Origin of the sequence: Streptomyces sp. Ag109_G2-15, assembly GCF_900215565.1 — a bacterium.
GTDB classification, from domain to species: Bacteria; Actinomycetota; Actinomycetes; order Streptomycetales; family Streptomycetaceae; genus Streptomyces; species Streptomyces diastatochromogenes.
In genome coordinates, this window is record NZ_OCNI01000002.1 from 2,052,469 (window position 1) to 2,108,306 (window position 55,838).

Here is a 55,838-nt window from a genome sequence, read left to right on the forward strand (position 1 = left end):
GGTGCGCCCGGTGAAGACGACCGTGTGTCCGGCCGACACGGTGGTCGGCTTGGCCGTGACGGTGATCGAGGCTTGACGGTCCTGCTCGCCATCGGAGGGGGCGGTGAGCCCGCGGCGCCGACATCGGCCGTCCCACCCGCGAGCAGCCCTGTCGGCAGGACCTCGGCGGCTACCGCCCGGATGCCCCGGCCGCGGAAAGTGCTGCTCATTGCGGCTCCCGTCGGGTTGAGTGACGATTCCCCCCGCCACACGCCTGTCCTTCGGGACGCTCCACTTGAGACCAGGCTCACCGATCCGATCCGGCCACGCCTCCCGAGGCAGGTATGAGAGGTTGCAGAAGCAGCGAAGTTCTCTGCAAGAAGGCCTGGTCGGAGGCGCCCGAGGGGGCAGGAGCAAACCCCTCACCTCTTACCGGCTTCTAGCCGGGCCGCGTGATCCTCTACCCGAGACTTGTGGCCGCGGTTCCGGCCTGAGAAGTGGTGTACCGGCTCCCACCTGGTCCGGGGCTGTCGGCCGCGCGGACGCCCGCCATCACGGCGTGGACCTGCGCCTGTGCGCCGTCCCCCGCTCTTCGCGCCCGGCCGTCGCGGCTTCATGGCAGGGCAGAGGCGCGCGGCACCAGCGGACTGCTCCCGATCGTCAGGCGGCTGACCAGGGCAGATGGAGAAGTGGGACGGGAGTATCTAGGGTCAGCACGTGGCTTTCATCATGGTGTGCGAAGACGACGCGGCGGTCCGCGACGTCCTCAAGCGCGCCCTGGAGCACGACGGCCACACCGTCTCCGTCGCCGCCACCGCCGACAGCCTGCTGCGGCAGCTCGCACCGGCACCCCATCTGGTCGTCCTCGATCTCGGGCTCCCGGACGCCGACGGCCGCGACGTATGCCTGGCCTTGCGGGCTCGCGGCGTCGACGCGCCGGTGCTGATGCTCACCGCCTTGGACGGCCTGCATCACAAGGTGGGCGGCTTCGAGGCCGGCGCCGACGACTACATGACCAAACCCTTCGACATCCCGGAACTGCTGGTCCGCGTCCGAGCGCTGCTGCGCCGGGCCACTGTCGCGCCCGCACCGCGCGAGGTCGTCCTCGATCCGGCGAAGCACGTGGTGACCTACGATTCGGTGAGCATGAGCCTGACCCCGACCGAGTTCCGGCTGCTGGGCCGCCTGATCGCCTCGCCGGGCGACGCGGTACGCCGCCACGCCCTCATCGCTGCCGGCTGGCCGCACGGGGCGCAGGTCAGCGACAACACCCTCGACTCCTATGTGCGCAGGCTGCGGGCCAAGCTCGGTCCGCTGGGTGTGGCCGAGCGTCTGGTGACCGTCCGCGGCGTGGGCTACCGATGGCAGTGACGGGATTCCGTAAGCGGGTCGTCGCGCTCACTGTGCTGATCGCCACCGCCGTGGTGGCGATCCTGGTCGTGGTCTCGCACGTGCTGCTGAGCCGGGTGACGGACGCCGACGCGCACGATCTGGCACGTACTCGCGCCGAGGCGGTCGCGGCGAACGTCACCGCCAAAGGCGGCCGTGTCGTACTGACGGAGAACAGCAGCGAGGCGCTGGACGAGGTCGCCTGGGTGTATGCCGACGGCCGCCTGATCGACGGGAACGTGCCGCCGAGCCTGGTCGATCGCGTCGAGGAGCTGGCGGACTCGGGGCGATCGCAGACCGCGTCGGCCGGCGATTACCTCCTGTACACGCGGGAGGTCCCGACCGACGGCCACCACGTCATGGTGATCGTCCGGGTGGACCTCACGCCCTACGAGACATCCGAGCAGCGCAGCCTGACCTTGTCCCTGATACTGGGCGGCCTCACGATCCTCCTCGCCGGCGGTGTCGCACACCTCGTGGTGCGCCGCGCGCTGCGGGTCGTGCACGAGATGGCCGCCCTCGCCGACGACTGGGGCCATCACGAACCCGGGCGCCGCTTCAACCTCGGGGTCCCCCGCGACGAGTTCGGGGAACTGGGGCGGACCCTGGACCATCTCCTGGAACGCGTCGACAACGCGCTGGCGGACGAGCGCCGGCTCACCGATGAGATCGCCCACGAGCTGCGGACACCGCTCACGGTCCTGCGGGCCGAGGCGCAACTGGCCCAGCTTTCCGGTGGGCCGGTGCCGCCGGAGGCGGTGCTGAGCGAGGTCGACCGCCTCGATGCGGCGATCACGACGCTTCTGCGCGCCGCGCGCGCACGGGCAGACAAGGGGACCCGGTGCGATCTGCGCTCCGCTGCGCGGCAGGCGATCGGCAGCCGCGCGGTCGAGGTCGCCTTTCCTTCGAACGTCGAGGTGGCACTGGCGCCCGAGGTCGCCGTGTCGCTGCTGTCGCCCCTGCTGGAGAACGGCCTGCGGCATGCGCGGTCACGTGTGTGGATCACCGCGCGCAACCAGGGCGAGGCCATCGTGGTCGATGTCCTGGACGACGGCCCCGGATTCGACCCCGCGGACGTCGACCGGGTCTTTGAACCGGGGGTGACCGGCGGCGACGGGTACGGGCTGGGGCTGCCGGTGGTCCGGCGCATCGCCGCCTCGGCCGGTGCGGAGGTCCGCGCGATCGCGGACGGCCGCGGTCACGTCGAGGTGACGCTCCCGGCAGCGCGTGCGGCCACGTAGTCAGGTTGCGTGCAGGTTCGCCACGTAAACCTCACCGCATGACGACGACAACGGAAGCACGTACGCGCAGCGGGCGCCTCATGCTCAACAAGGTCCCCGAGGTCACCATCTGGTTCTGGGTGATCAAGGTCCTGTGCACGACCGTCGGTGAGAGTTTCGCCGACTGGATCAACATGAAGCTGGGCGTCGGCCTGGTGAACACGGCCTGGATCTTCACTGCGGTGTTCGTGGTGGTCCTGGCCGTCCAGCTGCGGCTGAAGCGGTACGTCCCGTTCCCGTACTGGCTGACCGTGGTCGTTGTCAGCGTCACGGGCACCCTGTACACCGACATCCTCACCGACCAGATGAACGTGCCGCTGTGGATCAGCTCCGCCGTGTTCTCGGTGCTGCTCGCGGTGGTCTTCGGCGTGTGGTGGCTGCGCGAGCGCACCCTCTCGATCCACTCGGTCACGACGCTGCCGCGTGAGTCGTTCTACTGGCTCGCCGTTCTCGTCACCTTCGCGCTCGGCACCGCGACCGGCGACTGGACCCTCGAGCTGACCGGCTGGAGCCCGGGCGTGTCGGTCCTGCTGCCGCTCGGCCTCATCGCGGCGATCACGCTGCTGTGGAAGTTCGGCGCGAACCCGGTGCTGTCCTTCTGGCTCGCCTACATCCTGACCCGCCCGCTGGGCGCGAACATCGGCGACTGGCTCGCCTCCCCGAAGGTCGCTCAGCCGGGCGAGCCGACCGGTCTCGCGCTGGGCACGTTCACCACCAGCCTGATCTTCCTCGGCCTGATCCTGGCGACCGTGGTCTACCTGACGGTGACCCGCTCGGACGTGACCGAGACCCACGAGGCGACCCACGCCGTACCGGCCACCAGCAACCCGCGCAAGGAGCGCACCGCGCTTGCCGGCTTCGGACTGCTCGCCGTCGCCACCGCGGGCCTGCTGGTCTGGGCCCACGGCCAGCCGCACGTCGGCCCGGCGCCGGAGGAGGACAACACCTCCGCCGTCCAGATGGCTCCCGGCCAGGCGGTGAAGAAGTTCCCGCCCGCCAAGGTCGCCGCGCTGAAGACCCTCGCCTCCACCTCGCTCAAGGACGCACGCTCGGGGAACGCGACCGGCGCGCACGCGGCCGCCCAGTCGCTGCGTGACCTGTGGGACGCCGACCAAGCCTCGCTGCAGCCGCTGGACCAGACCGGCTGGACCTCCATCGACGCCCAGATGGACAAGGTGCTCAAGACATTCGGCATCGATCACTCGAACCCGCCGATGTCGCCTGCGCAGCAGGAGAAGGAACTGAACGCCCTCCTGACGGACATGGGCTGACAGACCGCACAGCTGCCCGGCCGGCCCACCCGGCCGACGGGCTCAGTGGCCGGGCTGCGCCGAGAGCCACGCGGCCTCTGCACACGAAGGCGAGCCGCAGGCCGGGGCCGCCTGTGGCAGCCCGGGCATGTCCGCAGACTCCCGTGCGGCGGTCGAAGCCGGCCGGGTCAGGGGTATCAAGTCCGGTTCGACGCTGGTGCTCCAGCACATGCACAACGGCAAGTGGACCACGCTGAAGACCACGGGGGCCGTCAACAAGAACGGCACCTACACGATCAAGCGGACGTTCACCAAAAAGGGCACCGAGCAGGTGCGGGTGGCGACCAAGTCGGGCACGTTCCACTCCTCGCCGGTCACCGTGAAGGTCAGCTGACGGTGAGCTGATGCGGGTCTGCAGCCGGTCGCAGCGTGTTCGTGCCGGCAGCGGGGCTGGGCAAGGTTGATCTTGTCCAGCCCCGCTGCCGTGTCAGCCGAAATCGAGCACATTGTCCTGTCGGCGCGGGCACAGACCTGCCCGGCGGTGGCCAAGGGTCGTAGCCCTGGATCGTACGGGTGCGCAACCCGGCAGATCAGCCGGGCGGACAAGGTGACCGCGCGGCACCGGCGTCGCCCAGCCGCGCCCCCTGCTGCTGGGGGCCGCGCTGGTCGTCGCGCCACTGGTCTGCCAGCTGTCGTTCGCCTAGGCCGTGCCGCCGCGCGGCTGTTGCGGCTGGACCCGCCCGCCGGCTCCTCGCTCACCCTCGCCTGCGGCATGAACAACAGCAGCGCCAGCGCCGTACGTGGCCCTCGTTTCACCCGTTGCCGAGACATCACCGCCGCGCTCCCGGGCAAACCCCACTTGCTGCTCCCGGTCCTCGCCTACGGCCTGCTCCAGAAGACAGCCGTCAACCGAGTCGTACGGGTCCGACCTCCCACGGTAGGGCGTTCTGTCGCCTAGAACATCGCGGTCCCCGGCCCGATGCCGGGGGCCGAAGGACACCGGTGCGCGCAAGCCTTCGCAGCCTGTTCTCAGGATGCGGCAGGCGCCGACGGCTGCGACCGTATGGGTGAAGAGTGATCGATGCGGGCCGGTTCGCACGGGAGACAGCCATGATCATGGCGTCCCCTCCGCGCTTGCGAAAGCTGGTCGAACGATGCGACACGCTCAGGCGCCGCCTGGCCGTCGACCACAGCGCCGAGACCGCCCGCCGGCTCGAGGACGCGGCCCACGCACTGTGTCAGCTCACCGGCACCCGCCGACTGGGCACGGCGATGTACGTCGCCCGTCAACAGATGGCCGAGGCGATGAGGCGCAAGCAGCCCAACCAGCACCGAAATGCTCAGCCCTAAGCCTCCAGGTCGGACAGGTCCGAAGACGATCAACACGGTCCCAGATCCTCGCCACCACGGATCTGGGACCGGCATCATGCGCGCTAAGAACAAAGTAATGCGAACCGCCCGTTCCGATTCCGATGAGTGACCGATCAACGAAAACGGGGGCCTGTCAGTCTTCACGCCGTCCCATCCCCGCGTACCGGCACGAGCAGCGTGAAGGCGGTCGGTGTGCTGCCGGTCAGCGAGAGCCGACCGCCCAGGGACACCGCGAGATCGCGGGCGAGGCCGAGGCCGATACCCGTCCCCTGACCCCCGCCGGTGTGGCCGCGGTCGAAGAGCTGTGCCGCCGGGCCGCGAACCTCGCCCTCGTCGGTGACATCGAAGGCGAGGGCGTCGTCGAGGTCGCGTACGACCAGGCGGACCGTGCCGCTTCCATGGACGCGGGCGTTGTCCAGCAGGATGTCGAGGATCTCCGCGACGGGCCCGCCGGGGACGGGGGTGTCGCCCGGGACATCCCTCGCGTGGCACTCCAGGCGCCGGCCGGCCTGGGCGAACGGGCCGTGCCAACGTTCCTCCGTCGCCCTCAGCACCTGGCCCAGGGGCCGGTCGGCCGCAGTTGCCCGGGGCAGACCACGGGATGAGGACAGGCGCAGCACCTCCTCCACCGTGCGGTGCAGCCGTCGCGTGGTAGCGAGCGCCTCGGTGAGGACGGGCCGCAGCCGGGCGTCGTCGTCCTGTTCCAGGCCCGACTCGAGCGTGAGCTGGAGGCCGGTCAGGGGTGTGCGCAACTGGTGGGAGGCGTTGGCGGCGAAGTCGCGTTCACGGCGCAGGAGTTCGGACAGGCTGTGGAGCATCTCGTTGTGGGTGCGGGCGACCTGGTCGATCTCGGTGATGCTGCTGGGTGCCGCCCGGGCGTTCAGGTCCCCTTCGGTGACGGCCCGGCAGTGGCGGGAGAGGTCCTCCAGCGGTGTGGCCAGTGCTCGTGCCTGTCGGCGGGCGACGAGCACGGCGACGGCCAGCGCGACCGCGGCCACGCCCAGCAGCGCCGCCCAGGCCAGGAAGACCCTGTCGCGTACGGCGGTGGCCGGAGAGGACGCCCGTACGACGCCGATCACGTGCTCGGCGTGCGAGACAGGCACCCCGACGACCAGATCGCCGCCCGAGCGGCCCCGTACGGCCTCGCCGGAGAGAGCCCCGTGGACCGGGGCGTCACCAACCTGGGGGCCGCTGCCCGCGTGCAGTCGTGCCCGGGCGTCATACAGACCGAGGCGCCCGCCGGCCGGGGACGCGGGCAGCTCGACCGGGTCGCCGGTCGTGTAGTCCGGACTCACGCGTACGGCTCCGGCCAGGGCGGCCCGTTCCAGGGTGTCGCGCTGGTCGGCGTACGAGGTGGAGCGGATGGCCAGGGCCAGGGGGACGGCGAGAAGGGCGACGGCGACCAGGGCGGCGACGACGGCGACTCGCACCACGCGCTGTCTCATGCCCTCATCATGCGGCCCCATCCGCCGCCCCGCCCCCGTGTGCCACACGTTTTGCCGTCGTCTAACCCTCGCCGAGCACGGCCCTAACCGGCCCGCTCCTAGCGTCGACGGTACGACCGTCCGGTCCGATCGCTCCCTGGAGGGCAGTGGACATGGCAGCACACGCACGGACGTCCGCGATGGTGGGTCTGGGGCTCGTCGCGGCGGTGACAGCCGGCTGTTCCGGATCCGGCTCGACGGCTTCCAAGGCCCCTCCGCCCTCGGGCTCGTCCTCGTCGTCCTCGCCCCCCGGCGCGCAGAACAATGCGGCGCCCACCGAGTCCAACCCGCCCGGTGACATCCCTGACAACCAGGTGTACGTCGCCTTCGGCGGAACCGGCTTCACCGTGAAGGTGCCCGAGGGCTGGGCCCGTACCCAGCAGGGCGCCGCCACCGCGTTCACGGACAAGCTGAACACCGTACGGATCCAGGAGGCCAAGGAGGCCACCGCACCCACGGTCGGCTCGGTCACGAACACCGTCCTGCCCCGGCTGCGTTCACAGGTACCGAAGTTCGCCTCGCCCAAGGTGTCCGAGGTGACCCGGCACGCGGGCCGCGTCGTCCTCGTGACCTATCAGGGGGACTCGGCGAAGGACCCGGTGACCGGCAAGGTGGTGCGCGATGCCTTCGAACGCTACGCCTTCTACCGCTCCGGCCGGGAGGTGGACCTGACACTGTCCGGCCCCGTCAACGCCGACAACGTGGACCCCTGGCGCATCATCAGCGACTCCTTCGCCTGGCGGTGACCACCATGGCGGACGACACGGTGCTCACCGCCCGCGAGCTGTACCGCTTCTACCGGGCCGGTGAGGAGGAGACGCTCGCGCTGCGCGGGGTGTCCCTGCGGGTGGGGCGGGGTGAGACGCTCGCGGTGGTCGGGCCGTCCGGGTCGGGCAAGTCGACCCTGCTGGCCTGTCTGGCCGGGCTCGACGAACCCTGCGGCGGCGAGTTGCGCGTGAACGGCGTACGGATCAGCCACCGGCCCGAGACCGAGCGGGCCAGGTTGCGGGCCCGGCACATCGGCGTGCTGTTGCAGACCCGCAACCTGCTGCCCCATATGAGCGTCCGCGACAACATCCGCCTGGCCCAGCGGGCCGCCGCGGGAAAGCCCGCCGTCTCCGCCCAGGAGCTGCTGGGCCAGGTGGAACTCGCCGGACGGGTCCACGCCCTGCCCCGGCAGCTGTCCGGCGGTGAACTGGCCCGCGCCGGGCTGGCCGTCGCGCTGGCCAACTCTCCCGACGTCCTGCTCGCCGACGAACCGACCGGCGAACTGGACGGCGAGACCGAGCAGGTCATCCTCATGCTGCTGCGCGACCGGGCCGCCCGGGGCTGCGCGGTGCTGATCGTCACCCACAGCGCGGAGGCCGTACGCGTCGCCGACCGGGTCGTCCGCCTGGCGGACGGAAGGACAGTCAGTGCCCCGACGGCATCGGACAGGCAGGAGGCCCGGGATGCCACCGGATGAGACGCTCGTCGCCTGCCAGAACGCCGCCCTCACCTTCGGCAGCGGCCCGCAGGCCGTCGTGGCCGTGCACGGAGCGAACCTGCAGATCGCGGCCTGCGATCGGCTCGCGGTCGTCGGCCCCTCAGGATCGGGGAAGAGTTCGCTGCTGCACCTGCTGGCGGGACTGGAGCAGCCCACCAGCGGCACAGTGAGCCGCGCCGCGTCACTGGGGCCGTACGACATCGGTCTGGTCTTCCAGGGCGACAGCCTGATCCCCGCCCTGAGCGTGGTCGAGAACACCGCCCTGCCCCTGGTCCTCGCCGACCGGCCCGAACCCGAGGCACGGGAGGCCGCGCTCGCCGCACTCGCCCTGGTCGACGCCGCCGATCTGGCCGACCGGCTGCCCGAGGAGATCTCCGGCGGCCAGGCCCAGCGCATAGCGGCCGCCCGCGTCCTGGCCCAAAGGCCGCGCCTGATCCTCGCCGACGAGCCGACCGGCCGCCTCGACCACACCACCGGCGCCCGCGTACTGGACGCCCTGCTGACAGCCGCCGACCACACGGGCGCGGCCCTCGTCGTCACCACCCACGACCCCGCCATCGCTGCCCGCCTCGCCGTCCGGCGCGCCATGCGCGACGGCCGGCTGCTCGCACCCGAGGAGGTTCCGTGATCACCGCCTGGGCCCGCGGCCTGACCCGCCACCGCACCGGACGCCTGCTGGCCGCCCTGGCCGGGATCGCCCTCGCGGTCGCTCTCGTCGCCGCACTCGGCTCCTTCCTCACCGCCTCCAAGGCGACCATGACCCAGCGCGCCCTGCGTTCGGTCGCCGTCGACTGGCAGGTCCAGGTACAACCCGGAGCCGACCCGAACGCCGTGCTGTCCCTCGTGCGCAAAGCCCCCGGTACCCGTGCCGCCCTGCCCGTCGGCTACGCCCGCACCGCCGGATTCACCGCCCGCGTGCAGGGCAGCACCCAGACCACCGGCCCCGGCATGACACTCGGCCTGCCCGACGGCTACCGCACCCTGTTCCCCGACGCGCTCCGCCCCCTCTCCGGAGCCTCCACCGGTGTCCTGCTGGCCCAGCAGACCGCCTCCAACCTGCACGCGGCCCCCGGCGACACCGTCGGCGTCCAGCTCCCCGGCGTGGGAATCCGCCAGGTCAAGGTGGACGGCGTGGTCGACCTGCCCCAGGCCGACTCCCTCTTCCAGACGGTCGGCGCCCCCGGCCAGTCCCAGCCGACCGCACCCCCGGACAACGTCGTCCTGCTGCCCGCCGCCCAATTCGCCGCGCTCACCCAGGGCTCAACCGGTACGACCACCCAGATCCATGTGGCACGGGACACCGCGCGCCTGCCCGCCGACCCGGCCGCCGCCTTCACCTCCGTCACCCGCGCCGCCCACAACCTTGAGGCCCGCTCCGCCGGTACCGCACTGGTCGGCAACAACGTCGGAGCGGCGCTGGATTCCGCCCGCCAGGACGCCCTGTACGCCCAGATCCTCTTCCTCTTCCTCGGAGTCCCCGGCGCGGTCCTGGCCGCCGCGCTGACCGTCGCGGTCGCCTCCGCCGGGAGTGAGCGGCGCCGTCAGGAGCAGGGGCTGCTGCGGCTGCGCGGGCTGCGCCCCGGCCAGATCACCGCCCTCGCCGGTCTGGAGGCGGCGCTGACCGGCCTGCTGGGCGGTGCGGCCGGGCTGGGCATCGCCGCGCTGACCGGGCGCCTCGCCTTCGGTACCGCGTCCTTCGGGACGAGCGCCGGTACGGTGGCGGTCTGGTACGGCATCGCGTTCGTCCTCGGTGCCGCTGTGGCCGCCGGCGCCGTCCTCGTCCCCGCCCTGCGCGATCTGCGCACGGTGACCGTCGCCGAGACCCGAAAAGTGCCAGGGGCACGTGGCACCCGCAGCCCCTGGTGGGCGCGGTACGGCCTGGACTTCGCGCTGCTCATCGGGTCCTGGCTGGTCTTCCGGGCCTCCTCCGGCAACCAGTACGCCCTGGTCCTCGCCCCGGAGGGGGTGCCCAGCATCTCGGTGTCGTACTGGGCCTTCCTGGGCCCCGCGCTGCTGTGGATCGGTGCCGCCCTGCTCCTGTGGCGCCTCACTCTGCTGGCCCTCGCCCACGGACGCCCCGCCCTCGCCCGCCTGGCCCGCCCACTGACCGCCAACCTCGCCGGGACCACCGCCGCCATCCTCGCCCGGCGCCGCCGCCCGCTCGCCCGCTCGGTGGTCCTGCTCGCCCTCGCCGTGTCCTTCGCGACATCCACGGCCGTCTTCAACTCCACCTACAAACAGCAGGCCGAGGTCGACGCCCGGCTCACCAACGGCGCCGACGTCACCGTCACCGAACCACCCGGCGCCCACATCCCACCCAGCGCGGCCGGCTCACTGAAGATCTCCGGCGTCCACCACGTCGAACCCCTCCAGCACCGCTTCGCCTACGTAGGCTCCGACCTCCAGGACCTCTACGGCGTCCAACCCGGCACCATCGCCCAGGCAACCTCCCTCCAGGACGCTTACTTCTCCGGCGGCACCACCGTGCAGCTCATGCGGAAGCTGGCTCAGCGCCCCGACAACCTGCTGGTCAGCGCCGAGACCGTCAATGACTTCCAGCTCTCCCCGGGCGACACCGTCAACCTGCGCATCCAGGACGCCCGCACCAAGACCCTGCGCACCGTCCCCTTCCACTACGCCGGCGTCGTCAAGGAGTTCCCCACCGCCCGCAAGGACAGCTTCTTCGTCGCCAACGCCTCCTACATCGCCAAGACCACCGGCAGCGACGCGGTGGGCGCCTTCCTCCTCGACACCGGCGGCACCCACCAGCAGCAGATCGCCGCACAGCTCCGGGCGAAGCTCGGCACCGGCGCCACCGTCACCGACCTCACCCAGACCCGGGGTACCGTCGGCACCAGCCTGACCTCCGTCGACCTGGCCGGTCTGACCCGCATCGAGCTGGTCTTCGCCGTCCTGCTGGCCGCAGGCGCCGGCGGACTCGTCCTCGCCCTCGGCCTCGCCGAACGCCGCCGCACCTTCGCCATCGCCACCGTCCTCGGCGCCCGCACCCGCCAACTGCGCGGCATGGTCCTCACCGAGGCCCTCCTGCTGGCCGTGGCCGGCCTGGCCGGAGGCGCCCTCATCGGCTGGGCCCTGTCAGAAATGCTGGTCAAGGTGCTCACCGGCGTCTTCGACCCGCCCCCCGCCACCCTGGCCGTGCCCGGCCCCTACCTGACGCTGACCGTCCTGGCCGCCCTGGGCGCCGTACTGGCGGCGGCCCTGAACGGAATCCGCCGTGCCCGGCGCCCCGCCGTCGAGGAACTGCGGGACCTGTGAACCAGCGCGCGACAACCAACGTGTCTACGCTGTCGGCCATGGGCACGCCCGCCGCACCGGACAACGGCCGCTTCCGGGTCCTCGTGGTCGAGGACGACGATGTCATCGGCCACCACCTGGAAACCGGCCTGCGCGGCAACGGCTACACCGCCGCCTGGAGCCGCACCGGCGGCGCCGCCCTCATCGAGGCGAGCCGGGCACCGTACGACGCCCTGCTCCTGGACCTCGGCCTGCCCGACATGGACGGCCTCGACGTCGCCCGCACCCTGCGCAGCCGCTTCCGGGACCTGCTGATCGTCATCCTCACCGCCCGCACCGACGACATCGACGTCATCGCCGGCCTGGACGCGGGCGCCGACGACTACCTGGTCAAACCCTTCACCCTCACCGTCCTGCTGGCCCGCCTCCGCGCCCACCTGCGCCGCCGGACCCTCACCACACCCGTACAGAATCAGCCGATCCACCTCGGCGACCTCGTCATCGACCCCACAGCACGCCGCTGCACCCTTGAGAACACCGAAGTCGCCCTGCGTCCCAAGGAGTTCGAGCTGCTCGCCCTCCTCGCACGGCACGCGGGCGAAGCCGTCTCCCGCGAGACCCTGATGGCCGAGGTCTGGGACGAGAACTGGTTCGGTTCCACCAAAACCCTCGACGTCACCATGGCCGCCCTGCGCCGCCGCCTCACCGACGCAGCCGAGCCACTCCCCGTCCCCGCCCGCCTGCCCCGCATCACCACACTGAGAGGACATGGCTACCGCCTGGAGCTGTGACTGGCCGGGCAGGGAACGTCCTTGCCGCCCGCCACGTACGGCGCGGTTTCGAGCCAAACACATGCAGCGCGATGCGACTTGAAATGCTGAAGGTACATAGTTCGGGCGGAAGCGGTCCATGCCTCGCGGGCATCTCCAGCGAGTACTACACCCGGCTGGAGCGCGGCAACGCCACCGGAGTCTCCGAAAGCGTCATCGAAGGCATCGCGCAAGCACTGCAGCTCGACGAGGCCGAACGCACCCACCTGCTCGACCTCCTGCGCGGCGCCGGCACCACCCGCCCGCCACGCCGCCGCCCGGCCCAGCAGCGTGTCCGGCCCACAGTGCAGCGCGTCCTCGACTCGATGACCGGCACACCCGCGTTCATCCTCAGCGGACGCGGGGACGTCCTGGCCGCCAACCACCTCGGGCGCGCCCTGTTCTCCCCCGTCTACGCCGACCCGGTACGGCCGCCGAACAACGCCCGGTTCGTCTTCCTCAGCCCGCACGCGACCGAGTTCTTCCGCCACTGGGACGAAGTCGCAGGCGACACCGTCGCCATGCTGCGCGCCGAAGCCGGCCGCGACCTCTACGACCGACGGCTCACGGACCTGATCGGGGAACTGTCCACCCGCAGCGCGGAATTCCGCCGCCGCTGGGCCGCCCACAACGTCCGCATGCACACCACCGGCGTGAAACTCCTCCACCACCCGGTCGTCGGCGACCTCGACCTGCCCTTCGAAACCTTCCCGCTCCCCGACGGCCCCAGCCAGTTCCTCCTCACCTACACCGCCGAGCCCCACACACCCTCGCAGGACGCCCTGAACCTGCTGGCCAGCTGGGCTGCGACCAACGACGGCATCGAGCGGTCTGCGCCGGCCAACGACTTCCAGCCCGCCGACTCGGGCGAGACACCCGACTGACCGACGAGCCACGCGAGTCGATCAGCGGAGGTCGTCAACGACTCTGGCGTAGCGCCACGGTCCGCCGCATCTACCTGTGGCTCACCGCCCACGGCGTGTCCCAGCACCCCGGCGCCTCGGGCGTGCTGCAACTGAACGACAAAAACAAGTACCCGCCCGACAAGGCCGTCTTCATCCGCGAGATCAACCAGCCGAACGGCGCTACCGCTAGACTGCTCAGCTGCGGCATCCTGCCCGACCGGCAGCACCGCGCGCACTGGGGCACGGCGCCGGACACCTTCCCGTGCCCCCGCGAGGGCGCAGGATCACCGTCCGACTGACCCGGCTCCCGGACATCACTGGGAGCTGAGCATTCCTTCGCGCAGGCGGGCCAGGAGACGGGAGATCAGCCGGGAGACGTGCATCTGGGAGACACCGAGACGTTCACCGATCTGGGCCTGGGTGAGTTCCTCGACGAACCGCCAGTGGATGATCTGCCGGTCGCGTTCGTCGAGTTCGGCGATCATCGGGGCGAGGGCGTGGAAGTCCTCGACCAGGCCGAGGGCGGCGTCCTCGTCGCCTATGAAGTTATGCAGCGCTGCCTCGCCGTCCTCGCTGCCGCCGATCGCCGCGTCCAGGGAGGCGGACTTGTAGCCGTTGGAGGCCAGTTGGGCCTCGACGACCTCGTCCTCCGGAAGGCTCATCAGCTCGGAAAGCTCTTTGGTGGTCGGGGTCCGGCCCAGGCGGCTGCGCAGTTCCTCGCTGGCGCGGGCCAGTTGGACACGGGCTTCCTGGAGCCGGCGGGGCACGTGCACGGCCCAAGATGTGTCGCGGAAGAACCGCTTGATCTCGCCGACGATGTAGGGGATGGCGAAGGAGGTGAACTCGACCTCGCGGGTCAGCTCGAAGCGGTCGATCGCCTTGATGAGGCCGATCATGCCGACCTGGACGATGTCCTCCATCTCCTCCGGCCCGCGGCTGCGGAACCGGCCGGCCGCGAAGCGGACCAGGGACATGTTCATCTCGATCAGGGTGTTACGCGCGTACTGGTACTCGGGCGTCCCCTCCTCCAGCACTGCCAACTGGTCGAAGAACGGCTTCGACAGCTCCCGCGCGTCCTTCGGCGCGACCTTGGAAGGATCCGCGATCTCCGGAACGTCCAGCGTCTGCGCGGCAGTCTGCACGGTCGTCGTCGGCATCATGCGCCCCTCACAGTCGAATGGCCTCGTCTTCAGCGGTCCAGCGTCCGGCAAGGACGCGTGTACCCCGGCCGCCGACCAGCATTCCTCGAACGTTGATCAGTCGCCGCCGGACTCTCCATTGCTGCGTACGACTTCCTTCACCTTGGCCACCGCGAACCCCCAGCCCCGCTCGACGGTCGGCTTGGCCGGGACGGCGATCTCGTCGGGATTGGTGAGGACGTCCAGCAGGACCGGGCCCGGAGTGCCGAAGGCGCGTCGCACGGCGCCCTCCACGTCGGCCGGGTCCGTGACGCGGATGCCGGTGATGCCCATGGCTTCGGCCACGGCGGCGAAGTCGGGGTTGTCGAGCACGGTGCCGAACTCGGGCAGACCTGCCTGCTCCTGTTCGAGTTTCACCATGCCCAGCCGGCGGTTGTCGAAGACGACGAGCTTGACGGGCAGGCGGTACGTCTTCAGGGTCATGAGGTCGCCAAGGAGCATGCTCAGTCCGCCGTCGCCGCAGAAGGCCACGACCTGCCGCTCGCGGTCCAGGCACTGGGCGCCCAGGGCCTGGGGCATGGCGTTGGCCATCGAGCCGAGATTGTAGGAGCCGATGAGGCGCCGCTCGCCGCGCATCTCAACGAAGCGCGAGAGCCACACCGTCGCCATGCCCGTGTCAGAGGTGAAGACAGCGTCATCGGCCGCGATCCGGTCGACGGCCGCGGCCAGCGCCTCAGGGCGGATGACGTGGGAACGGTTGTCCAGCGCCGAGCGGACACGGCCCACCAGGCCCTTGTCGTGCGCGGGGTCGGCGAGCCTGGCCTGCCTCTTGCGCCACTGGTCGAAGCGCTCACGCGCCTTCTCCAGGTGCGACCGGTCGCGCGCGTCCGCGGACCCCGCGGGTGCGGCGGTGAGGCGGTCCAGGAGGTCGCGTACGGTGGCGCCGGTGTCCCCCACGAGCCCGACGTCGACCGGTACCCGGCGTCCGATATGGGTGGCCTCGGTGTCCACCTGGATCACGGTCCGGCCCTCGGGAAACCAGTCCCGGTAGGGGAAGTCCGTGCCGAGCAGCAGCTCGGTGTCCGCGTCCTGGAGGGCCGCAGCGGCGGCGGGGTTGCCGATCAGCCCCGTCTGGCCGACCTGGAAGGGATTGGTGTCGCCCTCGAAACCGGCCTTGGCCTTCAACGTGAGCACCATCGGTGCGGCCAGACGGTCCGCGAGGGTGAGGACGTCCTCGCGAGCGGCGCGCGCCCCCCTCCCCGACGAGCAGGGTGACCCGTTCGGAGCGGTCGAGGAGTTCTGCGGCGCGACGCACCGCCGAGTCCTCCGGCCGGCTCACCGGGCTGTTCAGGGAGAGCCGGGCCGGACGCTCGGCGGTCAGTTCCCGCTCGCCCAGGTCACCCGGCACGGTGAGGACCGCAACGCCCTTGCGGCCCAGTGCGTGGCGCACCGCTGTCTCCAGCATCTGCGGCAGCTGGTCGGGCGAGGTGATCGTGGCGCGGAAGACGGCCACATCGCTGAAGAGGGCGTCGTTGTCGACTTCCTGGAAGTAGTCGCTGCGGAGTTCGGCGAGCGGTACCTGCCGGGCGATGGCCAGGACGGGGGCATGGCTCTTGGCCGCGTCAAGTCCGCCAGGAAGCTCCGTATTGCCTCGTTGGTGGCTTCGGGCGCGGACAGGTGCGGGCAGTGTCCAGTCGCATCGAGAGTGGACCAGCGTCGAGCCGGGGATCGCCTGGTGGACGAAGGCACCCACCTCCCGAGGGGCGACCACGTCCTGGGTGCACTCCAGCACCGGCGTCGGCACGTCAACGCTCTTGAGGTCGTCCCGTGAATCCGAGAGGTGGTGCGGGCGAAGACGCGGGCCATGTCGGGGTCGGTGACGCAGAAGCTGTTCTTGAGTTCCTCGCCGAGTTCGGGGCGGTCCGCGTTCCCCATGATCACCGGCGCCATCGCCGCCGACCATCCCAGATAGTCGGACTCCAGTGACGCCAGGAGCTCATCGATGTCGTCGGCGCCGAACCCGCCGCGGTAGCCGTCGTCGTCGATGTACCGCGGGGACGGAGCGACCATCACGTGCGCCCCGATCCGCTCCGGAGCCATGCCGGCAGCCAGCACGCCGATCATCGCGCTGACGGAGTGACCCACGAACACCGTCTCGCGCAGGTCGAGCGCCTCGCAGACCTCGACCACGTCCTGGGCGTAGCCCTCCAGAGAGGCGTAACGGTCCTCGGAGAACGCGAACCCGTCCGAGCGGCCGGAGCCGACGTAGTCGAACAGCACCACCCGGTAGTCCTCGGTCAAGGCGGGCAATGTGAGCCGCCACATGTTCTGGTCGCAGCCGAACCCGTGCGCCAGCATTACCGTCCGCCCCTGCGGGTTGCCTGTGACGGTGACGTTGTTCCTGCGAGCGATTTCCATACCGCGGGTCTCTCAGGCCCCGCCCGTTCTACGGGTGGAGTCGACGTTCAGTCCCATGGGCTGAAGCACGCTCACTCCGCACCGCCGATCAAGCCGGGGCGTGCCTCACAAAAACGGTCTGCCGGGGCCACGCTGGTTCGACCGTGAGCCGGTCGCCTCGCCGTCGCGGTGTTCGATGCCGCGCGGCAAGGGCGCAACTGCCATGCCGGCAAGGTTGGCGACCGGGTGCAATGAAGTCCGCCGCGTGTGCGGCGGGCTTCCGAGAGGGCGGCGGCCGTCGGGCTCAGTGGTGGGTGAGCATGCCTTCGCGCAGCCGGGCGAGGGTGCGCCACAGCCTGGGTGAGTTCCTCCGCGAACCGCATGTGGATGATCTGCCGATCCCGCTCGTCGAGCTCGGCGATCAACGGTGCCAGGGTGTGGAAGTCCTCGACCAGTTCCAGCGCCTGGTCTTCGCTGCCGATGAGGTCCGGGCGGCGCCCATCGAGGAGGAGTTGTAGCCGTTGGCTGCCAGGCGGGCCTCCCGCACCTCGCCCTCGAACAGGCTCATCAGCTCCGACAGTTCCTTGACTGTCGGCGTGCGGCCGAGGCGACTGCGGAGTTCCTCCGTGGCGCGGGCGAGCTGGACGCGGGCTTCCTGCAGCCGGCGGGGCACGTGCACGGCCCAGGTGGTGTCCGGCCCTCTGGCAGGAAAGGGACGAGCTGGGCCGCCCCTCACCGTCATTCGGATGCGCCTGTGGGCGGCCACCACGAATCCTCCCGGAAAGCGCCCGCGGTCATGGCTGCTTCGTACGGGCGGCTGAGGCTCGGCGCGTGTCCGCGCCCGAGCTGACGTGTCGCTGGGTCTCCTGAGGTCCGTGCCAGTCCAGGCACATCACGGTGGCGTCGTCTTCGAGTCGGCCGCCGGCCGCGTCCAGGACTGCGGACGTCAGGGTCAGCGCGGTCTCCCGCGGATGGAGATCCCGGGTCCGCTCCAGCAGGGCGGGCAGGTCGACATTCTCTCCGTGATGTTCGAGCATGCCGTCGGTCAGCATGAGCAGACGGTCACCGGGGCGCAGATCGAGGTCCTGGACGCGGTAGGGGTGGGGTACGCGCACGGGCAGCCCGAAGGGATGGTCCACCTCGCAGGTGATCGTCTCCGCCACTCCTTCGCGCATGCGCAGTGGCCAGGGGTGGCCGGCGTTGACGAGCTGGGCCCGCCCGGTGTGGAGGTTGATGCGCAGCAGTTGCCCGGTGGCGTGGCCGCGGTTGTGGTCGGCCAGGGCCTGGTCGGCGAGGTGGGCCTGCTCGACGAGGCCGGCTCCTGCGCGGCGGGCGCCGCGCAGGGCGCCCACCAGGACGGTGGCGGCCAGGGCGGCGTCGATGTCGTGGCCCATGGGGTCGGTCACCGATATGTGCAGGGTGTCGCGGTCCAGGGCGTAGTCGAAGGTGTCGCCACTGAGGGCTGCGGAGGGCTCCAGGCTCCCACTCAGAGTGAACTGTGCGGCCTCGCACGACAGTGACGCGGGCAGCAGCTGGTACTGGATCTCCGCTGCCAGGGTGGGCGGTCGGGAGCGTTTGCCCCAGGTGTACAGGTCGGTGAAGCGCCCATTGACGATCACGACGTAGGCCAGCACGTGGGCAGCTTGCCCGACCGCTTCCAGGACGCCCTCGTCGGGGGTGGCCGGCAGGAGGAGTTCCAGCAGCCCGATGGCGTCGCCGCGGTTGGTGACCGGCACGATCACCCGCTGCCCCTTGCCTGTCGCCTCCCGATACAGCCGCTGGGTCCGGATCACGACCTCGTAGACACTGCCGAAGAGAGGGATCCGCTCCGCATCCCGCCCCTCCTGCGCTTCCCCGGCTGTGGACAGCCGCGCCAGTGACTTCCCCGTCAGATCGACGATGAGGAACGACACCTTCGCGGCGCCGAAGCGCCGCCGCAGCTCCTCTGCGAACACGTCGACGGTCTCCACCGGCGCCGCCATCTCCGCAGCCGTCAGCAGCTCGGAATACCCACTGTGCTCACCACTCACGACCGCGGTCCTTCCAGCAGCCCCTTTACACAGCGTGGAAGCCGTCACGGTGGGCGTCAACCCGCGGCTCATTACAGGGAGTGCTTCCTCTGGACCGCCGCGACCAGGCGGCGGCCTCGTTCGCTGACGAGCAGGATCGGCCGGCGCCCGGCGTGCTTGAGTCACGTTGAGGTCTTCGGCCGCGACCCGCCTTCGGTGCGCAGTTGCTCGTTGATGCGCTGGGCTTCTTCGAGCTGGTCTTCCAGGATGACGATGCGGCAGGCGGCCTCGATGGGGGTGCCCTCGTCGACGAGTTCGCGGGCGCGGGCCGCGACGCGCAGCTGGTAGCGGGAGTAGCGGCGGTGACCGCCTTCCGAGCGCAAGGGTGTGATCAGACGGTGCTCGCCGAGCGCGCGGAGAAATGCGGGGGTGGTGCCGAGCATCTCGGCGGCCCGGCCCATGGTGTAGGCGGGGTAGTCGTCATCGTCGAGGTTGTCGACGGCAGGGGGCATAGACCTCTTCTTTCGGCGGACGCGTCGGGGGGCCCGGGTGCCGTACCGGCATCCGGGCCCCGAGCTTTCAACACCATCTACCGACACACGGTGCCGGCCTTCTTATTCCGCAGGTGCCGCCTGGGAGGGCAGGGCTGCGGGGATCGCGAATGCGTGACCGGGGACCACCTTCCAATCCGGGGCCTTGCGGTACCCGGGCGGACTGCTTCCTCGCCCGGGCGATCCTGATGGCGTTCGGCTCCTTACCTCGATTACTCGGTGTACTGCTGGATATCGCGGGTACTGCTCACGACCCCTCGGGGTCGGTCTTCCTGACCTGCTCGCACGGCAGTTCGTGTCTGCCGTGCCCATTTAGACTTCCTGGATACGTAAGAAACAGTAACCCTACGACGAGCCAATGTCTACTGCCCCCATGACAGATTTTCTTCGAGACCGGTGCACTGCCCTGCCGCAAGGGCACCGGGAAGCCTCCTTGTGAGCCTGGTCTTGGCGGGGTGCGGAGGTACGCGGCTCCGTGCCGCCGCCGGATGTGACCAAGGGCCCGGACCAGCGCAGGTCTTCGAAGACGGTGTGCAGCATCCGCGGGTCTGTTTCCCTCAGCGCCACCAGGATTGCCGGGAACGGGTGGTTGCGCAGCCCGGTCACGAGTGCGGACCTTGATGAGCGGCAGGTGCGGGTCCGCGGTGTCGAGTGCCTCGTAAAAGCGTCGAACGAAGTCCTCGGTGTCGGCATGGCGTGCAGGCGGACTACCCCCCGGCAACAGGACGCTCTGGGCCTGAGCGGCCTGGGCCAGGGGTAGGTACGCCAGACCTCGACGTGAGGCCGGCCCGAGGCGGCGAGTTCAGGCAGGGCTTCGGGGGGCGCGGTCGGCGGAGTCCATGCCGGTGGAGCGCACCTCATACCTGGGCAGCGTTCATGTCTGCTCAGTGTCGCGGCTGTGCTGCTGGATGCGGAGGGGCGGATCGTGCTGTGGAGCCCGCAGGCCGAGGAGCTGTTCGGCTGCACCGCGCAGGAGGCGCTGGGCCGGTATGCGGCGCGGCTGCTGGTCCATGAGCAGCACCTGGACCTGATGATCAGGCTGTTCAGCGAGGTCATGAGGACGGGACGGAGGTGGGCCCGGCGCCTTCCCTGTCCGGCACAAGAACGGCCCGGCTGGTGGAGTTCCGCAACACGCGGCTGCTGGACGACCGGGGTGACTTCTATGCCCTGGGCATCGCCACCGACGAGGCGATCCTGCGCCAGGTGGAACGAGACGTGGCCCCTGTCCACGCGGCTGGTCGCGCAGTCCCCGATCGGGCTGGTCGTCTTGGACACCGACCTGCGGTACGTGGCCGTCAACCCGGCGCTGGCGCAGATCAACGGCGTCCCTGCCGAAGACCACCTCGGGCGACAGGTCCGCGAGGCCCTGCCTTTCCTGGAGGCCGATGCGATCGAGGCCGCGCTGCGGCAAGTCCTGACGTCCGGAAAGCCCTTGATCGACCAGCAGAGCGTGGGGCGCACTCCCGCCGACCTCGGTAACGATCATGCCTGGTCAGTCTCCTACTACCGGCTCGACCGTCCCCGGCGGGCGGGTACTCGGGGTAGCCATCGTGTGGGTGGATGTCACCGATCGGCACCGTGCCCGGCAGCGCTTGGCCCTGATCGCCGACGGCTCCGCCCGTATCGGCACCATCTTGGACGTGGAACAGACCGCCCGCGAGCTGGCCGGTGTCGCCGTCCCCGAGGTCGCCGACGTGGCGGCGGTGGACATCCTGGATTCCGTCCTGGACGACTGCCACCCGACGGCACCCGGCGCCTGCCGGGCACTCTTCCGCGCCCTCGCCGTGAAAGCCGCGTACCCCACCAAGGCCGTCCGCGCCGCCGACCCTCCCGGCCACCTCGCCAGCTACGGCGCGGAGCGCCTGGCCACTCAATGCGTGCGGACCGGCCGCCCCATTCTGATACCCCACGTCGGCGAGCGCGACCTGGCCCGCATCGCCCGTGACGCCGAGGCCGGCGCCCTCCTGGCCCGCGCAGGCATCCACAGACTGCCCCTATGACGGGGGCATGGCTGTGTGGGCCTGACCAGGTGGAAGACCTCCCGGGCGGCGTAGCGTCTGAGGCATCGGACGATTTCGCGTCGGGTCTTGCCCTCCTTGCTGCGGCGTTCGCGTAGTAGTCCTGGGTGCGCGGGTCGAAGCGCAGGCGAGTCTGCACGGTCCGATGCAGGGCGGCGTTGGCCTGCCGGTCACCGCCGAGGGGGATGTCGTCGCGGGCTCCACCGCGTGCGATGCTGGATCCCCGGAGCCCGCCCGGTCTTCGGACCCCGCGTCCTCGCCGGGCATGACAGCCCCAGGGCGGCGATGCGTATGACCAGGCCGCAGTGCCGAGATCATGAGACCAGCCGATACCCCACACCGAGAAACGGTGCCCCCTCCTCCGGAGGCGCCGCGGGGGACTGACCCGACGACCGGGCCGGCTGAGCGCGGGGCGGGCTCAGCCGGCGTCGGCGACCAGCCTGGTCAGCCGCTCGACGGTGTCGGGGTCCGCGGGGAGCAGCACCTGCAGCCGGGTCGTCGAGCCGGGCGCGACCCAGGTGTTGGAGACAGTGAAGGTCATCCGGCCAATCGCCGGGTTGTCGATCCGGCGCAGGACACCGGCGTCGACACCGCGAACGGAGTGCCGGTCCCACAGTTCGGCGAACTCCGACGACTCCGCGCGCAGCCGCGAAACCAGCGCCTTCCATCGGCCGTCGTCGACGTGCTCGGCCATGGCGACGCGCAGGTTCGCGACCTGGCGAGCCGCGGCCTGCTCCCAGTCGACGAGGCGCTCGCGCCAGCGAGGCTCGGTGAAGGTGAGCCAGACGCAGTTGCGCTGTGCGATCGGCACCTCGTCGAGGTCGGTGATCAGCAGGCGCATCGCGCTGTTGTAGGCGAGCAGGTCGAACTTGCCGTTCTGGACGCAGGCGGGGTAGGGGTCGAGCTTGTCCAGCACGGCGTGCAACTCGGCGCTCACGGCATTGCACTCCGTGACCACGGCGTCGTCCGCGGCACCGGCGAGCCGGTAGAGGTGGTGGCGCTCGTCGTGGTCCAGGCGCAGCGTGCGGGCGAGTGCGTTGAGTACCTGAGGCGAGGGGCGTACGTCGCGGGCCTGCTCCAGGGCCGTGTACCAGGTGACGCTCATCCCGGCATGCTGCGCGACCTCCTCCCTGCGCAGACCGGGGGTGCGCCGCCGAGTGATCGCCACGATACCGAGCTCGCTCGGCGACATGCGCTCGCGTCGGCTGCGCAGGAAGACGGCGAGCTCTCGGCGCCGGGCAGACGCGCCGTCGGAGTCGCCACGGCTCTCGAGACCGAAGGCATCACCGGAACCGGGCGACCGGTCGACCGGCTCCTCGGGCCGCGGCACGGTGTACACAACCATCAGGATCCTCCGGGGGTCGGCCAGCCCCCACTCGGTCTGGAAACTAGCATCAGCAGTGACTTGATACCACTCTTGAGGCCCGAAACGATACGGCCATCGGCCCTGTGAACCCTGCCCTGAAGGAGCCCTCCTACCGTGTCCGCCGTTACGTCCTCCTCGCCGCATCCCGCCGACGCACGCCACCTGCTCGTGATCGGTGCCGGCCCCGGCATCGGCGCCGCCACTGCCCGTCGCTTCGCCCGCGACGGCTTCCGGGTGACCCTGGCCGCCCGGCACCGGGACAAGCTTGAGGAGCTCGCCGCCGACCTGCACCCAACCGGGGCCGAGGTGTCCGTCGTGCGCGTCGACGCGGCCGACCCCGGGCAGCTGCGCGAGGCGTTGAGCTCGCTCTACGCGGCCCCGAACCCGCCCGGCGTCGTGCTGTACAACGTTGCCCAGCTGACGCCCGACGACCTCCTGTCGGCCGCGCCCGAGGACCTGCTGGGCGCCTACACCGTCGACGTCGTCGGCGGGGTGGTGGCCGCCCAGGTCGCGGTGCCGGCCATGCGAGCCGCCGGCGGCGGCACGTTGCTGTTCACCGGTGGCGGTCTGGCCGACCAGCCGCACCCGAGCCTCGCCACGTTGTCCCTGGGCAAGCTGGCGCTGCGCGGGGTCGCGAACCTGCTGGGCACCCAGCTGGCCGACGACGGCATTCGGGTCCTCACCCTCACGGTCAACGGGGCGGTCGAGCCGGGCACCCCGTTCGACCCCGAGCACATCGCCGAGCGGTACCGGCGGGCGATCGACGAGGCCAAGCCGGGTTTCGTCGACGAGCACTTCAACGGGGCCTGAGCCGACTCCATCCGGACCAGAGGAGCAACACGCGTTGGACAGCTCGACGGCAAGGTCGCCTTCATCACCGGCGCGGCCCGTGGCCAGGGCCGCAGCCATACGGTCCGGCTCGTCGAGGAAGGCGCGGACATCATCGCCATCGACCTCGCGGACCAGATCGACACCATCTACTACCCGATGTCCGGGCCGGAGGACCTCGCCGGGACGGCCCGTCGCGCCTTGAGTCGGCCGTGCGGAAGGCGGCCGAGGGCCCGCCGACCAACACAGTCGTAGCGAGCGAACCCACAGTTGCGGGACGCTGAGGAGGTCCAGCCTTATCCCATCCGGCTGGTGAACTGGTTCATGTCGAAATAGTCGCGCCAGGCGTTGATCTTGCCATCAGTGACCTCGAAGGTCCCCATGACCGGCAGTTCGAACGATTTGTCAGGGAGCTTGAAGACGTCCACCCGCTCGGTCATCACGATCGGTCCGTCGGCTGCGATGTTGATGACGCGGAACTCGATGTGCTCAATGCCTGGCGGGCCAGGGCGGATGAACGAGGTGATGGTGTTGGCGATGGCTTCCCGACCGGTGATCGGCGCCAGCGGGATGTTGTGGTAGATGGCGTCGTCGGTGAAAAATGCTGCCAGTTCGGCGGCCCCAGTGTTGTCCGACCACGCCGCGCAAAACCTGCGCACTACCTCGATTGGGCTCTCCATCTGGTTCCCCCAGCGGTTGATCTTGACAGTACGCTGCGATAGGCCGCTAAGCGATGAGGATGAACTTTTCGTGCGCTGTGCCCACTTCGAGGAGGGCGTGCGCCTGTGCGGCGTCCCGCATCGGCAGCAGCCGCTGGGCACGCAGGCGGAGTTGCCCGGAAGCGAGTAGCGGCATGGTCCGCTCGACCGCGTCGGGGGCACGGTCCGGGGTGGGGGCGGAGAGGGCGACGCCGAAGTCGGCCGCGTGCTCGTCCGCGAGGGTGATCACGCGCGCGGGGCCGCCCGCGAGTTCGACAGCGTCGCGGAGGCCGCCCTTGCCTCCGGCGTCGAAGACGGCGTCCACCTTGCCGACGTGCGCGCGCATCTGCGCAAGGAGCGCCGATCCGTAGCGGACCGGGATCGCGCCGAGATCCATGGCGAACTGCTCGTCGCTCGGGCCGGTGGCGCTGAAGACTGTGAGGCCCTGGGATACGGCCAGCTGGGTGGCGATCACGCCGACCGAGCCTCCGCCTCCGAGAACGAGCAGAGTCTCGCCGGAGGTGACGCCGAGCTGACGCAGGACGCCGACGGCGGCTTCGGCCGAGGCGGGCAGCGCTGCGGCGTCGGCCCAGCTGACGGTCGCCGGTTTGACGGTCCAGGCCGAGGCGAGGGCGTATTCGCCGTACCCGCCGAGTGTGGGCAGCTGGGCGGCGACCTCGTCACCCGGCGACACGCCAGTCACGCCCGGGCCGAGGGCGTCGACGGTGCCGGCGGCCTCGAAGCCGAGAACGGCGGGGTCGGGCAGCGGGAAGACCTCTCGGAGCTCGCCGCGCCGGATCTTCAGGTCGGTCGGGCCGACTCCCGCTGCGTGGACGCGCATCCTGATCTGGCCAGGCCCGGGGGCGGGCAGGGCGACTTCCGACCACACGAGCGTCTCGGGCGATCCGTATCCGGTGAGCACTGCTGCGTACGGCATCGGTACCTCCTGCTCCCGGCGGTCCGCGCGAGATGATATGGGAGCGGCACGCCTCGACGGTGGTGCTGGACAGAAAGCATAGGTGATATGTCACGCAATGCCAACGGCGCGGCGCCCGAGGGCGGGTGGCTCGACGGCGAACAGCAACGAGCCTGGCTGGCGTACATCCGGGTTCAGCTGCGGCTGTCCTACGAGATGAATCGCCAGCTGCAGTCCGACAGCGATCTGTCCCTGCCGGATTACGACGTCCTGACGGCCCTGAGCGTCGCCGACGGGGCCCCGATGCCGATCACGATGCTGGCCGCGCAGATCGGCTGGGAGCGCAGCCGGGTCTCGCACCACGTGCGGCGGATGGCCAAGCGGGAACTGGTGAGCTGCAGCCTGTCAGCGAACGACCGGCGCGTGACCGAGGTGAGTCTGACCCAACACGGCCGGAAGGTGCTCGAGGCCGCGGCTCTGGGACACGTGGAACTCGTGCGTCGCCTGTTCTTCGACGGCTTGCCGCGCGAGCTTGTCGGGCCGCTCAGCCAGGCGCTGGAGAGCGTCTACGCGAACATAATCGCGCAGGGCACTCTGCCGCCGCCGGTGGACTGGCACCCGCCCGGGGCGAGTGACCGGCGGCGGGCGCCGGGCTTGACTTAGAGGCCCTAACAGAAGCTGTTGATCATGTGACTCTTGGCTTGTCCGCTCGTTGGTCTGATCGTGGGGACGAGACAGTCGCGGCCGTGGATTGTGTCGGATGAACTGTGGGCGCTGATCGAGCCGTTGCTGCCCAAGCCGGGTCCGAAGCTGGTCGAGGGCCGACCGCGGGTGCCCGACCGGCAGGCGTTGTGCGGGATCCTGTTCGTGCTGCACACCGGGATCCAGTGCATGATCACGCTCCCGTGTCAGGGGCGGTCGGCGAGGACCGGGATGCGCTGGCGTTCGCAGATCCGGATGATCCGGTGGGTGCGGGCGGCGGTCAGGTCGTGGGCACGGCCGGGCAGTGCGGCCGAGATCCACAGCAGCCGCCCCGGCCGAGTCGGTCACCACCTGCACATTCACCCCGTCCCGGGGATGCTTGATGCCCCTGTGTTCGTCAAGCTGCGGTCATCAGGGTCGCTGAAGTATCAGGCCGCTGGTGGGAGTAGTCGGCCCGGCCGTCACCGACCCGGTCGCACGCCGCGAGGGTGCCGTTGAGCAGGACGTCGGGGTCGGCTTCGCGCAGAACGCGCAGCAGGCCGGGCGCGCGGCCGGCGAGCAGATCGATGACTGCCGTGGTGTAGGCCTGTGCCGAGGTGGGCTGGTTCAGTCCGGGATGGCAGCGTCGACCACGGCGGCTGCTACGGTGCGGGCCGCTGTCTCGGCGCTGGGGTCGCGGTCCAGCCAGGCGCTGATGCCGGCGCCGTCGTAGAGGATGACCAGTTGGTGAGCGAGTGACTTCGCGTCCTTGGCGCCGGCCTGCTGGGCGAGGTCGAAGAACAGCTCGTGCAGCCAGGTGCGGTAGTCCTGCGCAGCTTGTTCGACGACACCGCCGGGTGGGGCGTCGGCACTCGCGCTGATGAAGGCGCAGCCGCGGAAGCCCGGCTCGGTGAAAGACAGTCCCTGCACCTCGAAGGCGCCGACCAGGCGCTCTTTCGGGGTGTCGTAGCGCGCTTCGAGCTCGCGCGTCATGCGCTCGACGGTCGCTGCGTGCCGTGCCTGGAGGTAGGCCCGGACCAGACCGTCCTTGCTGCCGAAGGCGCTGTACAGCGTTGCCTTGGCGACTCCGGCGTGCTCGATGACGCGGTCGATTCCGACCGATTGCACGCCCTCGGCGTAGAACAGCTCGTCGGCGGCGGCCAGCAGCCGCGCCCGCGCTGCCGCGCTGCGTTCCCGTGGTGAGAGCACCTTCTCAGACATAGGCAAACACTACCAGACAGGTCTGTCTGTCTTCAATTGGTTGTCCGCATCCCTTGACGTATCCAGACAGGTCTGTCTAGGTTGGGAATTGCTAGACAGACCGGTCTGGATAACATCTCGGAAAGGTGCATCCCATGTCTGTAAAGCGTGAGGACAACCTCGACCTGCATCCCATTACCGCCCTGGTCACCGGGGCCACGTCCGGCATCGGCCAGGCGGTCGCCAAGCGGCTCGCCGCGGACGGAATGTCCGTCATCGTGACCGGCCGCAACGCCCGACGCGGCGCCGACACCGTCAACGAGATCACCGCGGCCGGCGGCCATGCCCGGTTCGTCGAGGCGGACCTCGAGGACCCGGCCGGCATCGACCGGCTCGCCGCCGAGGTCGGGGAGATCGACGTCCTGGTCAACAACGCCGGGCACGCCGTCTGGGCACCGACCGAGGAGATGAAGGTCTCCGACTACGACGCGATGTTCGCCGGCAACGTCCGCGCGCCCTTCTTCCTCGTGGCCGCGTTCGCCCCGGCGATGGCGGCGAAGGGGTCGGGCTGCGTGATCAACATGGGCAGCATGGCTGGCGGTCTCGGCCTGGCCGGCGGTGCCGCGTACGGCGCGACCAAAGCCGCGCTGGCGTCAATGACGCGAGGCTGGACGGCCGAGTACAGCGGCCGCGGCGTCCGCTTCAACACCGTCGCCCCCGGCCCGGTCTACACCCGCCCCGAGGCCCGCGACCTGTTCGACGCGCTCGCCGAGACCACCGCGATGAAGCGCGCGGCCGAGCCCGCAGAGATCGCCGAAGCCGTCGCCTTCCTCGTCTCGCCGAAGGCCGGCTACATCACCGGCGCGACCATCGCCGTCGACGGCGGCCGCACCGCCATCTGAACCCGCCGGTTCTCAAGAGCCGCTGGACGACGTTCACCGACCCCGAAGGCAACGAATTCGACCTCACCGCCGGATGAGACACGAAATGCAACCGAGCACCCGAGTCCGAGCGAACGCGTCCGCGACCAAGTCGCCCGGCACGCACCCACAGGATTTGAAATGAACAAGCCCGTTATTCTGATCACCGGAGCACTCAGCGGCATAGGCCGCGCCTCCGCCGTCGCCTTCGCCAAGAAGGGCGCGAACGTTGTCGTTGCCGGTCGGCGCGATGAGGCCGGCAACGCGCTTGCCGAGGAACTGCGCTCATTCGGCTCGGAGGCCGAGTTCATCAACGCCGACGTCCGCAAGGAAGACGACGTCCGCGCACTGGTCGACGAGACCGTCGCACGGTTCGGCCGACTGGATGTCGCGGTGAACAACGCAGGCACCGAAGGCCGGCCCGGCCCGATCACGGACCAGACCGCGGACACCTACGCCGCAACGTTCGACACGAACGTCCTCGGAGTCATCCTGAGCATGAAGCACCAAGTGCGCGTCATGCAGGGACAGGGCAGCGGCAGCATCATCAACATCTCCTCGACCTACGGGCACGAGGGTGCGCCTGGGGCCGCCGTCTACGTCGGCAGCAAGCACGCCGTCGAAGGCATCACCAAGTCGGTAGCGCTGGAGGTCGCCACGTCGGGAATCCGCGTGAACGCCGTAGCGCCTGGCCCCACGGACACCGGCATGCTCACCCGCTTCACGGGCACGCCGGAGAACAAGGCGGCGTTGGCGTCGGAAGTTCCGCTGGGTCGCCTCGGCCTCCCGGAGGAGCTTGCCGACGCAATCGTCTTCATCGCATCGGACGAAGCGTCATACATCACCGGCCATGTCCTCAACGTCGACGGCGGTCACACCACCAACTGACCTGTCCAGGCGCGGGGTCTACTCCGCGCCAGGTTTCACCGGGCATGAGTGGAACAGTTCTTCAGGCTTCCAGGGCAGACCATCAGCAAGGTGACGCGCACTGCGTCCCGGAGTGGTTGATTGATCCACGCTGGTCGGCGTAGCCAGCCTCGCAGGGCCGCCGGCGATGGCATCGGCGGAGAACGCTCGTCATGGGGGCGCGGCCTGCGTCCTGGGTTTGACGAACGGCTCGGGGTGCGCGCGCCCCAGGTGCCAGTCGTTGCCGCCTGGAGATCAACCGCAGGCGCTCGCAGGTTCAGCGGGCCCGTGCTGCGGCAACTGTCACGAGAGCTGGTCAAGCAGTTCCTGCTGGTGCGCCGTGGCCCACGAGCCGAGGTGGATGGGCTCTCGGCCGAGTAGCTCCTGGACTGTGCTCGTGGTGACCGCCGAGTAGTCCATGCGGCCCTCGTAGGTCTGTCGCGCCCAGATCAGAGTGCTGGCCGCGTACGCGGCGTCCATGTTGGCAGGCGCGACGTCCAGCCCGGCATCGATCATGCGCTGCTTCGATCTCCTCGGCCAGCTGCTGCCGGCGCACCTCACGCGCGGTCGGCGGACGATCCCGCCACTTGTAGAACCACGACTCGGACACCCCCAGCGCCCGGCAGGCGGTGCGGTAGGGAATCTTCTGCTCGGCCTTGCAGTTGCTGATCACCCGTACCACCCACAAGGCCACGAATCGCTTGCACACATCACGCTCTACCTCTCCGTGCGGTCGCCACCCTGGTCGTGCAGACCGGCTCCGAGTTTCGCGGTCGGCTCGTCCCAGCTGCCAAGGTGACGCCCGCGGCCGTTCAGGGGGCCTGTACGACCGAGAGAGGCGTTGGCACGGAGCAACGCGATGTCCGATCTGCAACAGGGCTGCCGTGCAGCCATGGCGGGCCTCGGTGACAGCACGGTCAGAAGCCGGGGGCGGAGCCGGCGAAGAACCACAAGGCGGCTGTGTACCACATCAGTGCGATGGCGGTGACCAGGGCGCCGCCGGCAGCCGGAAGCGCCCAACCCGGCAGTCGGCGGCTGTGTACCACCAGCACCTTGGCGACGAACGCGCCGTACAGGACGCAGCCCGTAATGGAGTGCACCGCCACTCGGCTGCTCGTGAACTGAACTCCGTAGGCGGTGATGCAGTGGTAGGCGATGGGCAGCGAGACCAGAAAGGCAAGGAGGCCAATGAGCCGGTGTGTGGGGTGCACCCGGTGCGGCGCAGCCCCCGCTCCCGGTAGGCGCCGGTACATCCACAGCCCGAGTAGCAGTTGGACGACCGCGAGTGCCATGAGAGCGCTACCAAGGCGCGCCTTGAGATCGTTGACGCCGACGCCGTGCCGCCCGAACAGGCCGCTGGTGTAGTCGGGTGTGTGCGTGCGACCGAACGCATACACCCCCACCGCGACCGCGACCGGCAGCAAAGCAGCCAAAGGGCCCGCCACCGTACGTGCGGGACGCCGCATCCGCGCGCCCGTGTGTCTGGTCATCAGTCCCCGATCAATCGGATTCGATCTTGCTGCCAGATGCGTTGACGACGTACCACTGTGGCGCCGGACGCGCTGGTTTCCCCGCCGTTGGTGTCACCGGCCGTCGTGTCACCCGCGAAGCAGCGGCACCGCCTCGAGTGTGTGCGGGAGGTGAGCGGCGGCCAGGCAGGCGCGCATGCTCCGCCGCCGGTCGGCCTAGTCGACTCAGCGGCCTTGGGGAGGTAGAACGTCCGCCCCTTGGCGTCTTCCAGGCAGGGGCCGAGCTTGTCCGGCTGGGACAGCCGCTTGCAGCAGCCAGCGGCACGGCGGTAACCGCCGGCACTGCCGCCGCAGCCGTTCCTTTCATGAGCGCTCCATGGTGTCGGACGGCGCGTCCCGGCAGCCGCGGGAAACGACCGCAGCGGACCTCATCTCCCAGTTGGCCCCGGATGCTCGGGCGCTGCCAACAGCCGCGGGCCCTCGGCGCGGAGGATGGCTGCTCTCTGAGCGCGGCCAGAAGCCAGTGGCACCCGATGCGCCGGGACCACTGGAGTCTGGCCACTGCCATGCGATGCGTGGTTGTCGCGCGGTGGGGGCGGTCAGAGATGACGTGCCACGAAATCGGCCACCTGGGTGCCGAGTTGCTGGCCCGCGCGGTTGTCGAGGGAGGTGTGCTGACCGGACCAGATCCGGCTGAGCCACGCTTCGGTGGCGGCGTTCTGGAAGCCGGCGAAGGTTCGGGTGACGCCCTTCGACGTCACCGCGAGATGATGCCGCGCACCGTAGAACCCGGCGAGCGTCGTTGCCGCAGCCTGGCTGAGAGCGCCGTGAGCGCCGGGATAGGACGGATCCGGTGCGGTCGGCAGCAAGGGGGTCCAGTGGGGATCGCCGACGATGCCCGGGTTGTAGTGCGTACCGCCGAGCCGGATGGCGGTCACGGGCCGCCATATGCCGTAGGCGTACTTGGCGTCGTACATCGCGATTGTGGTGTCGGCGAGGGACAGGTCGAGCCGGGCGAAGACCTTCACCGCCTTCTCCAGGGTCGCGTTCTGGGAGGTGACAAGGCCCTGCGCTACCTGGTTCCAGACGTTCCAGACGGGTGCCGCCGCCCAGAACTTCGCGGCCGCGGTCTGATCGGGGGTGCGGGTGGTACTGGTCTTGCTCCCCAGGCTCTTGACCTCGTTCAGGGCGGTGGCGTACGCGGCGCTGTTGACGGCCGGCGGCGCCGCCGGACGGAACTCGTGTCCGTCGGCCAGTACGAACGGCTTGACCGAGCCCCAGTTGGGGAACACCGGTGCCGGGAACTTGGGAGGGGTGGGCCGGTAGTCACCGGCCTTGTCGCCGGGACGGAACCGCGGCGGCTTGGCCGAGGACCCGTCGCTGGACCGCAGGCTGATCAGTCGGCGAGCGACCTCGGCTCCCACACCCATGCCCGCCTGCTTGCCCGGGCCACCCGGAATCGCGGACAACTGGCTGCTCAGCCGCTGGTCCACGCCTGCGCGCTTGGCCGGGTACAGGGCGACCAGCACATCGTGGGCCGCCTGGTCCGCCGCGGCATCCACACGAGCGCCTCCCGGCGCCGACACCGAGAACACGTAGGCGGGGCCGGCCCGGGTGATCGATACCACCGCGTCGTACTCGGCGGCCTGGAGGAGCGCGAAGCTGCGCGTGGACTGGACGGTGGACGGCTGCGCCTTCGGATCGCTGAGGATGGTGATGAGCTCGCGGTTCCACTCCACGACCGACATCCCCGACCCCTTCGCGGCGGTGTGCAAGGCCGCCGAGTGAGCGGTGGTGGACCCGAAGGCCGGGCTGGTGAGTCCGGCCGCCATCGCGGCTCCGGCAAGTATGGCGAGGCTCTTCTGCTTTCCACCCATGTTCTGTGGCTCCTTATCGCTGGTGGTGGGCTGGGGCAACTGGCGGTCATGCGCGTGGCTCATCTGGGCCGGCCACGCGAGCGTGATGGTGTCGGGGTGGTGCGGGCCGGCCACCGGGTCGGGATGGCGGCGGTCGTGGAGGACGAGTTGTCCGGCGGGTTCTGCGGCAGCTGCGACCGGGCCGGGGCCGCGGGCTCGGCCAAGGCCATCCGGTCCATGAGGGCGGTCCGGCGTGGCAGCAGCCGGGCGCGTTCGGGGGCCGGGCGGGGCGTCGATGTCCTTGTCGCTGTTCGGGGTGACGTCCATGCTCACACCTCCGCCGGTACGCAGGGGCCGGCTCCGCAGCGTTGACACAGCACCGCGTCGTGGTGGGGGCCGCGGTGACCCAGGGCCGATGGGTGTGCCGCCGTGGACCGCATGGGCATCTGGGTCGGGCCCGGGCAGCCGTCGACGGGGCACGGCTTGTGGGTCGTGAAGGCCCACTCTGCGGGGGCGTCGGATGCCCCGGCGCCGCGGCCGCCTCCGGTAGCCCGTCGCCGTGCTGCAGTGCCGGCCCCGGCAGGGGGTCGCAGCTCGTGCGGAGCGTCCGGTCCGGTCATGGCGAGCACCTCAGGCAGGCGCGGACCTCGCGGCCGCTGCGTGTCTGCTGGATCTCGGTCGATTGGGCGAGGTACTGGACGATGCCGGTGCCACGGCCGTGTTCGTCGGGGGCGATGTCGGGGCGATGGCGTTCCACGGCCGCGCCGGAGTCAGTGACCACAATGTGCAGAGTTTCGTGGTCGAGGGCGAGCAGCAGGGTCATGCGCTCATGGCCGTACTGGGCAGCGTTGCCGGCGAGTTCGTCGACGATGAGAACGGCGGAGTCCCGCTCGCTCGTGGGCACGCTCCAGGTCTCCAGCAAATCGGCCGCGAAGTGACGGGCGGCGGAGACGTGCGCCTCCTGCGCCGGCAGGGTGAGCAGTGCCTGGCGGCGGCAGGGTCGGCCGAGCAGTGAAGTCGGGCTGGCGGAATCAGTCACAAACATGGTCTTCAGGCTCTTCTGTGGATGTGCGGGGACCGGAACGGGGTGACCGCAAACAATTTCGGGGGCGGCCGGTAGGCCGGATCCTGCATGGGCGCGGTCATTCAGTTCCACGGACGACGCATGCCGGACGGTTCGAGCGATTCGCCCCTTTTGTTCGGATTCTTGTGAGTCATGTCAATGTCGGCGCCTGTCTGGGCTCAGCCGCCTCCGCCCATGGCTCGCTGCCGCACGGCCGGACCGGGCACCGGCAGCCCGGTCCCCGCGGTCGTCCGGACGGCCCTGCGGGAGCGTCGCGCCGTATAGCGGGACGGACATCCCTGCCCGCATCTCGGCTGGGTCGCGGTCCCCGCCATGCAGACGTGCTAGAAGACGGTTCCGCCTACCTGTGCCACGTCGTCCCGAGGGAGGGGCCGAGGATGAGGACCGGGGCGTCTTCGGGGCCGTCGAAGCGGTACTGGAGGGCGGGGGTCTTCGTCTCACTCGCTGCTCCACGCCAACCGCCACCGCCGAGCGCGCGGCTCACGGGCCCCCACTGTCCACACCGGGCCCCTCGGAATCGCCAGGGAACTCTCACACGGCCTTCACCTGGGGTGGGGGCGTCGGCGCGCTCAGAGGTCGTCCGGTGTGCCCAGGCCCGTGAGAGCGCCGACCGGGTCCAGGTCGGGGGTGCCGCGGGGCCACCAGTCGTCCTGGCCGGGCTCCGACTCGTAGGCGTACCACAGGCCGTCGCGGCCCAGGCGGAGCTGGACGTGGCCGCCGGGGTGGGTGAGGCGGTTGCGCCAGGGGCGGAACGCCGGGAGGTCGGCGGCGAGCAGCAGCGGGCGGGCCCGGTCGAAGCGGCCGGCCGGCGGATCCCATGGCTCCTCCAGCACGGCCAGCCCCTCCGGGCCGCCCTGCCGCCAGGCGGCGACCGCGCGGGCCAGGTCGGCCGGGGTGCGGTCGGTGGCCGCGGCGAGCGTGGCGTACAGGCTGCGGGTAGTGGCGGTCAGGCCGGAGCCGGGGCGGGCGGCGGCGAGGCGTACGGCGTCCTGCCACAGGGTCAGCTCACCGACCGGGTCGCGGCCCGTGGCGAGCAGCGCGTGCGCGCGGGCTGCGGCGTCCGTCGCCAGCTGGTCCAGGGCGAAGGGGTCCGGTCCGCCGGGCGCCGCCGGGTAGACCGGGGGTTGCTCGGGGTGCGGCGGCACGGGCAACGGCGAGGGCAGCGGCGGGAGGCGACGCGGAGCGAGGGCGTCGGCCGCACGGACGCCGGGCAGGGACCGCGGCGCTCCCTCCTGGGCGGCGCGGGCCGCGCGGGCGGCGCTGCGGCGGGACAGCGCGTCGAGGAGGCCCTTCTCGCCCCGGCCGCGCAGCAGGAGCAGCACGAAGGGGTCGGCGTCGAGCAGGCGCGCCGTCTGGTAGCAGAGGGCGGCCGCGTGCTTGCAGGGGTGGCCGGAGTCGGGGCAGCTGCACTGCGGCGCGAGGTCGCGGGGGCCGGGCAGCAGGGGCACACCGCAGTCGGCCAGCGACTGGGGCAACTCCTTGTCCAGCAGCGCCGCGATGTGCCCGGGCCGGTCGGCGGCCGCGTCCAGGAACTGCTCCCAGTCCCCGTCCTCCAGCGTGCGCAGCCGCACCTGCACCCGGTACGGACGCGGGCGGCTCCCCCGTACGTACGCCAGCACCTGCCCCGGGGTCACGGTGATCGCGTCCACATGGCCCTGGTCCGCGTAACCCCGGCCGCGGACCAGCCGCTTGACGTCCAGCGCGCCCTGTTCGAGCGCGTCGACCCAGGCGTTCCCCCACCAGGTCTCGGCGAACCCGCGACCCTCCGGGGAGTCCGGCCGGGGCGGCAACGCCGGGAAGGTACGGCGGAGTTCGGTGTCGCGGTGGGGGGTGGCCATGGTGGCGGGGACCTGCGGGGGTGCCGGCGCCGGGGGGCGGGGCTCACTGCGGTCTGTTTCACCGACGGTGGTGTCCCTACCGGTGTCGTCCGCCGCCCCGGGCGTGTCGGCCGCGTCAGCAACGGACGGCATACGGAAGGCATTCGCCAGGAACTGGCGCATGTCGTGGGCGGCTTGAACGCGGGCGGTGGTCCGGGATTCGGCGCCGGGGCGTGCGGAGCCGACGGGCCGCGCCTGTGTGCGCCTCCCACGCCGGGAGCCTGCCGCCTCCGCCTCGGCACGCACCGCCTCCCGCCGGGCGGCCCGCAGCGCTTCCCTGGCCGCGTCGGCGGGGCGTGCGGTAGGGGTGGGGGCGGCGGCGGCCTGCGGCGCGCTCCGGTCGCCCGCGTAGCCGGACTGCGGCGCGTTCCGGTCGCCCGCGTGACCGGACTGCGCCGTGGCAACGGACTCATCCCGGTCACCGGTCTCATCCCGGTCACCGGACCGCGCCGTGGCACCGGACTCGTCCCGGTCACCGGACTCCGCGGCGGCAGCCGACTCGTCCCGGTCACCAGGCACCGCCGCGCCACCAGCCCCAGCCCAGACACCAGACCCCACCGAAGCCCGCGAACCACCCCGCTCGCCCGACACCGCCGAGGCCCAAGAGCCATCCCGCTCGCCCGACTCCACCGAGGCCCAAGACCCGTCCCGCTCGCCCAACTCCACCGATGCCTGGGCCCCATCCCGGCCACCGGACACCGCCGCGCCACCGACAAGCCCACCCGTGGCCCTGGTCTCGTCCTTGTCGCCGAGCCCGACGGAGTCGCCTGGCTCGGCCGTCGCCGGGTCCGTATCCCGTCGGGCAGGCGTGGCCGATCGGAGGGCGGCGCGGGCGGCGTCCGCGGGCCTCGGCCGCGCCGTGGCGGCCCGCTCGGGTGCCTTGTCCTCCGCGGTCTCCTCGCGCTCGGCCTCCGCTCGCTCCCGTGCCGCCCGCAGGGCACGCCGGGCGGCGTCGCCTGGGCGCTCGTCGCCGGTCGTCACGAGGTCCTCCGCAGCGAGACCAGGTCGGACAGCTCGCGGTCCGTCAGTTCGGTCAGGGCCGACTCGCCGGAGCCGAGGATGGCGTCGGCCAGGGCGCGCTTGGCCTCCAGCATCTCGGCGATGCGGTCCTCGACCGTGCCCTCGGTGACCAGGCGGTGGACCTGGACCGGCTGGGTCTGGCCGATGCGGTAGGCGCGGTCGGTGGCCTGTTCCTCTACGGCCGGGTTCCACCAGCGGTCGAAGTGGACGACGTGGCCGGCGCGGGTGAGGTTCAGGCCCGTGCCGGCGGCCTTGAGGGAGAGGACGAGGACGGGGGTCTCGCCGCCCTGGAAGCGGTCGACCATGCGCTCGCGCTCGGCCACCGGGGTACCACCGTGCAGGAGGTCCACGGGGACCGCGCGGGCGGACAGGTGGGCGGTGATGAGGCGGGCCATGCCGACGTACTGCGTGAAGACCAGCACCGAGCCGTCCTCGGTGAGCACGGTGTCCAGCAGCTCGTCCAGGAGGGCGAGTTTGCCGGAGCGGGCCAGCAGGCGGTCGGCGTGGATGTCCTCCTTCAGGTACAGCGCGGGGTGGTCGCAGATCTGCTTCAGGGCGCCGAGCAGCTTCAGGACCAGGCCCCGGCGGGCGATCCCCTCCGTGGTCTCGATGGCCAGCATCGACTCGCGCACCACCGCCTCGTACAGCGCGGCCTGTTCCCGGGTGAGCGGCACCGGGTGGTCCGTCTCGGTCTTGGGCGGTAGTTCCGGGACGATGCCGGGGTCGGACTTCTTGCGGCGCAGGAGGAACGGCCGGACCAGGCGGGCCAGTCGCTCCACCGCCTCCTGGTCCTCGCCGTTCTCCACCGCGCGCGCGTGCCGGGCGCGGAAGGACTTCAGGGGGCCGAGGAGGCCGGGGGTCGTCCAGTCGAGCAGGGCCCACAGTTCGGAGAGGTTGTTCTCCACCGGGGTGCCGGTGAGGGCCACGCGCGCGGGGGCCGGGATGGTGCGCAGCGCCTTGGCGGTCGCGGAGTACGGGTTCTTCACGTGCTGGGCCTCGTCGGCGACGACCATGCCCCAGGGCCGCTCGGCGAGTTGGGCCGCCGTGGAGCGCATCGTGCCGTACGTCGTGAGGACGAAACCGCCGTCGAGACCGTCCAGGGTGCGGTCGGGGCCGTGGAAGCGGCGCACCGGGACGCCGGGGGCGAACCGGGTGATCTCCCGCTGCCAGTTGCCCAGCAGGGACGCGGGACAGACGACGAGGGTCGGCTCGGTGCGGGCCCGCTTCAGGTGCAGGGCGATGAGCGTGATCGTCTTGCCGAGGCCCATGTCGTCGGCCAGGCAGCCGCCGAGCCCGAGGGAGGTCATGAGGTCGAGCCAGGCCAGGCCCCGGAGCTGGTAGTCGCGGAGGGTGGCGGCGAGCGCGGCGGGCGGCTCGGCCGGGCCGAGGCCCGCCGTGAGGCGGTCGCGCAGCGCGGCCAGTGCGCCGGCGGGGACGGCCTCGACGGTCTCGCCGTCGACCTCGGCGGTGCCGGTGAGCGCGACGGACAGCGCGTCCACCGGATCCAGCAGGCCCAGTTCCCGCTTGCGGGCCTTGCGGACCAGGGCCGGTTCGACCAGCACCCAGCGGTCCCGGAGCCGTACGACCGGCCGGTGGGCCTCGGCGAGCGTGTCCATCTCGGCCTCGCTGAGCGGATCCCCGCCGAGCGCCAGCTGCCAGCGGAACTGGAGCAGGTCCTCGCTCTCGAAGAACCCGGTGCCGTCGGTCGCCGAGCCGGGCGCGGGCCGGACCACCGCGGCGGCGGTGAGGTCGCGGGCCAGGTCCCGGGGCCAGTGCACGGCGACCCCGGCGGCGGCGAGCCGGGAGGCCGCCACGCCGAGCAGCTCGCCCAGCTCCTCCTCGGACAGGGCGAGGACGTCGGGGGTGTCCTGCTCGGCGAGCCGGTCCAGGGGCGGCCACACGCGGGCCGCACGCCGGACGGCGAGGGCGGCGTCCACGCGCGCGCGTGGCCCGAAGGCCGCGTCGGCCTCTCCCGCCCACAGGGCCGCCGCGTCGGCCATCAGGGTCGGGTCGGCGAGGCTGTGCACCTGGACGATGGCCGCGCCCGCGGCGCGGGCGCCCTCGACGGCACCGGCGTCGAAGACGTCGTACGCGGACAGGTCCAGGCGCAGCGAGATCCGTACCCCCGCGTCCATGCCGGCGGCGACCTCCGCCGCCCAGTCGTGGGCGGCGGGCAGCGGCTGGGGCTCGCGGGCGGCGAAGGGGCGGCCGGCGGTGTGGGGGGCGGCCGGGGTGCGGGGCAGGGTGTCGGCGACCGCGTCCAGGAAGGAGCGGACCAGGGCCTCGGGCTCGGGCAGCCGGAGCGGCCCGGGGTCCGGCAGCGGCACGGCGTGGCCCTCCGGCGGCAGGGCCGCGGCCACCGCGCGCAGGTGGGCGATGTCGTCGGGTTCCAGCGGGCCGGCCCGCCAGGCGTCGTGGCCGCTCGGGGTCAGGCCGGGCAGCAGGCGGCCGCGGGCGACCAGCCGCAGCGCGTGCAGGGCGGCGGCGCCCCAGCAGGCCGTGGCCGGGTGGGCGGACGGGTCGCGGCGGGCCCGCACCAGCAGCGGCAGGGCCTCGGCGAGCGGCAGGGTCAGCGCGGGCACCTGCCGGCGGCGCACGCTCGCTCCATGGCGTCGTACGACGGTCAGCTCGTCGGTGTCGCCGTCGGCGGGCAGCGGGCCGCCGTCGGGGTCCCAGAAGGCGACGCGGCCCTCGCGCGGAAGTTGCGCGGGCAGGTAGACGGACGCGAGGCGCACCGGAACGAGGTCCCCGGCTTCCCGGGAACCTCCCGTGCGCTCGGCCACCACGGCCGTGCCTCCGCTCATACGTCCTGCCACCTCCCGTCCGTGCGTCGGATCAGACGTCTTCGACTCTACGGGCGGGGTCTGACAGTCGGCTCCGACGGCCGGCCGGGCCCCCGTTACGGGACCGTGCGGGAGACGACGTACACCATCGGATAGTTCGGGTCGGACATGTTGACGACCACGTCCTGGGTGGGCGCCGGGTTCTTCTGCTTGCGGGTGAGACCCGACCAGGGGCCGGGGCCGGTGAAGTTCCAGCCGGAGATCTTCTGGTCGCGGGAGCCGATGGTGATTTCGTGCTTCTTCAGGGCGTCCCGGCGCAGGCCCATGGTCCCCAGGAAGCTGTCCAGGCCGGCGCTGTTGGTGCGGAACTGCGCGTAGAGGCGGCTGGTCTTCCAGTTGTTGGTCTCGTAGTAGGCGATGTAGTCGGCGGGGTGCGGGACCGGCACCTGGTAGAGGCGGCGCTGCACCTTGGACGGCCAGCCCGGGGTGAGGCCGGTCGCCGAGTACTTCGCCTCCTTGTCCTTGCCGCTGTTGCGGCTCTGGTTGGCGGAGATCACCAGATAGCCCGCCGGGACGCCGATGAGCAGCCCGATGATCAGCAGGGTCAGCGCCCTGCGTTTGGCCTTGTGCCGCGGATCCTCGACGGGCCTGCGCGGTTCGTCCGGGGGCGCGGCCTGATGGGGCAGCGACGCGATCATGCGCTGTCCTGGTCGCGGCGGGCCTGGGTGTACCGCTCGTAGCGCTCGTACCGCTCCACCCGGCGCCGCTTGGCCCGCCGGAACCGCCGGGCGACCAGCCGGGCCAGGTCGGCGGCGCCGACCATGCCGGCCTCGGGGCCTAGCTGGGCGCGGGTGATGCGGGCCTCGGGGCGGTAGCCGCGGCCGGTGAGGTGGCGCTTGAAGGCGTCCCGGGCCGGGCCGATGAGCAGGTCGTCGGCGGCGCTGACGCCACCGCCGATCACGAAGCAGGACGGGTCGAGGGCGGCGGCGAGGTTGGCGATGCCGACGCCGAGCCACTGGCCGATGTCCTGGAGCAGCTCCACGCACATGGCGTCGCCCTCGCGGGCCAGCTCGGTGATCATCGGGCCGGTGATGTCGTCGATGTTGCCCTTGACGTGCTCGATGATCCCGTAGGCCACCGGGGAGTCCGCCGCGGCCAGCTCCTTGGCCTCGCGGACGAGCGCGTTGCCGGAGCTGTACTGCTCCCAGCAGCCGCGGTTGCCGCACGGGCAGCGGTGGCCGCCGGGCACGACCTGCATATGGCCGAACTCACCCGCGACGCCGTACTTGCCGCGCTTGACCTGGCCGTCCTCCAGGATGGCGCCGCCGATGCCGGTGCCGAGCGTGATCATGACCAGGTGGTCCTCGCCGCGGCCGGCGCCGAACCGCCACTCGGCCCAGGCGGCCGTGTTGGCGTCGTTGTCGACCAGGACCGGAACGGCGAGGCGGTCGGCGATGCGGTCCCGCAGCGGTTCGTTGCGCCAGGACAGGTGAGGCGCGAACAGGACCCGGTTGCGGTCGGCGTCGACCCAGCCGGCGGCGCCGATGCCGACCGCGTGCACGTCGTGGCGGTCGGACAGGTCCAGGACCAGTTCGACGATGGTGTCCTCGACGACCTTGGGGCTCTTGGACTTGTCCGGGGTCTCCGTGCGGAGCTTCTCCAGGATGTTGCCGTCCGCGTCCACCACGCCCGCCATGACCTTGGTGCCGCCGATGTCGATGCCGACGGTGGGGACACGGGGTGCGGTCAGGTGTGAGCGGCGTTCCCTGGTGCCGACCGTTCGGAGCACGGGGGCCCGGCGGGAGCCGATGGGGGCGGTGAGGTCGCGGTAGGTGCTCATCGTTTGTCGATTCTGCCGCACGCTCACGGTGAGTGCTGCGCGGGGCAGGGGGAGGGGGTGCGCGATCAGTGCCGGGTGCGAGTCCGTTGTGGTTGATCGCGCCCCGCGGCGGAGCCGCAATTGATGCGGCCCCGCGCCCCTCAACTACGCTGCAGTTCGTGGCGTAGAGCGTCCAGGTCGGAGCCGCCGGCCATCTGCTGGGTCAGCTCGTCCAGGGTTATGTCCTCCCGTGTGTAATTGCCCACCATGGCGCCTCGGCGCAGCAGTACGAATCTGTCGCCCACCAAGTACGCATGGTGCGGGTTGTGGGTGATCAAGACAACACCAAGGCCCTCGTCGCGTGCCGCGGCCACATATTTCAGGACCACACCTGACTGCTTCACGCCCAGTGCCGCCGTCGGCTCGTCGAGGACCAGGACCTTCGCGCCGAAGTAGACCGCCCTCGCGATGGCGACACACTGGCGCTCGCCGCCCGACAGGGTGCCGATCGGCTGGTCGACGTCGCGGAGGTCGATGCCCATGCGGAGGAGTTCGGCTCGGGTGGTCTCGCGCATGAAGTCGATGTCCAGGCGCTTGAAGGGGCCTTTGCCCCGGCGGGGCTCGGAACCCAGGAAGAAGTTGCGCCAGACCGGCATCAGGGGGACCACCGCCAGGTCCTGGTAGACCGTGGCGATTCCGCGGTCCAGGGCCTCGCGCGGCGAGGAGAGGGTGGTCTCCTCGCCCTCGATGCTCAGGGAGCCGCCGTCGTGCTGGTGCAGGCCCGCGACGATCTTGATCAGGGTGGACTTGCCGGCTCCGTTGTCGCCGAGGACGCAGGTGATCTCGCCGGGGTGGACCTCCAGGGAGACGCCTTCGAGGGCGCGGACGGTGCCGTAGTGCTTGCTGACGTCGGTCAGCTCGACGAGAGTCACTTGGTGGCCTCCGCACGCTTGCGGACCCAGTGGTTGAGCAGGGTCGCGAGGAGCAGCATCGCTCCGAGGAAGAACTTGAACCAGTCGGGGTTCCACTCGGCGAAGACGATGCCCTTGCTGGTCATGCCGAACAGGAGCGCGCCGACCGCCGAGCCGACCGCGCTGCCGTAGCCGCCGGTGATCAGGCAGCCGCCGATGACGGCCGCGATGATGTAGATCAGCTCGTTGCCGACGCCCTCGCCGGACTGGACGGCGTCGAAGGAGAAGAGCAGGTGCTGGCCGGAGATCCAGGCGCCGAAGGCCACGCCCATGTAGAGGCCGATCTTGGTCCTGGCGACCGGGACGCCGACCGCGCGGGCCGCGTCCTGGTTGCCGCCGACCGCGAAGATCCAGTTGCCGGCGCGGGTGCGCAGCAGGGTCCAGGAGGCGAGGGCGACCAGGCCCAGCCACCACAGGATGGTGACCTTGAAGTCGACGCCGCCGAGGGTGAGGGTCGAGGCGAAGACGGCGTGGGCGCTCGGGAAGCCCTCCATGTCGGCGATGGTCTTGGTGGAGACCGTGCCGTCGATCAGCTTGGTGAAGCCCAGGTTCATGCCGGTGAGCATCAGGAAGGTGCCCAGCGTGACGATGAAGCTGGGCAGCTTGGTGCGGGTGAGCACGAAGCCGTTGAAGGCGCCGATGGCGAGGGTGGCCAGCAGGGACACGCCCACGCCGACCCAGGTGTTCGCCGTCATCTGGTAGCTGAACATCGAGGAGATCAGCGCGGACGACGTCACCAGGACGCCCGCGGACAGGTCGAACTCGCCGCCGATCATCAGCAGGGCCACGGGTACGGCCATGATGCCGATGGTCGAGGAGGCGTACAGGACCGTGCTGAGGCTGGCGGCGCGCAGGAAGCCGTCGGCCGCGAAGCCGAAGACGGCGAAGACGGCGAGCGCGCCGACGATCGAGCCCAGTTCGGGGCGGGAGAGCAGCTTCCGCAGCGGCGAGGTCTGCAGAATCCTTTCGTCGGCGGTCCGTTCCACGGTGACGCTCATCGGGTGCCCCGCTCGGTGTACTCCGCGAGGGCGGCCGCCTGGTCCTTGGTGACGATCTGCGGGCCGGTGAGGACCGGCTGACCGCCGCCGAGAACGTCGCTGTTGTACTTGTACAGCCACAGCAGGTCGACGGCCTGGTAGCCCTGCAGGTACGGCTGCTGGTCCACGGCGAAGCCGAGGGTGCCGTCCTTCAGTTCGGCGGCGACCTTGGCGTTGAGGTCGAAGGTGTCGACCTCCGCCTCGCTGCCCGCGTCGGTCTTCGCCTTCACGGCGGTGTCGGCATAGGGGGCGCCGAGGGTGACGACGGCGTCGACGGACTTGTCCGCCTGGAGCTTGGCACCGATCGCGGACTGCACGTCGGGCATGTTGGTGCCGTTGACGTAGAGCTTCTCGACCTTGCCGTGGAAGGTCTTCGCGACGCCGTCGCAGCGCTGCTCGTGGCCGACGTTGCCCTGCTCGTGCAGGATGCACAGGGCCTTCTTACGGCCGCGCTTGTTCAGCTCGTCCCCGACGGCCTCGCCGGCGACGGTCTCGTCCTGCCCGATGTGGGTGAGAGCGCCGAAGGACTTGGACTCCGCGGAGCCGGAGTTCACCGTGATCACCGGGATGCCGGCCTTCTCGGCGCGGGCCACGGCGGCCTTGAGTGCGTCGGGCTTGGCGAGGGTGACGATGATGCCGTCGACCTTCTTGTCGACCGCCGCGTCCACCAGCTGGGCCTGCTGCTGGGCCTCGTCGTCGTGCGAGTACAGGAAGTTGATGTTGTCCTTGACGGCGGCCTGCTTGGCGCCGCTCTGCACGATGTCCCAGAAGGTGTCGCCGTCTCCCGAGTGGGTGATCATCGCGAAGGTCCAGCGGGGAGTGTTCACCGCCGCCCTGCCCTGGGCGGCGGCGGCCTTGCGGGCGTCCTCGGCCCGTTTGCCGCCGGTGCTGCTGCACCCCGCCAGGGACACGGAGAGTGCCCCTGCCAGCGCTATGCCTACCCAGGTCCGAAACCGTGCCACGAGGCCGTGCCCTTCTTGCCGTGTCCGTACGTACGCAAGGGGCCGGTGATCACCTCGGCGGCCCCAAACACTCCAGTATCGAACACAGGGAACACTGCTGACACGACCGGGGAGCACCTCCCCGTCGCATTGTCCGGACATTGCGACGAATGACGGGCGTGCGCTCAGGGTCGTACGAGCAGCTGGAACTCGAAGGAGTAACGGGTGGGGCGGTAGGTGTGGTCGCCGAACTCGACCGCGCGGCCGGTGTCGTCGTAGGTGGTGCGCTGCATGGTGAGCAGCGGGGCGCCCTCCGCCTCGGCGAGCCGCTCGGCCTCGGCGGCCGTGGCACCGCGGGCGCCGATGGACTGGCGGGCGCTGTGCAGGGTGATCCCGGCGGAGCGCATCAGCCGGTACAGGCCGGTGGCCTCCAGCTGGTTGGTGTCCAGGTCGAGCAGGCCGGGCGGCAGGAAGTTGATCAGGTAGGCCATCGGCTCGCCGTGCGCGAGGCGCAGGCGCTCGATGCGGTGGACGTCGCTGCCCTCGGCGACGGCGAGCGCGGCGGCCACCTCGGCGGAGGCGGGGACGACGGTGTTGACCAGAACCTTGGTCGCGGGCCGCTGCCCGGCCGCCTCCAGGTCGTCGTAGAGGCTGCTCAGCTCCAGGGGGCGCTTGACCTGGCTGTGCACGACCTGGGTGCCCACGCCCCGGCGGCGGACCAGCAGGCCCTTGTCGACGAGGGACTGGATGGCCTGGCGGACGGTGGGCCGGGACAGGCCGAGCCGGGCCGCCAGCTCGATCTCGTTGCCCAGGAGGCTGCCGGGCGTGAGGCTGCCGTGCTCGATGGCGGCCTCCAGCTGCTGGGAGAGCTGGAAGTACAACGGCACCGGGGAACTACGGTCCACACGGAGGTCGAGTGACACGGTCGGGTCCACATCTGGTTTCGGCACGGGCCCGAGCGTAGCCCTGTGCCCGGTTGACGGGAAGTTGTGTAGTCAGATTGTCCGGACATTTGCATTGACAGCGTACGGGGTCCGCCCTCACTTTGTTTCCATGCGCATCGGGGTCATCGGTACGGGCCGCATCGGCACCATTCATGCGAACACGCTGAGCCGCCATCGCGAGGTCGGATCGCTGATCCTGACGGACGCGGATCCGGCACGGGCACAGGGGCTGGCGCACCGCCTGGGTGAGACGGCGGCGCCGGGGGTGGACGAGATCTTCAAGTGGGGCGTGGACGCGGTGGTGATCACCACGGCCACGGCGGCGCACGCCGAACTGATCGGTCGGGCAGCACGCTCGGGCCTGCCGGTCTTCTGCGAGAAGCCGATCGCCCTCGACCTGCCGGGCACGCTGGCCGCGCTCGCCGAGGTCGAGGCGGCCGGCACGGTCCTCCAGATGGGCTTCATGCGGCGCTTCGACGCGGGTTACACGGGCGCCCGGGAGGCGGTGCGCTCGGGACGGCTCGGCCGGCTGCACACCGTACGGGCGATGACCTCCGACCAGTCCCCTCCCCCGCCGGAGTGGCTGCCGCTGTCCGGCGGGCTCTTCCGGGACACGCTGATCCACGACTTCGACGTGCTGCGCTGGGTGACGGGCCGTGAGGTGGTGGACGTGTACGCGACCGGCTCGGACGCCGGCCCCGCAATGTTCCGCGAGGCCGGTGACATCGACACCGGTGCGGCGCTGCTCACGCTGGACGACGGCACGCTGGCCACGGCGACGGCGACCCGGCTGAACGGCGCCGGCTACGACGTCCGCATGGAGCTGGCCGGGGAGCGGGACACGGTCGTGGTGGGCCTGGACGACCGTACGCCCGTCGCGTCCACCGAGCCGACCGGGCCGCCGCCCGCGGACAAACCGTGGGCCGGTTTCCTGGAGCGCTTCGGGCCCGCCTACGAGGCCGAGCTGTGCGCCTTCGTCGACGTGCTGCGCGGCCAGCGGCCCAACCCGTGCGACGGCCAGGAGGCCCTGCAGGCGCTGCGGATCGCCGAGGCCTGCGAGGTGTCCCGGCGGGAGCGCCGCCCCGTTCGGCTGGCGGAGATCCAGGGCCGGGCCCAGCCTTCGTACGGCTGAGCCCGGTCGGCTCACCAGCGCACCGGAAGGCTGCGCATCCCTCTCATCAGCAGGCCCGGCAGCCACTCGCCCGGGGAGCCGTCGAGTGCCAGTCCGGGGGCGCGCTCCAGGAGGGAGCCGATGGCCGTGCGGCCCTCCAGGCGGGCCAGGGGTGCGCCCAGGCAGTAGTGGATGCCGTGGCCGAAGGCGAGGTGGCCGCGGGTGTCGCGGCGGATGTCGAACCGGTGCGGGTCGCCGTAGCGGCCGCCGTCGCGCTGGGCGGCGGTGAGGCCGACCACCACGTGCTCGCCCTGCTCGATCGCCGTGCCGGCTATCTCCAGGGGCTCGGCGGCGTACCGGAACGTGGCGCTCTGCACCGGACCGTCGTAGCGCAGCATCTCCTCGACGGCGCCGTCCAGGAGGCTCATGTCGGCACGCAGGGCGGCGAGTTGGTCGGGGTGGGTGAGCAGGGCGAGGACGCCGTTGCCGATGAGGTTGACCGTGGTCTCATGGCCGGCGATGAGCAGCAGGAAGGCCATGCCGCGCAGTTCCGGCGGGGAGAGCCGGTCGCCGTCCTCGGCGGTGGTGCGGATCAGGTCGCTGAGCAGGTCGTCGGTCGGTCCGGCGGACCGCTTGTCCTCGATCAGCTCGGTCAGGTACTCGCCGAGGCGGATGATCGCCTCGTACTCCGTGTCCCCGTTGGTCGGTGCGACCACCTCGGTGGACAGCTTCCGGAACTCGGCGCGGTCCATGTCCGGGACACCGAGGAGTTCGCAGATGACGGTGATGGGCAGCGGGAAGGCGAGCGCGTCGATGAGGTCGGCGTGGCCGCGCGGCATCATCTCGTCCAGCAGGTCGTCGGTGATCTGCTGGATCCGCGGGCGCAGCCGCTCCACCCGGCGCATCGTGAACGCGCGGGTGACGAGGCCGCGCAGGCGGGTGTGCTGCGGCGGGTCGGTGGCCAGCAGGTTCTTGCCGATGACCTCCTCGTCCAGGAAGGCCGCGCCGATCTTGGAGCCGTCCTTGGCCAGCCGGGGGTCGGCGAGGGCCGCGCGCGCCTCTTCGTATCCCACGATCAGCCAGGTCTCGTAGTTCTCGTCCGCTCCCGGCAGCCGGACGCGGTGCACCGGGCCCTGCTCGCGCAGGCGCTCGTACACCGGATGCGGGTCCCGGCGGAACGCGTCCCCGAACTCCCCCAGATCGACCACGTGTTGCCTGTCCATCGCTCCCCTTCCGGACTCCCCCGAGGCCCACCGGGCACCTCCCGGTGCAGGGACAACGCCCGGGGTGCCCGCTTAGTGCCCGTCCTCGTCGAGGAGTCCCGCGTCATAGGCCAGCAGGGCGATCTGGACCCGGTTGTTGAGGCCGAGTTTGGCGAGGATGCGGGAGACGTGGGTCTTGACGGTGGCCACGCTCATGAACAGCTCCGCGGCGATCTGGGCGTTGGCCAGGCCCCGGCCGACGGCGACGGCGACCTCCCGCTCGCGCTCGTTGAGCGCGGCGAGCCGCTCCCGCGCGCGTGCCTGCCGGGAGTCCGCCGCGGTGCCGGCCGCGTGCCGCATCAACTGGCGGGTGACGGCGGGTGACAGCACCGGTTCCCCGGCCGCGACCCGGCGCACCGCGTCGACGATCTCGGCGGGCGGGGTGTCCTTGAGCACGAACCCGGCGGCACCCGCGCGCAGGGCGTGCAGCACCTGCTCGTCGGCGTGGAAGGTGGTGAGCACGACGACCTGCGGAGCGTCCTTGCGGCCGCGCAACTGCTCCGTGGCCGTCAGTCCGTCCACCGACGGCATGCGGATGTCCATCAGGACCACGTCCGGGCGGGTGCGGTCGACGACCGCCTCGACCTCGCCGCCGTCCGCGGCCTCGCCGACGATCTCGATGTCGTCGGCCCCGCCCATCATGAGGGACAGGCCGGCCCGCACCAGCGGATCGTCGTCGACGAGAAGCAGTCTGATCGCAGTCATGGGCCTCACGAAATCATGGTTCACGACGGGGCTTCGGCCGTACAGGTGGTCCTGCGGACACGAACGCATCGAGCCCGACCCGGCATGCACATGCCCTCCAGACTTGCCAGGACCAGTGCCGCAAGTCGAAAGGGAATCACCATGACGGAAACGGTTCTCGACTATGAGAGCGACGCGATCTGCGAGCTGATGGAGGTGGAGGAAGAAGCGCGCACCGACGACTGGCTGCAGAGCTCCCTCCAGCAGGCGATCATGCTGGAACTCGCAACCCTGCCGCCTTATCTGTGCGGTTACTGGTCGATGATCGAGAAGACCGAGGAGGACAAGAAGATCTCCTTCATGATCAGGGAGATCATCTTCGACGAGATGTCCCACCTGGGACACGTGTGCAATCTCCTCACCACGATCGGCGGGTCCGCTCATCGCGGACACGAAGGTCGTGGCCCCCTACCCCTGCAATCTGCCGGGCGGAGTGCGCCCCAACCTTCCGGACGAAGACGGCCAGGACAAGAACCTGACCGTCTACCTGAGCGGGCTGACCAGGAAATCGGTCGAGATGTACTCCCGAATCGAGGCGCCCGCGAAGCCGCTTGCCAAGTTCGCGGCAGAGGACGACGGGAAGGCCTCTTCGCGATCAAGAACCTGGCGGACGCCGAGAAGGCAATCAAGATCATCCAGGAGCAGGGCGAAGGTACCCACTCGATGCCGGAGAACCCGCACGACGGGTACGAGGGCGAGCTTGCCCACTACTACACGTTCCGGCAGCTGTACCGGGGCAAGAAGCTGATCAAGGTGCAGGAGCAGCCTCCCAAGTGGGACTTCGAGGGGGCCGCCATCACGATGCCCGGCGCGCTCCCCATGGGCGTGGTCCCGAAGGGCGGGTGGGCAAAGGACAAGAAGACCGAACCCGACGCGCAGGTCCAGAAGCTCCTGAAGGAATTCAACAACACCTTCAGTTCGATGCTCCGGTCGTTGGAGTTGGCCTGGCAGCAGGACAGTCCGAAGGACGCCGAAACGCACATGTCGGACGCGGTCGCAGAGATGTACAACCTGGGCGGCCCCGCACTGCAGTTGATGGAAAAGCCCCTGCCCAACGACCCTGCCAAGAGGTACGGACCGGAGTTCCTCTACATCCCGAAGAAGCCCTGAGCACAGCCGCGCCCAGCCGGCGACAGCCCCTCAGCCCCCGCCCCACGGCAACCAGGCCCGCACCTCGAACCCCCCGTCCGCCGTCGCCCCGTGCTCCAGGCGGCCGCCGGTCAGCGTGGCTCGTTCGGTCAGGCCGATCAGGCCCTGGCCGGAGCCGGGGACGGGCGGAGCCTCCGACTCGGGGGCGGGGTTGCGGACCGTGAGGGACAGGCCGCCGCCCGGGGCGCCTGTGACAGAGACCGTGACCTCGGTGCCGGGGGCGTGTTTGCGGGCGTTGGTCAGGGCCTCCTGGGCGATGCGGTAGGCGGTGCGGCCGACCGAGGCGGGGACGGCGGCCGGGTCGGTGACGCGCTGGTCGAGGGTGACCTTCATGCCCGCCTCACGGCACTCGGCGACCAGCGCGTCCAACGCGGCCAGCGTCGGCTGCGGGCGGCTCCCGGCCGCGTCGTCGGACTCCCCGGCCCGCAGTACGCCGATGATCTCCCGGAGGTCCTGCAGCGCCTCGTGGGCGCTCTCCCGGATGACCCCGGCGGCCCGCGCGATCTCCTCGCGCGGCGCGTCCGGACGGAACTCCAGGGCTCCGGCGTGCACGCTGAGCAGGGTGAGCCGGTGCGCGAGCACGTCGTGCATCTCGCGGGCTATGGCCTCGCGGGCGAGCCGCTGCGCCTGCTCGGCGCGCAGCCGCGCCTCGGTCTCCGCGCGCCGGGCCCGGTCGCGCAGGCTCAGCATGAGCTGCCGCTTGGAGCGGACGAACATGCCCCAGCCGACGAGGGAGACGGTGAGCAGCACACTGAAGGCGACGACTCCGGCAAAGGGCAGTTCGGGGTCGGGGCGCAGCCAGTAGAAGAGCGGGAGCAGGGCGAGGTCGACGCCGCCGATCCAGGCGACGTAGCGGAAGGGCCGGTGCACCGCGAGGGTGAAGACGACGACCATCGCGGCGCCACCCGCGGTGTTGGACAGGAACCCGACCGGGATCATCGCGACGGCGAGCCCGACCGGCCACCGGCGGCGCAGCCAGAGCGCCCCGCAGGAGAGGGCGCCCAGCGCCTGGTCGAGCACGGCGGCGGAGTGCGGCAGTCCGGTTTCCTTGGGCAGGGCGTCCGCGGCCGCCAGGCCGAGGACGACGGCCAGCAGGAAGCACGAGAAGTCGACGACCCAGTCGCGCGCGGTGCGCCGCGGCCGTCGGCCCGAGGACTCGGCGTCCGGGTCCAGTTCGTGCATCAGGGCGGACGGGAACAGCCACCGGCGGCCCGCGAACTCCTGCGGCGCCCGCGCCGGTTCGTCACTACTCACGGTCGACAAATCTACGCAGCATCGGCTCCGGCGACCGCCCCCCGCCGCGGATCGCCGACCAAAGTCGCACCGCCATGGACTTTCGGTGATTCCGCCCGGGCGGGACGTCAGCCTTGCGGCACACACGACTCGCCCCGCGGCCGATGTGTGGGGGGAGGCCGCAGGGCGAGAGTCGTGCCATGAAACAACTGCTGGAACTTCTCGGATTCGTCGCCCTGGTGCAGGGCGTGCTGGGCCTGGTGCACGAGTTCACCGACTGGCACGTGGGTCTCGTGCAACGGATCGGCTTCCTCGACGGCTACGAGGTCTACGCGAGCGTGGCGCTCGTGCTGCTCGCGTTCGCGCTGTTCGCCGTCGCGGACGGCCGGAGGTCCGGCTGAGCGCGGACCGGACTCCGGCCGGGCGCACCGTTCCCTAGGACCGGACCATACGGCTCAGCAGCCGAAGTCGATCAGGTCGAACGTGGCGTAGTGGTCCGAGGTGTAGTAGTCCTCCTGGGTCTCCTCACCGGTGACGATGCGTCGGGCACCGCGCGTGGAGGAGCCGGGGGTCTTCACCGTGTACTCGTGGTAGTAGCCGGACGACTGCTTGGGCAGGACGCCTTCACGGTTGGAGAAGACGGTGCCGTCCTGCGAGTACGGGAAGGGACCGCCCTGGTCGATGAGGTCCAGGGTGTCGTACGCCTGCGACGGCAGGTCGCTGTAGCAGATGCTCCCGACCGAGGCGGCGTTCGCCGTCGTGGCGGAGACGGTGCCGCCCACGAGGAGGGCGGACAGGAGGGCGGCTGCAGCGCCGATGCGAGTTGCGCGTGGGGGGAATCTCATGGCTCCATGATGACGCGCGTAGACGTTGGCATGTCAACGACAAAGTTGAAGATTTTCCCGTCAAGTCCGATGAGTTTTCAGGAAGTTAACCTCCCGACCGGCGACCCCCACGCCGTCCCCACGGGGCCGCCGGCCAGCCACGGCTCGCCTCAGGCCTGGGCGTCTTCGGGGAGTTCGTAGGCCCCGTACTCCGGGGCGCCCAGCAGGTCGTACGACTGGATGGAGACGCCCCCGCCGGTGACGCGGCCGCCGGTGTGCCGGAAGCGGGTGGGGACCGCGCCCTCCGCGAACAGGCGGCGGCCGGCGCCGAGGACGACCGGGAAGGTCAGCACGTGCAGCGTGTCGATCAGCCGCAGGTCCAGCAGGGAGCGGACCAGGGCGCCGCTCCCGTGGATCTGGAGTTCGCCGTCCGTGCGCTCCTTGAGGGCCGTGACCTCCTTGGCGAGGTCGCCGCCGACCACGGTGGTGCCGGACCACTCCGGTGCCGTCAGCGTGGAGGAGACGACGTACTTCGGGAGGGCGTTCAGCTTGCCGGCGATCGGGTCGGCCGGGTCGGTCATCTTCGGCCAGTAGGAGGCGAAGATGTCGTACGTACGGCGGCCGAGCAGGAAGGCGCCCGCGCGGTCGAAGACCTCGACGACGAACCGGCCGAAGTCGTCGTCGCCGTACGTGAAGCTCCAGCCGCCCTGGTCGAAGCCGCCGCTGGTGTCCTCCTGGGGGCCGCCGGGCGCCTGGTAGACGCCGTCGAGGGTGACGAAGATGGTGGAGACGAGCTTGCCCATGGCGGGTGCCTTCTTCCGGGTGCGGGATCTGTTGTCATCACCTCAGACCCCGCACCCACCCGCAACTCATCGGTTCAGCCGGTGTGGGTCGAGAACAGTCCGCCGGTCGGGCCCTGCTTGTCGCCGCCCTGGGCCTTCTTCAGGGCGTTGGCGAGGCTCTCGATGGTGAGGGACTGCAGGATCACCCGGCCGTTGCCCTCCAGCGTGGCCAGGGACAGGCCCTCGCCGCCGAAGACGGCGTTCATGATGCCCTGGCGGTTGAGGCCGCCGACGCGCTGGACGCCGTACTGGATGCCCTCCTCGAAGGCGACCACACAGCCGGTGTCCACCTCGATGCGGCCGCCGAAGTCCGCCGGGTTCAGGTCGATGAAGTTGCCCGCGCCCGCGATGATCACCGTGCCGTGCCCGGTGAACTTCTCCAGGATGAAGCCCTCGCCGCCGCTCATGCCGGTGCGGCCGCCCTGGAAGGCGATGCCGAACTGGACGGTGGACTCGGCGGCCACGAAGGCGTCCTTCTCGGCGAACCACGCGCGCGTGCCGTCCAGCTCCAGGGCGCGCATCTCGCCGGGCAGCACGCCCGCGAAGCCGACCGTGCCCTCACCGCCCTGGGCGCTGAAGTACTGGAAAGCCAGCGACTCGCCGGCCAGCATGCGCTGGCCGACCTGCATGGCGGTGCCCATGGCCTGGCGCAGCATGCCGCCCATGCCGCCGCCCGAGCCGCTCTGCTGACCGCCGTTGCCGTTGCCCGAGGGGCCGGACAGGCGGGTCTCCATGGTCACGTTCGTCGTCTTGAACAGGAACTTCCCCGCCTCGCAGTACACGGTCTGGCCGGGGTGCAGGTTGACGACCGCCATCTGCATGGCGTTGCCCACGATCTCTTGCTGAAGGGTCACGCGGGGAGAACGCGGGAGATGGAGCGAAGAGTTCCGACGGTCGCCGGATTCGGTGTCCGTTCGCCGCCAGCGGACGGACTGCGCGGTCGCTGAGATGGAGACATGACAGCTCAGGGAAGTCTGAAGGACAAGGTGGCCCTGGTGACCGGCGGCAGCCGGGGCATCGGGGCGGCGGTCGCGCTGCGGCTCGCGCGCGCGGGTGCGGATGTGGCGGTGACCTACGTGCACGGCAAGGAGGCGGCCGAGGACGTCGTACGGGCCGTGGAGGCGCTGGGGCGCCGGGCGGTGGCCCTGCGCGCCGACTCGGCGGACGCCAGGGAGGCGGCGGGCGCGGCGGAGCGTACGGCGGAGGTGTACGGCGGGCTCGACGTGCTGGTGAACAACGTGGGCGTGGGGCTGCTGGGCCCGCTGCACACGCTCACTCTGGAGGACGTCGACCGGGTGCTCGCGGTGAACGTGCGCGGGGTGTTCCTGGCCTCCCAGGCGGCGGCCGCGCGGATGCCGGCCGGCGGGCGGATCGTCACGATCGGTACGTGCATGACGCAGCGGGTGCCGGGGCCGGGCGGGACGCTGTACGCGACGAGCAAGGCGGCGCTGGTCGGGCTGACGAAGGCGCTCGCGAGAGAGCTGGGGGAACGGGGGATCACCGCGAACATCGTTCATCCCGGACCGACGGACACGGACATGAACCCCGCGTCCGGGCCGTATGCGTCCGCACAGGCGGGGATGACGGCGTTGGGGCGGTTCGGGACTCCCGATGAGGTGGCCTCGATGGTGGCCTACCTGGCGGGGCCGGAGGCGGCTTACGTGACGGGCGCGGAGTTCGCGGTCGACGGGGGACACGCGGCCTGAGCCTTCCCGGCGGACACGTGGGGCGCACCAGTGCTGTCCAGGCCGGTGCGCCCCACGCGCGTTTGAGGGTGGATCAGCCGCCCAGCTCCTGGTGGCGGGTCGACAGGGCGGTCGTGCCCGTCTCCGTCAGGGTGCCGTAGAGGCGCAGGCGGGAGATGCCGCCGTCGGGGAAGATGTCCACGCGCGCGTGCGTGCCGACGGCAGGCTGCGGGAGCACGAAGCGGTGGTTGGTGTCGGGCTGGAGGCGGGTGCGCGGGAGGATCTCGGTCCACTCGCCGCTCTCACCGTCCTTGACGGAGACGGAGGCCCAGCCGGCGCTGTTGCCCTTCAGGTAGGCCGTGTCGATCTCGATCGCGCGGATCTGGGACTGGGCGGCCAGCCGGTAGCGGATCCAGTCGTTGCCCTGGTCGCGGCGGCGGCGCGTCTCCCAGCCGTCGTCCATCTTGCGGGAGCGGCCCGGCTGGATGGTGTTGGTGGCCGGGGAGTAGAAGAGGTTGGAGGCGTCCTCGACCTGGCCGCCGTTCTCCAGGGCGACCACGTCGAAGGTGCCCAGGACCGACAGCCACTCGGGGTCGGGTACGACCTCGCCGTACACACGCAGGCGCGCGATGCCGCCGTCGGGGTGCTGGTTGACGCGCAGGTGGGTGAAGCGCTGTTCGACGGAGACGGCGAAGCCGTTCGCCGCGTGGCCGCCCACCGGCGTGCGCGGGACCAGCGTCGTCCACTTCACGTCGTCGGACAGCAGCTCCTCGGGCGACGGGGAGCCGGGCACCGAGGCACCCTCGACCGACACGGCCTGCGGGTAGTTGCCGCGGAAGTGGGCCGTGTCGACGACGATGCCGCGCACGACACCCGGTGCGCCGAGGCGGACCAGCGCCCAGTCGTGGTCCTCGGCCGTGGGCCACGGGTGCTCGGCGGAGGCGCCGCGCCGACGGCGGGTCTCCCAGCCGTCCATGATCTTGCCCTTGTGGCCGAAGTGCTCGGGGTCGAACTCGGCCGCCTCGGGCAGCAGCAGGTTCTCCCGCTGGGCGAAGAACTCGTCGTTGGCGGCGATGACTCCGGCGCCGAGCTGCCGGTCGGCGAGGTTGGCGTACTGGGTGAAGGGGAAGTCGGCGGTGCGGTAGTCCGCGTACGGGTCGCCTCCTCCGTACGGGTTCGCGTCGCCGGTGAAGCTGGGTGTCGCCGTCACGGTGATCAGGGGTTCCTTTCGGGAGTCGGCGGGGTGCGGGTGCGGAAGGTGGCTCACTGGGTGCGGGAGAGCAGCCGGCCCTTCGGCTCGGTGAACTCGCCGTCGGCGACGATGCGCTCGCCGCGCAGCCAGGTGGACTTCACGACGCCGTACAGGGTCTTGCCGGCGTACGCGGTGACCCGGTTGCGGTGCTGGAGGCCGGCCGGGTCGACGGTGAAGGTCTCGTCCGGGGCGAGCACGGCGAAGTCGGCGTCACGGCCGGCCTCGATGGCGCCCTTGTCGCGCAGGCCGGCCAGGGCGGCCGTCCGCGTGGACATCCAGCGGACGACGTCGTCGAGACCGTGGCCGCGCTTGCGGGCCTCGGTCCACACGGCCGACAGGCTCAGCTGGAGGCCGGAGATGCCGCCCCAGGCGGTGGCGAAGTCGTCGGTCTTCAGGTCGGCCGTCGAGGGCGAGTGGTCGGTGACCACGCAGTCGATGACGCCGTCGGCCAGTGCCTGCCAGAGCAGGTCCTGGTTGGCGGCCTCGCGGATGGGCGGGCAGCACTTGAACTCGCTGGCGCCGTCGGGGACTTCCTCGGCCGTCAGCGTCAGGTAGTGCGGGCAGGTCTCGACCGTGACCCGGACGCCCTCCTCCCGGGCGGCGGCGATCAGCGGCAGCGCGTCGCTGGAGGACAGGTGCAGGATGTGCACGCGCGCCCCCAGGCGCCTGGCCTGGGCGATGAGGCTCGCGATGGCCGTGTCCTCGGCGTCGCGCGGACGCGAGGCCAGGAAGTCGGCGTACTTGGGGCCGCCCTGCTGCGGGGCGGCGGCGAGGTGGTGCGGGTCCTCGGCGTGCACGATGAGGAGGCCGTCGAAGCCGGCGATCTCCGCCAGGGACTGGGCGAGCCGGTCCTGGTCGAGGTGCGGGAACTCGTCCACGCCCGACGGCGACAGGAACGCCTTGAAGCCGAAGACCCCGGCGTCGTGCAGCGGGCGCAGGTCCTTGACGTTGTCGGGCAGGGCGCCGCCCCAGAAGCCGACGTCGATGTGCGCCTTGTCGGCGGCGACCCGCTGCTTCACCCGCAGGTTCTCGACCGTCGTGGTCGGCGGGAGGGAGTTGAGGGGCATGTCGACGAGCGTCGTGATGCCGCCGGCCGCC

General features: G+C 70.9%; 49 protein-coding genes and 8 pseudogenes (2 of these 57 only partly in view). 24 read left to right on the forward strand and 33 right to left on the reverse strand.

All coding sequences use genetic code 11. From position 1 onward, the window contains the following. From CRP49_RS47440 to CRP49_RS45475, 7 genes and pseudogenes are all read left to right on the forward strand, one after another. Positions 1–76, forward strand: partial view of a hypothetical protein gene (locus CRP49_RS47440; RefSeq protein WP_179852067.1) — the 3' portion only. Its footprint begins 86 nt before the window's first position; 76 of the gene's 162 nt are visible here — the last part of the coding sequence; the start codon falls outside the window, past its left edge; its stop codon occupies positions 74–76. A gap of 620 nt (positions 77–696) precedes the next feature. Then, positions 697–1,350, forward strand: coding sequence for a response regulator transcription factor (locus tag CRP49_RS45450; RefSeq protein WP_097259158.1), 654 nt, complete (start codon positions 697–699; stop codon positions 1,348–1,350). After that, on the forward strand, positions 1,341–2,609 hold the full coding sequence (locus CRP49_RS45455; protein WP_097259159.1) for a HAMP domain-containing sensor histidine kinase: 1,269 nt from the start codon (positions 1,341–1,343) through the stop codon (positions 2,607–2,609). Before CRP49_RS45450 ends, CRP49_RS45455 begins: the two co-directional genes overlap by 10 nt. A 38-nt stretch (positions 2,610–2,647) precedes the next feature. Then, a complete protein-coding gene (locus tag CRP49_RS45460) occupies positions 2,648–3,919 on the forward strand; it encodes a hypothetical protein (RefSeq protein WP_097259160.1) in 1,272 nt (423 codons plus the stop codon). A 127-nt stretch (positions 3,920–4,046) separates the two neighbouring features. After that, a complete protein-coding gene (locus CRP49_RS45465; RefSeq protein ID WP_097259161.1) occupies positions 4,047–4,292 on the forward strand; it encodes a hypothetical protein in 246 nt (81 codons plus the stop codon). 223 nt (positions 4,293–4,515) lie between these two features. Beyond that, positions 4,516–4,856 (forward strand): annotated as a pseudogene (locus CRP49_RS48775) (sodium-dependent transporter); the annotation flags it as partial. Between the two features lie 158 nt (positions 4,857–5,014). Beyond that, positions 5,015–5,248 carry a DUF5133 domain-containing protein gene (locus CRP49_RS45475; RefSeq protein WP_257033853.1) on the forward strand — a complete coding sequence of 78 codons (234 nt, stop codon included), beginning with the start codon at positions 5,015–5,017 and terminating at the stop codon, positions 5,246–5,248. Between the two features lie 161 nt (positions 5,249–5,409). Here CRP49_RS45475 and CRP49_RS45480 read toward each other — a convergent pair whose 3' ends face one another. Further along, positions 5,410–6,714, reverse strand: a complete 1,305-nt coding sequence (locus CRP49_RS45480) for a sensor histidine kinase (protein ID WP_097259163.1) — start codon at positions 6,712–6,714, stop codon at positions 5,410–5,412. A 152-nt stretch (positions 6,715–6,866) separates the two neighbouring features. Here CRP49_RS45480 and CRP49_RS45485 point away from each other — a divergent pair, with 152 nt between their 5' ends. From CRP49_RS45485 to CRP49_RS45515, 7 genes are all read left to right on the forward strand, one after another. Then, entirely contained in the window at positions 6,867–7,499 is a 633-nt protein-coding gene (locus CRP49_RS45485) for a hypothetical protein (protein WP_097259164.1), read from the forward strand. Between the two features lie 5 nt (positions 7,500–7,504). After that, entirely contained in the window at positions 7,505–8,218 is a 714-nt protein-coding gene (locus CRP49_RS45490; RefSeq protein WP_097259377.1) for an ABC transporter ATP-binding protein, read from the forward strand. Next, on the forward strand, positions 8,205–8,867 hold the full coding sequence (locus CRP49_RS45495; RefSeq protein WP_097259165.1) for an ABC transporter ATP-binding protein: 663 nt from the start codon (positions 8,205–8,207) through the stop codon (positions 8,865–8,867). The genes CRP49_RS45490 and CRP49_RS45495 overlap by 14 nt, the downstream gene beginning before the upstream one ends. After that, entirely contained in the window at positions 8,864–11,515 is a 2,652-nt protein-coding gene (locus CRP49_RS45500; RefSeq protein WP_097259166.1) for an FtsX-like permease family protein, read from the forward strand. The genes CRP49_RS45495 and CRP49_RS45500 overlap by 4 nt, the downstream gene beginning before the upstream one ends. A gap of 38 nt (positions 11,516–11,553) precedes the next feature. After that, positions 11,554–12,285, forward strand: coding sequence for a response regulator transcription factor (locus CRP49_RS45505; RefSeq protein ID WP_097259378.1), 732 nt, complete (start codon positions 11,554–11,556; stop codon positions 12,283–12,285). Between the two features lie 83 nt (positions 12,286–12,368). Continuing rightward, positions 12,369–13,187 carry a helix-turn-helix transcriptional regulator gene (locus tag CRP49_RS45510; RefSeq protein WP_257033854.1) on the forward strand — a complete coding sequence of 273 codons (819 nt, stop codon included), beginning with the start codon at positions 12,369–12,371 and terminating at the stop codon, positions 13,185–13,187. A 95-nt stretch (positions 13,188–13,282) separates the two neighbouring features. Then, entirely contained in the window at positions 13,283–13,507 is a 225-nt protein-coding gene (locus CRP49_RS45515; RefSeq protein ID WP_097259167.1) for a hypothetical protein, read from the forward strand. Between the two features lie 15 nt (positions 13,508–13,522). Here the strand turns inward: CRP49_RS45515 and CRP49_RS45520 are convergent, their stop codons facing one another. From CRP49_RS45520 to CRP49_RS45545, 6 genes and pseudogenes are all read right to left on the reverse strand, one after another. Continuing rightward, positions 13,523–14,368, reverse strand: coding sequence for an RNA polymerase sigma factor SigF (locus CRP49_RS45520; protein WP_097259168.1), 846 nt, complete (start codon positions 14,366–14,368; stop codon positions 13,523–13,525). 96 nt (positions 14,369–14,464) lie between these two features. After that, a pseudogene (locus CRP49_RS45525) lies at positions 14,465–15,986 on the reverse strand (thiamine pyrophosphate-dependent enzyme); the annotation flags it as partial. 68 nt (positions 15,987–16,054) lie between these two features. Beyond that, positions 16,055–16,765 (reverse strand): annotated as a pseudogene (locus CRP49_RS45530) (alpha/beta fold hydrolase); the annotation flags it as partial. 283 nt (positions 16,766–17,048) lie between these two features. Continuing rightward, positions 17,049–17,438: pseudogene (locus CRP49_RS45535) on the reverse strand (sigma-70 domain-containing protein); the annotation flags it as partial. A gap of 100 nt (positions 17,439–17,538) precedes the next feature. Beyond that, positions 17,539–18,726, reverse strand: a complete 1,188-nt coding sequence (locus CRP49_RS45540; protein WP_097259169.1) for a PP2C family protein-serine/threonine phosphatase — start codon at positions 18,724–18,726, stop codon at positions 17,539–17,541. A gap of 209 nt (positions 18,727–18,935) precedes the next feature. Then, on the reverse strand, positions 18,936–19,265 hold the full coding sequence (locus CRP49_RS45545; RefSeq protein WP_097259170.1) for a MerR family transcriptional regulator: 330 nt from the start codon (positions 19,263–19,265) through the stop codon (positions 18,936–18,938). Positions 19,266–20,163: 898 nt separating this feature from the next. Here CRP49_RS45545 and CRP49_RS45555 point away from each other — a divergent pair. Then, positions 20,164–21,289 (forward strand): annotated as a pseudogene (locus tag CRP49_RS45555) (PAS domain-containing protein); the annotation flags it as partial. A gap of 451 nt (positions 21,290–21,740) precedes the next feature. Here CRP49_RS45555 and CRP49_RS45565 read toward each other — a convergent pair. After that, positions 21,741–22,667 carry a helix-turn-helix transcriptional regulator gene (locus tag CRP49_RS45565; RefSeq protein WP_179852069.1) on the reverse strand — a complete coding sequence of 309 codons (927 nt, stop codon included), beginning with the start codon at positions 22,665–22,667 and terminating at the stop codon, positions 21,741–21,743. Between the two features lie 135 nt (positions 22,668–22,802). Between CRP49_RS45565 and CRP49_RS45570 the strand changes: the two genes are divergently transcribed. Further along, entirely contained in the window at positions 22,803–23,498 is a 696-nt protein-coding gene (locus tag CRP49_RS45570) for an SDR family oxidoreductase (RefSeq protein ID WP_097259173.1), read from the forward strand. A 314-nt stretch (positions 23,499–23,812) separates the two neighbouring features. On the opposite strand, the gene CRP49_RS45580 is transcribed toward CRP49_RS45570, so the two are convergent. Next, complete coding sequence (locus tag CRP49_RS45580) at positions 23,813–24,196, reverse strand: limonene-1,2-epoxide hydrolase family protein (protein ID WP_097259174.1); 384 nt, start codon at positions 24,194–24,196, stop codon at positions 23,813–23,815. 46 nt (positions 24,197–24,242) lie between these two features. Further along, entirely contained in the window at positions 24,243–25,151 is a 909-nt protein-coding gene (locus CRP49_RS45585) for an alcohol dehydrogenase catalytic domain-containing protein (RefSeq protein WP_097259175.1), read from the reverse strand. An 87-nt stretch (positions 25,152–25,238) separates the two neighbouring features. Between CRP49_RS45585 and CRP49_RS45590 the strand changes: the two genes are divergently transcribed. Then, on the forward strand, positions 25,239–25,793 hold the full coding sequence (locus tag CRP49_RS45590) for a MarR family winged helix-turn-helix transcriptional regulator (RefSeq protein WP_097259176.1): 555 nt from the start codon (positions 25,239–25,241) through the stop codon (positions 25,791–25,793). 87 nt (positions 25,794–25,880) lie between these two features. Continuing rightward, positions 25,881–26,018, forward strand: a pseudogene (locus CRP49_RS45595) (transposase); the annotation flags it as partial. Positions 26,019–26,044: 26 nt separating this feature from the next. On the opposite strand, the pseudogene CRP49_RS46675 reads toward CRP49_RS45595, so the two are convergent. Continuing rightward, positions 26,045–26,427: pseudogene (locus tag CRP49_RS46675) on the reverse strand (transposase family protein); the annotation flags it as partial. Positions 26,428–26,438: 11 nt separating this feature from the next. Beyond that, positions 26,439–27,032 carry a TetR/AcrR family transcriptional regulator gene (locus CRP49_RS45605; protein ID WP_097259177.1) on the reverse strand — a complete coding sequence of 198 codons (594 nt, stop codon included), beginning with the start codon at positions 27,030–27,032 and terminating at the stop codon, positions 26,439–26,441. Positions 27,033–27,166: 134 nt separating this feature from the next. Here CRP49_RS45605 and CRP49_RS45610 point away from each other — a divergent pair, with 134 nt between their 5' ends. Together CRP49_RS45610 and CRP49_RS45615 are read left to right on the forward strand one after the other, a co-directional pair. Beyond that, positions 27,167–27,913: an SDR family NAD(P)-dependent oxidoreductase gene (locus tag CRP49_RS45610; RefSeq protein ID WP_097259178.1), complete on the forward strand. Its 747-nt coding sequence runs from the start codon at positions 27,167–27,169 to the stop codon at positions 27,911–27,913. Positions 27,914–28,072: 159 nt separating this feature from the next. Continuing rightward, complete coding sequence (locus tag CRP49_RS45615) at positions 28,073–28,819, forward strand: SDR family NAD(P)-dependent oxidoreductase (protein WP_097259179.1); 747 nt, start codon at positions 28,073–28,075, stop codon at positions 28,817–28,819. Between the two features lie 321 nt (positions 28,820–29,140). Here CRP49_RS45615 and CRP49_RS45620 read toward each other — a convergent pair whose 3' ends face one another. The 13 genes and pseudogenes from CRP49_RS45620 to CRP49_RS45675 form a co-directional block, all read right to left on the reverse strand. Further along, complete coding sequence (locus CRP49_RS45620) at positions 29,141–29,353, reverse strand: hypothetical protein (RefSeq protein ID WP_097259180.1); 213 nt, start codon at positions 29,351–29,353, stop codon at positions 29,141–29,143. A 70-nt stretch (positions 29,354–29,423) separates the two neighbouring features. Beyond that, positions 29,424–29,546: pseudogene (locus CRP49_RS49510) on the reverse strand (hypothetical protein); the annotation flags it as partial. Positions 29,547–29,754: 208 nt separating this feature from the next. Continuing rightward, positions 29,755–30,327 carry a DUF6529 family protein gene (locus CRP49_RS45625; protein WP_097259181.1) on the reverse strand — a complete coding sequence of 191 codons (573 nt, stop codon included), beginning with the start codon at positions 30,325–30,327 and terminating at the stop codon, positions 29,755–29,757. Between the two features lie 578 nt (positions 30,328–30,905). After that, a complete protein-coding gene (locus CRP49_RS45630; protein ID WP_097259182.1) occupies positions 30,906–32,489 on the reverse strand; it encodes a vanadium-dependent haloperoxidase in 1,584 nt (527 codons plus the stop codon). Positions 32,490–32,778: 289 nt separating this feature from the next. Beyond that, a complete protein-coding gene (locus CRP49_RS45635) occupies positions 32,779–33,207 on the reverse strand; it encodes an ATP-binding protein (protein ID WP_097257845.1) in 429 nt (142 codons plus the stop codon). Positions 33,208–33,815: 608 nt separating this feature from the next. Further along, on the reverse strand, positions 33,816–36,104 hold the full coding sequence (locus tag CRP49_RS48785) for an SWIM zinc finger family protein (RefSeq protein WP_257033855.1): 2,289 nt from the start codon (positions 36,102–36,104) through the stop codon (positions 33,816–33,818). Next, entirely contained in the window at positions 36,101–38,947 is a 2,847-nt protein-coding gene (locus CRP49_RS45645; protein WP_097259183.1) for a DEAD/DEAH box helicase, read from the reverse strand. Before CRP49_RS45645 ends, CRP49_RS48785 begins: the two co-directional genes overlap by 4 nt. Before the next feature lie 95 nt (positions 38,948–39,042). Beyond that, complete coding sequence (locus tag CRP49_RS45650; RefSeq protein ID WP_097259184.1) at positions 39,043–39,624, reverse strand: sugar kinase; 582 nt, start codon at positions 39,622–39,624, stop codon at positions 39,043–39,045. Further along, positions 39,621–40,766, reverse strand: coding sequence for an ROK family glucokinase (locus CRP49_RS45655; protein ID WP_097259185.1), 1,146 nt, complete (start codon positions 40,764–40,766; stop codon positions 39,621–39,623). Before CRP49_RS45655 ends, CRP49_RS45650 begins: the two co-directional genes overlap by 4 nt. Positions 40,767–40,906: 140 nt before the next feature. Further along, positions 40,907–41,677, reverse strand: coding sequence for an ATP-binding cassette domain-containing protein (locus CRP49_RS45660; protein WP_097259186.1), 771 nt, complete (start codon positions 41,675–41,677; stop codon positions 40,907–40,909). Further along, positions 41,674–42,714, reverse strand: coding sequence for an ABC transporter permease (locus CRP49_RS45665; RefSeq protein WP_097259187.1), 1,041 nt, complete (start codon positions 42,712–42,714; stop codon positions 41,674–41,676). The genes CRP49_RS45660 and CRP49_RS45665 overlap by 4 nt, the downstream gene beginning before the upstream one ends. Then, positions 42,711–43,715, reverse strand: coding sequence for a sugar ABC transporter substrate-binding protein (locus CRP49_RS45670; RefSeq protein ID WP_097259188.1), 1,005 nt, complete (start codon positions 43,713–43,715; stop codon positions 42,711–42,713). The genes CRP49_RS45665 and CRP49_RS45670 overlap by 4 nt, the downstream gene beginning before the upstream one ends. Before the next feature lie 164 nt (positions 43,716–43,879). Then, positions 43,880–44,617 (reverse strand): GntR family transcriptional regulator, encoded by a 738-nt coding sequence (locus CRP49_RS45675; RefSeq protein ID WP_097259189.1) that lies wholly within the window; start codon positions 44,615–44,617, stop codon positions 43,880–43,882. Between the two features lie 130 nt (positions 44,618–44,747). Between CRP49_RS45675 and CRP49_RS45680 the strand changes: the two genes are divergently transcribed. After that, a complete protein-coding gene (locus CRP49_RS45680) occupies positions 44,748–45,770 on the forward strand; it encodes a Gfo/Idh/MocA family oxidoreductase (RefSeq protein WP_094215001.1) in 1,023 nt (340 codons plus the stop codon). An 11-nt stretch (positions 45,771–45,781) separates the two neighbouring features. On the opposite strand, the gene CRP49_RS45685 is transcribed toward CRP49_RS45680, so the two are convergent. Together CRP49_RS45685 and CRP49_RS45690 are read right to left on the reverse strand one after the other, a co-directional pair. Next, positions 45,782–46,972, reverse strand: a complete 1,191-nt coding sequence (locus CRP49_RS45685; protein ID WP_179852070.1) for a cytochrome P450 — start codon at positions 46,970–46,972, stop codon at positions 45,782–45,784. Between the two features lie 72 nt (positions 46,973–47,044). Beyond that, the gene (locus CRP49_RS45690) at positions 47,045–47,716 is read right to left on the reverse strand and encodes a response regulator transcription factor (protein ID WP_097259190.1); all 672 of its coding nucleotides are present in this window, start codon (positions 47,714–47,716) and stop codon (positions 47,045–47,047) included. A gap of 141 nt (positions 47,717–47,857) precedes the next feature. On the opposite strand from CRP49_RS45690, the gene CRP49_RS45695 reads away from it, so the two are divergent. Then, a complete protein-coding gene (locus CRP49_RS45695; protein WP_257033856.1) occupies positions 47,858–48,865 on the forward strand; it encodes a ferritin-like protein in 1,008 nt (335 codons plus the stop codon). 30 nt (positions 48,866–48,895) lie between these two features. Here CRP49_RS45695 and CRP49_RS45700 read toward each other — a convergent pair whose 3' ends face one another. Then, positions 48,896–50,158 carry a sensor histidine kinase gene (locus tag CRP49_RS45700; protein ID WP_373560436.1) on the reverse strand — a complete coding sequence of 421 codons (1,263 nt, stop codon included), beginning with the start codon at positions 50,156–50,158 and terminating at the stop codon, positions 48,896–48,898. Positions 50,159–50,337: 179 nt separating this feature from the next. Between CRP49_RS45700 and CRP49_RS45705 the strand changes: the two genes are divergently transcribed. Next, positions 50,338–50,538: a hypothetical protein gene (locus CRP49_RS45705; protein ID WP_097259191.1), complete on the forward strand. Its 201-nt coding sequence runs from the start codon at positions 50,338–50,340 to the stop codon at positions 50,536–50,538. 54 nt (positions 50,539–50,592) lie between these two features. Here the strand turns inward: CRP49_RS45705 and CRP49_RS45710 are convergent, their stop codons facing one another. The 3 genes from CRP49_RS45710 to CRP49_RS45720 form a co-directional block, all read right to left on the reverse strand. After that, a complete protein-coding gene (locus CRP49_RS45710; protein ID WP_097259192.1) occupies positions 50,593–50,982 on the reverse strand; it encodes a ribonuclease domain-containing protein in 390 nt (129 codons plus the stop codon). A gap of 149 nt (positions 50,983–51,131) precedes the next feature. Continuing rightward, positions 51,132–51,764: a dihydrofolate reductase family protein gene (locus tag CRP49_RS45715; RefSeq protein WP_097259193.1), complete on the reverse strand. Its 633-nt coding sequence runs from the start codon at positions 51,762–51,764 to the stop codon at positions 51,132–51,134. Positions 51,765–51,838: 74 nt separating this feature from the next. Continuing rightward, on the reverse strand, positions 51,839–52,657 hold the full coding sequence (locus CRP49_RS45720; protein WP_097259194.1) for an AIM24 family protein: 819 nt from the start codon (positions 52,655–52,657) through the stop codon (positions 51,839–51,841). Between the two features lie 102 nt (positions 52,658–52,759). Here CRP49_RS45720 and CRP49_RS45725 point away from each other — a divergent pair, with 102 nt between their 5' ends. Then, entirely contained in the window at positions 52,760–53,509 is a 750-nt protein-coding gene (locus CRP49_RS45725; RefSeq protein WP_097259195.1) for an SDR family oxidoreductase, read from the forward strand. 73 nt (positions 53,510–53,582) lie between these two features. Here the strand turns inward: CRP49_RS45725 and alc are convergent, their stop codons facing one another. Then, positions 53,583–54,698 (reverse strand): allantoicase, encoded by a 1,116-nt coding sequence (gene alc / locus CRP49_RS45730; protein WP_097259382.1) that lies wholly within the window; start codon positions 54,696–54,698, stop codon positions 53,583–53,585. Positions 54,699–54,751: 53 nt separating this feature from the next. Then, positions 54,752–55,838, reverse strand: the 3' portion of a protein-coding gene (gene allB / locus CRP49_RS45735; RefSeq protein ID WP_097259196.1) for an allantoinase AllB. 251 nt of this gene lie beyond the right edge of the window; the window shows 1,087 of its 1,338 coding nt (coding positions 252–1,338); its start codon lies beyond the right edge, outside the window; it ends in the stop codon at positions 54,752–54,754.

Excerpts from the sequence above, each read along its gene's own strand:
- CRP49_RS45455 (WP_097259159.1), top strand. The coding sequence starts at position 1,341 with ATGGCAGTGACGGGATTCCGTAAGCGGGTCGTCGCGCTCACTGTGCTG.
- CRP49_RS45460 (WP_097259160.1), top strand. The coding sequence starts at position 2,648 with ATGACGACGACAACGGAAGCACGTACGCGCAGCGGGCGCCTCATGCTC.
- CRP49_RS45465 (WP_097259161.1), top strand. The coding sequence starts at position 4,047 with ATGTCCGCAGACTCCCGTGCGGCGGTCGAAGCCGGCCGGGTCAGGGGT.
- CRP49_RS45475 (WP_257033853.1), top strand. The coding sequence starts at position 5,015 with ATGGCGTCCCCTCCGCGCTTGCGAAAGCTGGTCGAACGATGCGACACG.
- CRP49_RS45480 (WP_097259163.1), bottom strand. The coding sequence starts at position 6,714 with ATGAGACAGCGCGTGGTGCGAGTCGCCGTCGTCGCCGCCCTGGTCGCC.
- CRP49_RS45485 (WP_097259164.1), top strand. The coding sequence starts at position 6,867 with ATGGCAGCACACGCACGGACGTCCGCGATGGTGGGTCTGGGGCTCGTC.
- CRP49_RS45490 (WP_097259377.1), top strand. The coding sequence starts at position 7,505 with ATGGCGGACGACACGGTGCTCACCGCCCGCGAGCTGTACCGCTTCTAC.
- CRP49_RS45495 (WP_097259165.1), top strand. The coding sequence starts at position 8,205 with ATGCCACCGGATGAGACGCTCGTCGCCTGCCAGAACGCCGCCCTCACC.
- CRP49_RS45505 (WP_097259378.1), top strand. The coding sequence starts at position 11,554 with ATGGGCACGCCCGCCGCACCGGACAACGGCCGCTTCCGGGTCCTCGTG.
- CRP49_RS45510 (WP_257033854.1), top strand. The coding sequence starts at position 12,369 with ATGCTGAAGGTACATAGTTCGGGCGGAAGCGGTCCATGCCTCGCGGGC.
- CRP49_RS45520 (WP_097259168.1), bottom strand. The coding sequence starts at position 14,368 with ATGATGCCGACGACGACCGTGCAGACTGCCGCGCAGACGCTGGACGTT.
- CRP49_RS45540 (WP_097259169.1), bottom strand. The coding sequence starts at position 18,726 with ATGGCGGCGCCGGTGGAGACCGTCGACGTGTTCGCAGAGGAGCTGCGG.
- CRP49_RS45545 (WP_097259170.1), bottom strand. The coding sequence starts at position 19,265 with ATGCCCCCTGCCGTCGACAACCTCGACGATGACGACTACCCCGCCTAC.
- CRP49_RS45565 (WP_179852069.1), bottom strand. The coding sequence starts at position 22,667 with ATGGTTGTGTACACCGTGCCGCGGCCCGAGGAGCCGGTCGACCGGTCG.
- CRP49_RS45580 (WP_097259174.1), bottom strand. The coding sequence starts at position 24,196 with ATGGAGAGCCCAATCGAGGTAGTGCGCAGGTTTTGCGCGGCGTGGTCG.
- CRP49_RS45585 (WP_097259175.1), bottom strand. The coding sequence starts at position 25,151 with ATGCCGTACGCAGCAGTGCTCACCGGATACGGATCGCCCGAGACGCTC.
- CRP49_RS45590 (WP_097259176.1), top strand. The coding sequence starts at position 25,239 with ATGTCACGCAATGCCAACGGCGCGGCGCCCGAGGGCGGGTGGCTCGAC.
- CRP49_RS45605 (WP_097259177.1), bottom strand. The coding sequence starts at position 27,032 with ATGTCTGAGAAGGTGCTCTCACCACGGGAACGCAGCGCGGCAGCGCGG.
- CRP49_RS45610 (WP_097259178.1), top strand. The coding sequence starts at position 27,167 with ATGTCTGTAAAGCGTGAGGACAACCTCGACCTGCATCCCATTACCGCC.
- CRP49_RS45615 (WP_097259179.1), top strand. The coding sequence starts at position 28,073 with ATGAACAAGCCCGTTATTCTGATCACCGGAGCACTCAGCGGCATAGGC.
- CRP49_RS45620 (WP_097259180.1), bottom strand. The coding sequence starts at position 29,353 with ATGATCGATGCCGGGCTGGACGTCGCGCCTGCCAACATGGACGCCGCG.
- CRP49_RS45625 (WP_097259181.1), bottom strand. The coding sequence starts at position 30,327 with ATGACCAGACACACGGGCGCGCGGATGCGGCGTCCCGCACGTACGGTG.
- CRP49_RS45630 (WP_097259182.1), bottom strand. The coding sequence starts at position 32,489 with ATGGACGTCACCCCGAACAGCGACAAGGACATCGACGCCCCGCCCGGC.
- CRP49_RS45635 (WP_097257845.1), bottom strand. The coding sequence starts at position 33,207 with ATGTTTGTGACTGATTCCGCCAGCCCGACTTCACTGCTCGGCCGACCC.
- CRP49_RS45645 (WP_097259183.1), bottom strand. The coding sequence starts at position 38,947 with ATGAGCGGAGGCACGGCCGTGGTGGCCGAGCGCACGGGAGGTTCCCGG.
- CRP49_RS45650 (WP_097259184.1), bottom strand. The coding sequence starts at position 39,624 with ATGATCGCGTCGCTGCCCCATCAGGCCGCGCCCCCGGACGAACCGCGC.
- CRP49_RS45655 (WP_097259185.1), bottom strand. The coding sequence starts at position 40,766 with ATGAGCACCTACCGCGACCTCACCGCCCCCATCGGCTCCCGCCGGGCC.
- CRP49_RS45665 (WP_097259187.1), bottom strand. The coding sequence starts at position 42,714 with ATGAGCGTCACCGTGGAACGGACCGCCGACGAAAGGATTCTGCAGACC.
- CRP49_RS45680 (WP_094215001.1), top strand. The coding sequence starts at position 44,748 with ATGCGCATCGGGGTCATCGGTACGGGCCGCATCGGCACCATTCATGCG.
- CRP49_RS45685 (WP_179852070.1), bottom strand. The coding sequence starts at position 46,972 with ATGGACAGGCAACACGTGGTCGATCTGGGGGAGTTCGGGGACGCGTTC.
- CRP49_RS45690 (WP_097259190.1), bottom strand. The coding sequence starts at position 47,716 with ATGACTGCGATCAGACTGCTTCTCGTCGACGACGATCCGCTGGTGCGG.
- CRP49_RS45695 (WP_257033856.1), top strand. The coding sequence starts at position 47,858 with ATGACGGAAACGGTTCTCGACTATGAGAGCGACGCGATCTGCGAGCTG.
- CRP49_RS45705 (WP_097259191.1), top strand. The coding sequence starts at position 50,338 with ATGAAACAACTGCTGGAACTTCTCGGATTCGTCGCCCTGGTGCAGGGC.
- CRP49_RS45710 (WP_097259192.1), bottom strand. The coding sequence starts at position 50,982 with ATGAGATTCCCCCCACGCGCAACTCGCATCGGCGCTGCAGCCGCCCTC.
- CRP49_RS45715 (WP_097259193.1), bottom strand. The coding sequence starts at position 51,764 with ATGGGCAAGCTCGTCTCCACCATCTTCGTCACCCTCGACGGCGTCTAC.
- CRP49_RS45725 (WP_097259195.1), top strand. The coding sequence starts at position 52,760 with ATGACAGCTCAGGGAAGTCTGAAGGACAAGGTGGCCCTGGTGACCGGC.